At 44.7% G+C, this 57,671-nt stretch carries 45 protein-coding genes and 1 riboswitch (1 of these 46 running past the window's edge); of the genes, 41 read left to right on the top strand and 4 right to left on the bottom strand.

Features of this window, described 5'->3' with window-relative positions; translation table 11 throughout:
- The first annotated feature begins 435 nt into the window (after positions 1 to 435).
- The 13 genes from MMG03_RS10540 (at position 436) to MMG03_RS10600 (ending at position 18,742) form a co-directional block, all read left to right on the top strand.
- Positions 436 to 1,536, top strand: coding sequence for a DUF2278 family protein (locus MMG03_RS10540; RefSeq protein ID WP_249506227.1), 1,101 nt, complete (start codon positions 436 to 438; stop codon positions 1,534 to 1,536).
- 291 nt (positions 1,537 to 1,827) lie between these two features.
- Entirely contained in the window at positions 1,828 to 2,868 is a 1,041-nt protein-coding gene (locus MMG03_RS10545) for a DUF4332 domain-containing protein (protein WP_249506228.1), read from the top strand.
- 12 nt (positions 2,869 to 2,880) lie between these two features.
- Positions 2,881 to 3,438: a hypothetical protein gene (locus MMG03_RS10550; RefSeq protein ID WP_073284253.1), complete on the top strand. Its 558-nt coding sequence runs from the start codon at positions 2,881 to 2,883 to the stop codon at positions 3,436 to 3,438.
- A gap of 154 nt (positions 3,439 to 3,592) precedes the next feature.
- Complete coding sequence (locus MMG03_RS10555; RefSeq protein ID WP_073284255.1) at positions 3,593 to 4,186, top strand: hypothetical protein; 594 nt, start codon at positions 3,593 to 3,595, stop codon at positions 4,184 to 4,186.
- Positions 4,187 to 4,215: 29 nt separating this feature from the next.
- Positions 4,216 to 4,878: a hypothetical protein gene (locus MMG03_RS10560; RefSeq protein WP_249506229.1), complete on the top strand. Its 663-nt coding sequence runs from the start codon at positions 4,216 to 4,218 to the stop codon at positions 4,876 to 4,878.
- 146 nt (positions 4,879 to 5,024) lie between these two features.
- Positions 5,025 to 6,608 carry a hypothetical protein gene (locus tag MMG03_RS10565; protein WP_249506230.1) on the top strand — a complete coding sequence of 528 codons (1,584 nt, stop codon included), beginning with the start codon at positions 5,025 to 5,027 and terminating at the stop codon, positions 6,606 to 6,608.
- Entirely contained in the window at positions 6,608 to 7,270 is a 663-nt protein-coding gene (locus tag MMG03_RS10570; protein WP_088666029.1) for a hypothetical protein, read from the top strand. Before MMG03_RS10565 ends, MMG03_RS10570 begins: the two co-directional genes overlap by 1 nt.
- The gene (locus MMG03_RS10575; RefSeq protein ID WP_073284266.1) at positions 7,260 to 7,868 is read left to right on the top strand and encodes a hypothetical protein; all 609 of its coding nucleotides are present in this window, start codon (positions 7,260 to 7,262) and stop codon (positions 7,866 to 7,868) included. Before MMG03_RS10570 ends, MMG03_RS10575 begins: the two co-directional genes overlap by 11 nt.
- Positions 7,869 to 7,886: 18 nt before the next feature.
- Complete coding sequence (locus MMG03_RS10580) at positions 7,887 to 9,377, top strand: DUF6765 family protein (protein WP_249506231.1); 1,491 nt, start codon at positions 7,887 to 7,889, stop codon at positions 9,375 to 9,377.
- A 26-nt stretch (positions 9,378 to 9,403) separates the two neighbouring features.
- Entirely contained in the window at positions 9,404 to 16,045 is a 6,642-nt protein-coding gene (locus MMG03_RS10585) for a PLAT/LH2 domain-containing protein (protein WP_249506232.1), read from the top strand.
- Positions 16,038 to 16,388: a BspA family leucine-rich repeat surface protein gene (locus MMG03_RS10590; RefSeq protein ID WP_249506233.1), complete on the top strand. Its 351-nt coding sequence runs from the start codon at positions 16,038 to 16,040 to the stop codon at positions 16,386 to 16,388. The genes MMG03_RS10585 and MMG03_RS10590 overlap by 8 nt, the downstream gene beginning before the upstream one ends.
- Positions 16,389 to 16,435: 47 nt before the next feature.
- A complete protein-coding gene (locus tag MMG03_RS10595) occupies positions 16,436 to 18,361 on the top strand; it encodes a DUF4474 domain-containing protein (protein WP_249506234.1) in 1,926 nt (641 codons plus the stop codon).
- Positions 18,362 to 18,448: 87 nt separating this feature from the next.
- On the top strand, positions 18,449 to 18,742 hold the full coding sequence (locus MMG03_RS10600; protein WP_249506235.1) for a hypothetical protein: 294 nt from the start codon (positions 18,449 to 18,451) through the stop codon (positions 18,740 to 18,742).
- A 149-nt stretch (positions 18,743 to 18,891) separates the two neighbouring features.
- Here MMG03_RS10600 and MMG03_RS10605 read toward each other — a convergent pair whose 3' ends face one another.
- Entirely contained in the window at positions 18,892 to 21,219 is a 2,328-nt protein-coding gene (locus tag MMG03_RS10605; protein ID WP_249506236.1) for a cellulase family glycosylhydrolase, read from the bottom strand.
- Between the two features lie 301 nt (positions 21,220 to 21,520).
- Between MMG03_RS10605 and MMG03_RS10610 the strand changes: the two genes are divergently transcribed.
- The 17 genes from MMG03_RS10610 to MMG03_RS10690 all read left to right on the top strand — a co-directional run bounded on the left by MMG03_RS10610 (position 21,521) and on the right by MMG03_RS10690 (position 40,764).
- The gene (locus MMG03_RS10610; protein WP_249506237.1) at positions 21,521 to 23,605 is read left to right on the top strand and encodes a family 43 glycosylhydrolase; all 2,085 of its coding nucleotides are present in this window, start codon (positions 21,521 to 21,523) and stop codon (positions 23,603 to 23,605) included.
- A gap of 77 nt (positions 23,606 to 23,682) precedes the next feature.
- Positions 23,683 to 25,347, top strand: coding sequence for a family 43 glycosylhydrolase (locus MMG03_RS10615; RefSeq protein WP_249506238.1), 1,665 nt, complete (start codon positions 23,683 to 23,685; stop codon positions 25,345 to 25,347).
- Positions 25,348 to 25,444: 97 nt separating this feature from the next.
- Positions 25,445 to 25,651: a NusG domain II-containing protein gene (locus MMG03_RS10620; RefSeq protein WP_073235409.1), complete on the top strand. Its 207-nt coding sequence runs from the start codon at positions 25,445 to 25,447 to the stop codon at positions 25,649 to 25,651.
- 52 nt (positions 25,652 to 25,703) lie between these two features.
- A complete protein-coding gene (locus MMG03_RS16305; RefSeq protein ID WP_369077392.1) occupies positions 25,704 to 25,928 on the top strand; it encodes a Gx transporter family protein in 225 nt (74 codons plus the stop codon).
- Between the two features lie 194 nt (positions 25,929 to 26,122).
- Positions 26,123 to 26,716 carry a hypothetical protein gene (locus MMG03_RS10630; protein ID WP_249506240.1) on the top strand — a complete coding sequence of 198 codons (594 nt, stop codon included), beginning with the start codon at positions 26,123 to 26,125 and terminating at the stop codon, positions 26,714 to 26,716.
- A 361-nt stretch (positions 26,717 to 27,077) separates the two neighbouring features.
- Positions 27,078 to 27,650 (top strand): family 43 glycosylhydrolase, encoded by a 573-nt coding sequence (locus MMG03_RS10635; protein WP_249506241.1) that lies wholly within the window; start codon positions 27,078 to 27,080, stop codon positions 27,648 to 27,650.
- Positions 27,592 to 28,560, top strand: a complete 969-nt coding sequence (locus tag MMG03_RS10640; RefSeq protein WP_249506242.1) for a hypothetical protein — start codon at positions 27,592 to 27,594, stop codon at positions 28,558 to 28,560. The genes MMG03_RS10635 and MMG03_RS10640 overlap by 59 nt, the downstream gene beginning before the upstream one ends.
- Before the next feature lie 31 nt (positions 28,561 to 28,591).
- A riboswitch (TPP riboswitch) is annotated at positions 28,592 to 28,723 on the top strand.
- Complete coding sequence (gene thiS / locus MMG03_RS10645) at positions 28,707 to 28,916, top strand: sulfur carrier protein ThiS (RefSeq protein ID WP_346348712.1); 210 nt, start codon at positions 28,707 to 28,709, stop codon at positions 28,914 to 28,916. It overlaps the preceding riboswitch by 17 nt.
- Before the next feature lie 13 nt (positions 28,917 to 28,929).
- Positions 28,930 to 29,556 carry a thiamine biosynthesis protein ThiF gene (thiF, locus tag MMG03_RS10650; RefSeq protein ID WP_346348713.1) on the top strand — a complete coding sequence of 209 codons (627 nt, stop codon included), beginning with the start codon at positions 28,930 to 28,932 and terminating at the stop codon, positions 29,554 to 29,556.
- Positions 29,557 to 29,675: 119 nt separating this feature from the next.
- Complete coding sequence (locus MMG03_RS10655; RefSeq protein ID WP_073159283.1) at positions 29,676 to 30,446, top strand: thiazole synthase; 771 nt, start codon at positions 29,676 to 29,678, stop codon at positions 30,444 to 30,446.
- 10 nt (positions 30,447 to 30,456) lie between these two features.
- A complete protein-coding gene (locus MMG03_RS10660) occupies positions 30,457 to 31,335 on the top strand; it encodes a hypothetical protein (RefSeq protein ID WP_112132341.1) in 879 nt (292 codons plus the stop codon).
- Positions 31,336 to 31,349: 14 nt separating this feature from the next.
- Positions 31,350 to 32,666, top strand: coding sequence for a 2-iminoacetate synthase ThiH (thiH, locus tag MMG03_RS10665; RefSeq protein WP_249506245.1), 1,317 nt, complete (start codon positions 31,350 to 31,352; stop codon positions 32,664 to 32,666).
- A 50-nt stretch (positions 32,667 to 32,716) separates the two neighbouring features.
- Complete coding sequence (locus tag MMG03_RS10670; protein ID WP_249506246.1) at positions 32,717 to 34,279, top strand: diguanylate cyclase; 1,563 nt, start codon at positions 32,717 to 32,719, stop codon at positions 34,277 to 34,279.
- Positions 34,269 to 34,892 carry a thiamine phosphate synthase gene (gene thiE, locus MMG03_RS10675; RefSeq protein WP_249506247.1) on the top strand — a complete coding sequence of 208 codons (624 nt, stop codon included), beginning with the start codon at positions 34,269 to 34,271 and terminating at the stop codon, positions 34,890 to 34,892. The genes MMG03_RS10670 and thiE overlap by 11 nt, the downstream gene beginning before the upstream one ends.
- A gap of 92 nt (positions 34,893 to 34,984) precedes the next feature.
- Positions 34,985 to 35,590 carry a thiamine phosphate synthase gene (locus MMG03_RS10680; RefSeq protein ID WP_073159273.1) on the top strand — a complete coding sequence of 202 codons (606 nt, stop codon included), beginning with the start codon at positions 34,985 to 34,987 and terminating at the stop codon, positions 35,588 to 35,590.
- A 130-nt stretch (positions 35,591 to 35,720) separates the two neighbouring features.
- A complete protein-coding gene (locus MMG03_RS10685) occupies positions 35,721 to 36,791 on the top strand; it encodes an HD domain-containing phosphohydrolase (protein ID WP_249506248.1) in 1,071 nt (356 codons plus the stop codon).
- Between the two features lie 10 nt (positions 36,792 to 36,801).
- A complete protein-coding gene (locus MMG03_RS10690; RefSeq protein WP_249506249.1) occupies positions 36,802 to 40,764 on the top strand; it encodes a response regulator in 3,963 nt (1,320 codons plus the stop codon).
- Positions 40,765 to 40,767: 3 nt separating this feature from the next.
- Here MMG03_RS10690 and MMG03_RS10695 read toward each other — a convergent pair whose 3' ends face one another.
- Complete coding sequence (locus tag MMG03_RS10695; RefSeq protein WP_249506250.1) at positions 40,768 to 41,052, bottom strand: zinc ribbon domain-containing protein; 285 nt, start codon at positions 41,050 to 41,052, stop codon at positions 40,768 to 40,770.
- A gap of 51 nt (positions 41,053 to 41,103) precedes the next feature.
- On the opposite strand from MMG03_RS10695, the gene MMG03_RS10700 reads away from it, so the two are divergent.
- Positions 41,104 to 42,237, top strand: a complete 1,134-nt coding sequence (locus tag MMG03_RS10700; RefSeq protein WP_073237509.1) for a nucleotidyltransferase family protein — start codon at positions 41,104 to 41,106, stop codon at positions 42,235 to 42,237.
- A 101-nt stretch (positions 42,238 to 42,338) separates the two neighbouring features.
- Here MMG03_RS10700 and MMG03_RS10705 read toward each other — a convergent pair whose 3' ends face one another.
- Positions 42,339 to 42,740, bottom strand: coding sequence for a hypothetical protein (locus MMG03_RS10705; protein WP_073159265.1), 402 nt, complete (start codon positions 42,738 to 42,740; stop codon positions 42,339 to 42,341).
- A gap of 904 nt (positions 42,741 to 43,644) precedes the next feature.
- On the opposite strand from MMG03_RS10705, the gene MMG03_RS10710 reads away from it, so the two are divergent.
- Positions 43,645 to 45,762: an OmpA family protein gene (locus tag MMG03_RS10710; RefSeq protein ID WP_073284308.1), complete on the top strand. Its 2,118-nt coding sequence runs from the start codon at positions 43,645 to 43,647 to the stop codon at positions 45,760 to 45,762.
- Positions 45,763 to 45,852: 90 nt separating this feature from the next.
- Here MMG03_RS10710 and aspS read toward each other — a convergent pair whose 3' ends face one another.
- A complete protein-coding gene (aspS, locus tag MMG03_RS10715) occupies positions 45,853 to 47,637 on the bottom strand; it encodes an aspartate--tRNA ligase (protein WP_073159262.1) in 1,785 nt (594 codons plus the stop codon).
- 400 nt (positions 47,638 to 48,037) lie between these two features.
- On the opposite strand from aspS, the gene MMG03_RS10720 reads away from it, so the two are divergent.
- From MMG03_RS10720 to MMG03_RS10760, 9 genes are all read left to right on the top strand, one after another.
- The gene (locus MMG03_RS10720; protein ID WP_073159260.1) at positions 48,038 to 48,640 is read left to right on the top strand and encodes an ATPase; all 603 of its coding nucleotides are present in this window, start codon (positions 48,038 to 48,040) and stop codon (positions 48,638 to 48,640) included.
- Positions 48,641 to 48,653: 13 nt separating this feature from the next.
- The gene (locus tag MMG03_RS10725) at positions 48,654 to 49,190 is read left to right on the top strand and encodes a DUF2764 family protein (RefSeq protein ID WP_249506251.1); all 537 of its coding nucleotides are present in this window, start codon (positions 48,654 to 48,656) and stop codon (positions 49,188 to 49,190) included.
- A 17-nt stretch (positions 49,191 to 49,207) separates the two neighbouring features.
- Positions 49,208 to 50,965: a V-type ATP synthase subunit A gene (locus MMG03_RS10730; RefSeq protein WP_249506252.1), complete on the top strand. Its 1,758-nt coding sequence runs from the start codon at positions 49,208 to 49,210 to the stop codon at positions 50,963 to 50,965.
- The gene (locus tag MMG03_RS10735) at positions 50,958 to 52,259 is read left to right on the top strand and encodes a V-type ATP synthase subunit B (protein ID WP_249506253.1); all 1,302 of its coding nucleotides are present in this window, start codon (positions 50,958 to 50,960) and stop codon (positions 52,257 to 52,259) included. The genes MMG03_RS10730 and MMG03_RS10735 overlap by 8 nt, the downstream gene beginning before the upstream one ends.
- 3 nt (positions 52,260 to 52,262) lie before the next feature.
- Positions 52,263 to 52,904 carry a V-type ATP synthase subunit D gene (locus MMG03_RS10740; RefSeq protein ID WP_101479261.1) on the top strand — a complete coding sequence of 214 codons (642 nt, stop codon included), beginning with the start codon at positions 52,263 to 52,265 and terminating at the stop codon, positions 52,902 to 52,904.
- Entirely contained in the window at positions 52,901 to 54,757 is a 1,857-nt protein-coding gene (locus tag MMG03_RS10745) for a V-type ATP synthase subunit I (protein ID WP_249506254.1), read from the top strand. The genes MMG03_RS10740 and MMG03_RS10745 overlap by 4 nt, the downstream gene beginning before the upstream one ends.
- 24 nt (positions 54,758 to 54,781) lie before the next feature.
- Complete coding sequence (locus MMG03_RS10750; RefSeq protein ID WP_233488164.1) at positions 54,782 to 55,243, top strand: V-type ATP synthase subunit K; 462 nt, start codon at positions 54,782 to 54,784, stop codon at positions 55,241 to 55,243.
- 137 nt (positions 55,244 to 55,380) lie between these two features.
- A complete protein-coding gene (locus MMG03_RS10755; protein ID WP_073159250.1) occupies positions 55,381 to 55,839 on the top strand; it encodes a V-type ATP synthase subunit K in 459 nt (152 codons plus the stop codon).
- 124 nt (positions 55,840 to 55,963) lie between these two features.
- Positions 55,964 to 57,671 carry the 5' portion of a chloride channel protein gene (locus MMG03_RS10760; protein WP_249506255.1) on the top strand. 89 nt of this gene lie beyond the right edge of the window, so 1,708 of the gene's 1,797 nt are visible here — the first part of the coding sequence; its start codon is at positions 55,964 to 55,966; its stop codon lies beyond the right edge, outside the window.

Consider the following 57,671-nt stretch of genomic DNA (forward strand, 5'->3'; position numbering starts at 1 on the left):
CGAACAACAAGATAAAGCTACTGATACGGACTGCCTATGGCTTCAGGAACATGAACAACATGCTGTCGCTGATAATGTTGAGCTGTTCCTATGTAGATGTAAAGATAGCCTACGAATGGGAATCGGAATCGAGAGAATCATCTAGCAAGGCTGCCTAAATGCTTCCACACATGTTGATGATGCCTCAATTTTTTTTAAGTGCGATGAAATTGTTAGTAAGAGAATAATGTATAGATAAATGATTTGTTTGAACGACTGCTGTATTGATTTTTGCCAACTATGTAATACATTGTGTAGCAAAATGTTTTGTCTGCAGAAAGTTGTAAAAAATGATGGAAAATTTTTTTAGATGAAAACACATAGACAAAATAATGTGATTTTTCTAACATGAAATCGCTTTAAAAGTTTTAGAGCGTTAATCCGAAAGGGAATTACATGAAGATATCATTGTGGAAAAAGGTTGCGTTGCTTGGCTTAATTGCTTTGGCTGCATCTGTATTTGCTCAGCAGAGTAAATATGGTTATGTTGTGGGAACTTTTGTTTCTGGCTCAAATGAAGTGGAACGCATTGGGCAAGAAGGTAAGTTTCTTCATTATCGTTTTAAAATAAAGACAAGTAACAATACGGTGTATGAATGCGTTATTGACGTCAAAAATGGGCATAAGTATGAATTCCCGTATAGAATTGTCGACATGCGTGATTATAACGCTAGCTATTATGGTAATATATGGTCTGCAACAAATGCGTATCACCCGATTACAATGATTTCGGGTGTGGGCGGCACCGCTTCAGAAGGAGCTTTGGACTACATTCGTCATAAAGGAATTCTTCTTGATATCGCTGGTAGAAGATGGCAGCATGCTATTGCCTATCAGACAAGTGATCCTATGCAGTATAAGCTGCCGATGTTTGATGATCTCTTTAAAAATGTCAAGAGAATTTACGTGTTTGGTGCCCCTTATTCAAAGGGATACGGAATGCATCTGATTCACCAGAATCAGGGGGACCAGAATCCTGCTCATATATCGGGAAACGGTATTTTCCAGGATGGAGCTGTCATATTTGAGTATTCTGCGATAGGTGCCAAGAAGCCTGTGCGAAAAATGTTGATGGTTAAATTTGATGACCAGCCGAATGAACCGGGCCAATCTGATTTTTCTTATACAACCGATCCGGATGGAAGCGGCCCTCTGCATATTGGACAGGCTGCCCCCTATTATGAAGAAGAATTTTATTTTAGTGGTAGGCCTGGCCTTTCTGAAGCTACTGTGTCAAAAATACACGGACCGTTTAATGCTGAACAAATCGAAGTTTATGCCGATAATAATGAAGACGATTGTATGTCTTATAGCGATGTGGATTTGTTCCTTGGCAATACTCCTACATTGACGAAAGATTCTGGCTCTTTAACCTTTTCTCGACAAAATGGTTGTATTAATGAATTCGTTCGTTACTATGGCAATGATCATTACTACTATTACATAAACGCCTGGGATCCGGATTCAAGACCGAAAATCCGTCTGCGCTATAGGTAAACAATTCAAATAAAAAATGAGAATCCATTCGCTATGCGGATGGATTTTTTTTGTTTTGTTGGTAAAATTCTTTGAGATTTTTTTGGTATATTTTTTTTTACAGGCGTGGTGCTATACAATGTATAGCTGCTGTATTAATTGCTTTGTACTGATTTTTATTGCGATTAAATTAAAAATTTAAATGATACTTTTTTCTTATTATCTTGTCGGTTGTCATTTGTGTAACAATTAGAAATACTTTGGTGTGAGTCTTTTTACTCGACAAAATGCCATACTTTTCAAGGGATAAACATGTCCAGTAGCTTAATTAGTATTGCCGGAATTGACAATAAAATGGTTGATATTTTATCGTCAAAGGCTGGAATCAAGACTTTAAAACAATTTTATGATGCGACTCGGTCGGCTAAAGATCGAAAAATCTTGTCCGAAAAAACGGGTATCACGTTGGCCAATATTAGCCATTGGGCCACGCAGGCGGAATTACTTCGTGTTGATGAAATGTCTTACAATGAAGCGTATGATTTGATTGATGGCGGAATTTATTCCGTTGAACAATTGAAAAATACCGATGCAAAGGAAATATTGCAGAAGATAAAAAAAATAAATACCTTTTCTAATATTACAGAAAGTAAAATTTTGCAATTGCAAAAATCAACTGTGCAATCTGCGAAAGCCTTTGATTCCTGCTCAATTCAAAAGGAGTTGGTTGTGTCCAGTGGCGATACTCCTAGCATTTACTCTGATCTATCGAGTGTTATTACGGAATTGGGTAAGGGCGTTGCGCAAGCGCAACGAGCTTTGGATGAAAATTCTATGGCTATACAGAATGAAATTTTGCAGAATGATAGACTGTATAGTGCAGGAATGCAGGCCACATGGTATGTGATGCCTGAAGTTGAATTTACAATGAAAATAGATTACGCAGTTTCTAAAGAACGGAGTATGACAGGACAGGTTCTTAGCTCTGAAATTAGTATTGCTCCAAGTAATGCGACTTTCTCTAACTTGTTTAAATCTTCGAAAAAAGAGGAGAGTACTATCAAGTTGAGAATAGTTCCGATTCCTCCAAGTGATAAGTTTGTTGTAAGAAGATATATGCCGGATTTAAGTCTCCTACCTACTATTGGGGAAATAAGAAATGCTTTGGATGAAATAAATGTTTCTGTTTATGAAATTGATCCGGAAGAAGCGAAGAATTGGAGTGATGGTGTACATGTGAATGTAATTCATCAAGAACCTGCCAAGAATACGATTTTAAATATGGGCGTCGTCCCGAAAATAACGTTGAAAAAAATAGAATCCAAAAATGAATTGGATGGTAAGAATAAATAAAGCGGAGAAAGAATGGCTACACTTTCTGAACAATTATCTCGTCTGTATGTAAAATCGAGTTCATTGACCAAAAAGAGAATTCAAGAAGAGCTTAAAACGCTTGAAGAAAAAATAGTTGAGTATGAAGGAAAAATTCATGAACTTGATGTCGTAAAAAAAACATTGGAAGAAAAATCCGTGGAATTGGCTTCTGTAAAAGTTCGTTTGGAATCGGAACAAATAGAAGCACAAAAGCAAACAGATGCTTTCAATGAAGAGTATAAAAAGTATTTAAGCTCAAAAGAAGAACTAGAAAAATTACAAGCACAAATTAGAGCATCTTATTCAACGGAAGACATTTCATCTTTCTTGAACAAGATGATAAATGATTTTAATACAAGTTCAGCTTCTGATACTGATGTTGCCAAATATATCATCAACAACATGGATGTTGATTTGAAGGTGAGAATTTATGATGATAGTAAAAATAATGGTGAAAAATCATTCAAGTTTACTGCACCTAGCATTAGTGAGACGACTGAAGACAGCTTGAGTAGTATAAAAATCACAATTCAAGCGGTTCCAAAATAAAAATGATTTTTTTAGTAAGTACCGTCACGTCAATTGAATCTAGGAGGATTATCTATAGAAAAAAGTATTTAATGAATATGTTTTAAGCTGAAGTCCTGACTAGAATGTTTTTTTTAGAGGGGGCTTCTTAACAAGAAAAAAAGGAATAATAGATATGTCAATCGGAAAAGATCTTTTAAACGTTCCGTTTGGTGACATGGTCATGCAGTTAGCTAATGCGATTGCGGAAGGTCAGTTCAAAATGGATATGGCCAGCTGTAAGATTGCCAAGTTAATGGGTGATGTTGAAACATGTGGAATTGAAATTCCTAATTTCGGTGATTCGTTAACTGGCTCTGAAACGGTTTCCTTGATTGGTGCTGGTTTTCAACCAACTTTTTATCAGTTTACTGATACAATTATTGAAGTTAAGATCTCAATTTCAACGACTATGTCTGTAGAAACGTCGGCGTCAGTAGGCTTTACCTGTTCATGTGCGTCTGTGAATGCTTCTTTTTCTGCAAAGTACTCTTATTCTGCAGAGGGATCTAGCTTGATTAGGACGAAGATTACTCCTGTTCCGCCAAATGCTTTTATGTCAAAATTGTTGGATTTGAAAGCCCAGTTGGAGCAGAAAAAGTTTGAAAAAACATTGCAGTTAATCGAACAGGAAATAGCAAAGGAAACCTCTTCAGAGGAAAATAAACCTGCATCGAATAATTCTGAAAATAATCAAAATGTACCGGCAGAAGAACCTGCTGAAACTTAACACTAAAATAAATAAAGAGGATTATAAATATGAGTATTGGTCAACAATTACTGGATGTACCCTTTAGTGATATGGTTGCTAATTTGGGCATGGCTATTGCTAACGCTCAAAAATCTCTTGATGAAAATTCAATTGAAATTCTAAAGATGATGGGGGAAGATGATACAGTGTCCCTTCCCATGGTTTCTGTTTCTTATGACAGTAAAAAAGAAAAGGATGGAAAGACTGGCATTGAAGTTACTGATAAGGAATTTAAAACTTCTATGATTGGTGCTGGTTTTCAGCCAACCTTTTACCAGTTTGCAGAAACTGTTATTGAGGTCAAAATTGCTATTAGTATGAATCAGGAAGCAACTTCTGAATCTACTTCACATAATGAATCCAAAGAAACAAAAAAGTCTTGGCGTAAAAGTCGTGCTAATGTATCTACTGTAGATGCAACGTATTCTAGTAAATATAGCTATAGTGCTGAAGGCTCAAGTTTGTTGAGAACTCGTTTGGTTCCTGTACCTCCTAATACGATCATTGCTCAGGCAATTGATATGAGGAGCCAGGCTATGAATAAGATTTTCCAGATTGAATCTGATAGGGTTGCTATGGAAATTGAATCGGCCAATAATGATTATGATACAAAACATACTTCTACCACCCCACCTCAAATAGAAGTAGACAACAAAGAAAAGGATCAGTAATTAAATCGAGTAATATCGTTTAATTATATGGATGTTTTGTTGTGACAATTTCTTTTTTGGACAGAAATTGTCATTGGAATGAGCAGCCTTGATTAGAATATTAAGGGTGCTCATTTCTCAAATTAAGATTTTGATTATTACAGCACATGGATGAAAATACAGAAGAATATTTAGACAGCCTGTTGTTTGATGATATTGAAGGGCTGCTGTTTTCTGAAGAATATGCTGATTCAGACGACAATGCGTCGTTAATATCTGAAATTGCGGAATCGGAAATTCCCAGCGATTGTAGTACTTTAGATAATATTGCTGTATCTCCTGATGAAAATAAAAATGTTAATAGTGAATCGTCCATAGAAAAAGAAAATGTTCTAAAAATTGATGATGGGGATGATTCGTTTGCTAGAGAACTTGATTCATTTGCCATAGAAGAATTACGTACCTCTTTAGGAGCGTTTAAAGAGAAGAAAAATTCCTTAATTAGAGAAGGTTTTGAAACAAATACATTACGTAATTCTATTGATAGTGCTGAACGGACCATTTTTTCTTCTGTAAATCAGGAAGAAAAAAAAATAGCTGGTCGCGAAGTTTTTTTTTCTGGGCTTTTTTGTGATTCCTTGTGGAATCAAGGGTCTCTTTTTGGTTCAAAATTTAATGATTTTTCTTTACAAGAAAATATCGGGCCAGAATCTCTAGGTAAAATTGAACGGATTTGTCAACGGGAAAATCGATTTGCTGAATCTCTGTCTCAAGAAAGTGTGATCTTTGATGCAGAAAGGGCTAATGCGAAAATAAGAGATTCTTTTGTGAATGAATCTTCCGATAATACCGAAGAATTCCATAAAGAATCAGAAGTATCTCCGGTCATGAAAAAAAGAATGGTTTCTGAGGATGTCGAAATCATTAAAGTTTCAAAAAAAAGTATGCTTGATGCAAGAGTCCTTTGTGAAACCATTGTCGCAAAGGATAAATTGAGATTAGCTGAATCTTGTTTAAAAGAAAATAATGCATCAATCAATTCTGGTTTTGTAAGTGTTTCAAAAAAAGATTTGTTGAAATCAAACTTATCTGAACGTAGAACGGGAAAATATGATTCATCAATCAAATTGGATTCTGCGAAGGTTTCAAAAAATAGTTTGCTGGAAATGGAATTGCGTTGTGAATCTAAAATTGCGATTAAAGAATCAAGTTTATCCGAATGTAGAAAGGATGAAATTGATTCATCAATTAAATTGGATTCTGCAAAGGTTTCAAAAAATAGTCTGCTGGAAACGGAATTGCGTCGTGACTCTATAATTTCTGTTAAAGAATCGAAATTATCCGAAAATGAAACTGAAAAAAATAGTGTGTTTATTAGATCAGAATCCGTAAAAGTTTCAAAAAATAATTTTGAAATGGAGGCGCAACGAATTTCTGTTTCTGTTAATCAAGCTTCCATTGATACGAAATCTGATAAAAAAAATAAAACGAAAGAACCTCTTGAATTAAAGAATCAAAAAAGATTTGACAATAATTTTTCTGTCGCTGTTGAACTTAAGGTGAAAAGTTCCGATTCAATTAATTCTAAAAGAGAATCTTTTTCTTCGGTAAGTATTACTTCTTCATTTAGAGGCCTAAGGGGTAATGCTAATGAAAAAAAAACAAGGATGTTGATATCCCGTGATGTAAAAAGATTTTTTTCTTGTGATAATATGAAAAATAGTTTTAATCAAAAAAAAAGGTTGTTTTAATGGCTACTATAGGGTTTGATGAGCAGATAGAGCAAATTGTCAAACAATTGACAGAAAAAATAAATATGGCTATTTCATTTGCCTTGGATGAATCGAAATCGTTTGAACAGGCTGAAGCCATTTTCAATGAAGCTATAACTGTTTTGGAGTATTACCAGTGCGGCGATACCGCAGCAGAACAGCTTATAAATTTTTCCAAGATAACGTACTTTAGAAAAGAATGTAGAAAAGCTTTGCTTTTTGCTACTGATGCTGTAGAAAAAAGTGTGACAGATAATGTCAGGGAAAAAGCATCTAATAACCTTCATGATATGGCTTTTAAGTTGTTAGAATACATTGTAATCAATGATAAGGGACAGATTAACGTAACCTTTGATGATGTCCAGTCTTTTTTAGTTCCTCAGGATTATTGTAACGCTTTGCAAAAGGCTTATGAGGCGAGAAATTTAATCAAAACAAAGAATGATCTGGTCTTTGTTACGAATGCTTTGAAGAAACTTTCTATGGAGGTTTTGAGGCAAGGACTAAGACAAGAAAAGGATGGACATTTTGCAGACTCATTGTCCCTATTAAAGAATGTTCTGCCGTTCTTAAATGTAAAAAGAGCGGAAATTGTAAATAAGGAAATTGAAAAAATGGAGGGCATTAGCAATGCAGTCTAAACAGTTAAAGAATATCGTTGACATACTACACGATATGGATAAAAAAGCTGCACTTTTTTTAAGTAATCAAAATTATGATGATGCTCTTGCCGTGTATAAAGAAATTTTGAAAGCCCAAGAACAGCTGAAACTTGAAAAACTTTGCGGCCATACCATGTTGAACATTGCGAATATATACATGATGCAAAATGACTATGATCAAGCTTTGGCGAATATCAGTAAGGCTGCTATGTTGAAATCAATGCAGTCCGATAATGATGACCGTGGGAATTTGAAACTGACTCAGGCTAGCTGCTTGTTTGTAATGAATAAGGGAAAAGTGGCTGAATCTGAACTAAAGAACGAACTTCGTAAAAATAGTAATAAAACGTTGTGTGGAAAAATAGAACTGCTTTTGTTCTCTTATTATAAAGATGTGCAGAATAGGTTGGCTGCTCGAACATTTATTGATAAAGCGATAAATCACTTTAAACTTGATCATAATAAAGAAGAATTATTGCGGGCATTAAAAGGTCGTGTAGATTATTTTAGGTCAATTGGTCAGGGGCATTACGCCCAGTTTGACGAAAGTGAAATTGAACGTTTGATGAATTCCTGAAAATAGGAGGTCTTCGATATGCAGAAGGATTGCCACTATTATGGAACTTATTATATGGCTACGCAAGCTGGATTTAACCATGAAGAAGCTGAAAAAATCGCCTGGGCTGCTCAATCTGTGGATGAAATGGATCATGATGTCGTTAGAAAGCTTAGAGATAATGCTGTTGAATTGGAAAAAAATAAAGATAAATCAAAAAAAAATGAAACTCTAAAAAAGGAATATACTGAACTATACTACAATGTGGTTACCGTACATGACTTCATTTTTTATTTATTTCAAAAAGAATGGACTCGACAAGACTCTTTGTTGCAAATGTCGAAGCAGATTGAATCTGTTTGGTCTGTTTTTCATTTTCTGCCGGCAAATATAACTGACAATGAGTTGAAATTAAAAGATAGATCTCCTGAATTGAAAACGGTGAAAATAGAGGGGTATGATACGGATTTTGCCGAAAAGAAATACAAGAAGGATTTGAAATTGGTTTGCAAACCTTCTTCAAAGTTGGCAAATCAAATTTTTCAATTTGTACTTGATTTTGTTAAATCCAATTCTACACCAGAATCCGGTTTTAGTGATGAAGTTTTGTTTTCGATTGGAATTTTTATGCATGTAATTGCTGATACATGGTCGCATCAAGATTTTTGTGGCTCATGTAACATGCATGTAAATCGTGGTGCGATTGTAGAGAGTGGCAATCGAACCTCATTTGAACCCAATTGGGGGGAAATTGGACTTGGAAAAATTGCGTGGTTAAATTCAAAATGGTTTGAATATACTGGTAAAGATACTCCTTTTCGCTGCTTTTCGGCTATATGGACGGGACATGGAACCTCCGGAAGTTTCCCTGATATTCCTGGGAAAAAGTACACTTATATTCCAGATTATTCAAATTCGTCTATTACAGTTGATAACCCAGATCGATTCAGGAAAGCTTTTGCTCAAATGTATTATATCATGAAAGCTTTATATGAAAAGAATGAGTATGAAATTTCATCGAATGTAGATATCCCAGATTTTGTAGAAAATGCTGGTAAAATTTGTTTTACCGATGGCGATGAAAAAGATCGATGCGAATTGTGGAATACGTTTTTAGAAAAAAAATTGAAAGAGTATGACAAAAATAATGAAAACTGTAATTCAAAAGTTTTTCTAATCCGCGCTTATGAATACAGAAAATTCGCTTTAGAAAAAATTGCTAAAGAAATTATAAATGATCCAGACTACTACAAAGATGTTGAAACATTGACTATAAAGGAGTTGATGTCTTCAAAATTTGAAGAAGCGTTAAATGCGCTTGGTACAGTGACTCAATACCTTTCCGAAAATGGGCTGGTCAAGGTTCAGGATAGTTTAGGTAATAATCTTGATAAACTTGGGGAAAAATTGGATGAAAGTATGTTTAAACTACTTGATCAATTGTCTGTTAAAGGTGATGTGTGGGATAAATTTTCCCATGAAATCTCTCTGCAAAATTTCAAACTGATGAAAACAGGTTCTTCGTTTTAATCTTAGAACAGTAAAAAAGGATTTGTATGAAGGAATGGATTTTAAATGTTTTGTGTAAGTTGAATTGTGGTCGGTTGAAAGTCTTGGTTCGCGAAGATTTGCCAGTCAATGCATTGTCCGGTGCATTCAACAATACTATTGTATTATCAAAGAAATTGGTTTCAATGCAACAAGAAAATCTATTACCGAAAAACGTATTCATTTTTATCCTTTTACATGAGATAGCTCATCTTATTCAACAGTCTGTGTTGTCTAAAATGCTTTCAAAGGATGAAATTGCTGATTTTATTCAATTAAATAGAGACTCTTTAGAAAAAAATGCTGATGAAATTGCATTTTCCTTTTCTTGTGGGGATATGTGGAGAAAGGTAATTTCTTTAATTGATTTTTCTGATGCTCTTGAAGATTCGCCATCTTTTGATTATGATAATCTTTCTGTTCAATGGTGGATGGTTGATGGAATTTTATCGGAAGCATTGTTGACGGAAGATCCTGAAAAGGCTGGAAAGGCTGATGATAAAAAAAAAGACGTGAAAGCTGCTATAGAAAATGTGAAAAATGATGGAAAACTGAATGAACTATTAGGAAAAACATTGTCGATAAAGGCTGATAAAGATTTTTCTGATGAAGTTTTTGATGTTCAAACTGCTGCTATAGAAGAAGGCATTCATGAAACGTATGCAAGAGATGCTTTGATTGAGCTTGAAAAAAATTGTAATCAGCATATTGACGAAAAATCCAAAGCGCGAAATATCAAATTAAGTTTTGAAAATACGGGTAATGGCGGACGAAATTGTTTTACAAAAAAGAACGGAGAAATTGTACATAAAATTAATTGCGAATCATTTGTACAAGGGGCTCAATGGAATGATCGGTGGCATTATTCTAATATAAATTTTGCCATGAAGTTTTTTTTTGCAGAACTTTCTGGAGACTTATTTGAAAAAGATGCTTTTGTTTACTCAAGTCATCTTAAAAGAATGCAATTCTTGCATTCAATGGATTGTAGTGGAGGATGTAAATCGCTTAACTATAGGAAAATTAGGCGATGGACTGAATTTTGTATAGATGTTTTTAACAATATTGAAGTTTCTCAAGTAAAAAAACATATTCAGGATTTGACCATTGATGAATATGTAAATATAGTTGATGATGAATTGTTCCGAATCATGATGCGAGATTTGCTTGATAGTGCATATGGTTCGAAATCAATTAAATATTTTTTTGGGGGTGATAAATTTGATGCAGGATCAGTTGCGCTAGGTTGTGTTTCGCATATGATTCAAGATAGTTTTGCTTTGTCTCATGTAAAACGCTGCTTGGATCCGTTTGCGATACGACGCTCATCTGATTTTGATTTGTCTATCGATGGTCAGAAAAAAAAATCATCAAGTGATTCTGTTGATATATCTCTTGATGGTAAAGATGATAAATCAGAAATGTTGGCAGGTAATCCCATACAAGTTGAAAACGATAAGTTTAAAAATTGTAAAGAAAATGTCAAAAATGGTAAAGAAAAATGGGATTATGATAAATTTAGAGAATCGTTGTCTCGTCAGGCGATGCCTGTAATTCTATATGCGAATTATGAAAAACAGGATGCAGCGAAACATAAGCATGCTGATGTTTTTTTGACTCATATAGATAGTCAAAAAACGAAAACGAAAGCCCGTCGTGTAGGTCAGTGGATTTTTAATAATCCTCAAACAGATGATGCTTTGCATGAAGACTTCTATGTGCAGACATTGAATGCAACAATGGCGAGAGATTGTTCTGAAATGTTTGTTTATATGACCGCAATGGATTATCCCAAGGAAGAAATATTAAACTTTCTTGATTCAATTTATCTTTCTTTTCGTAGTTTGGGTGAAACAACTACATCGGGCTTGCAGTATTGTTTGAAGGACTCTGTTGAAAATAGATATGAAAATGCAATAGAATCCTTAATGTGTTATAATTTTAATGAGCCTTTAGTTAGTCGAATCATAACTTATAATAGAACTATTATTTTACTTAAGGATATTTTTCGACGCACTTCTATAGTAAATAGATTGCGGAGAAATGAGTGCTTTCATCATGTTTGTGAAATATTTAACGAAATATACTTATGGACATTTGTGCTTGCACGAACTTATAAGGATTGTCCAGACTTGAGATCTTTCTGTGCTGAGTGTGCAGGAAGCATATATTATTTGTTTTTAAAAGTATGTAGTTGCCTAAATGATATCGAAAAAAAAGCTGATGAACTGGATGGTGTAAATAATGGTGAAACGAAAAGTCGTATAAATGACGTGAATGTATCCGCCCAACTGGTGAAAACGTTACTAGAAAATATAAAGAGAAACAAGGGCGTCAATTGCTGTGAAGAATGTAACGATATGATTAAGTCGTTTGAAGAAAAAAAGCAAATTGGCATGACGGAAAAATGTTTTGTAGTGCAAATTATTTCTGGTGATGAACGATGTGCTGGTACGGATGCCGATGTCCATTTGAAAATTTATGGGAAAATAAAAGACGAAAATGGTAAAGTGAAAGAAATTTTAGTTGGAGAATATCCTTTAATCGATAATATTGGAAACTCGTTTGAAAGATGTTCTTCTGAAATATTTGAATTTTATACTGATAAAGATGTTTTCGTGATTACAAGTATCACGATTGGACATAATGGTAAATGGTGGGGAGATAAATGGTATGTTGATGATATCATTGTGTCTGCCCCTCTTAATTTGATGGAAAGTGGATGGGTATTTCATGTCAAAGATTGGATTGATAAGAATGAAGAAATGAATTTGTCTGCATATCCGCTTGAAAAGATGCGGTATTTTACTTTAAAGATTTATACTGGTGCTGAGCATTGGGCAGGAACGAATTCAGATATATATATATCAATATTTACTAAAAAAGACGGTGAAGTTGTTGAAACAGACGCAAAATTAATTGATAATGTGAATGATAATTTTGAAGCTGGTGATATAGACTTTTTTACAATAGAATGTCAGTCTAGTATTGATGATATTTGTAAGATAAAATTGAAAAATGATGGATCTGATAAATGGTTTGTTGATAAAGTTGTTGTAGCCGATGTTATTACTGAAAAAACATGGTTTTTTACGGCCAAACAATGGGTGACGAATGATAAAGATCTTTTCTTAAGTCGAGAGGAAGGCTGTAATTTTGTAGTAGATATTTATACTGGAGAGCAGTCGTGTGGTGGTACGGATTCTAACGTGTTTATTACCATTTTGGGCGAAAATGGCGAAACGAAAGAAACTGAACTTAATGATTCGAAGAATAATTTTGAACAAGGAAGCAAGGATACTTTTTGGATTTCTTCTGAAAATAGCATTGGTGTAGTGACTGGTGTTAAAATAAGAAAGAATGGGCGAGATGATTGGTTCCTTGATAAAGTGGTTGTAACAGATAATATTTCCGGGAAAAAATGGAATTTCTTTGCAAATTGCAAAGTGGGTAATGATGAATCCGTTTCTTTGCCAAACCCAAAACTAAAAAGTTGCTTTGCTATAGATGTTTATACTGGTTATGAATCTAATGGCGGTACGGATGATGATGTCTTCGTTGCTGTCCATGGAAAAAATGGAAATGAAATCCCAAAACAGAAATTGGATGGCTCGAAGAATAATTTTGAAAAAGGTAGTAAGGATTCCTTTACGATTACATCAGATGTTTATGTTGATGAAATTGATTACATAGAACTTTATAAGGAGGGTAGTGACGATTGGTTCCTAAATAAAGTTGTTGTAAAAAATATGCTTACGGATGAAGTGAAAGAATTTGTTGCCGATTGCTTAATTGGAGATGATGAATGTGTTAGACTACCTAAAATGACGGTGGAAAGCTGGTTTACAGTTGATGTCTATACCAGTAATAAAAGTGATGCCGGAACTGATGATGATGTGTATATGTCTATTCATGGGAAAAATAATAGGCTGATACCTAAACAACAACTTAATAATTCAAAAAATAATTTTGAAAAAAAGGATAAGGATACTTTTACAATTACATCAGATGTATGTATTGATGATATTGATTACATAAAGGTGTATAAAGATGGGAACGATGATTGGTTCCTTGAGAAAGTTGTTATAAAAAATGAGATAACAAAAAAAGAGAATGTGTTTGTTCCTAATAGAAAAATTGGTAAGGATGATGGTCCTTTTTATCCGCATGTTGCGCAACAGTCATTTATCGTTGATGTTTATACCGGAACGGAATTTGGTTCTGGAACGGATGATGATGTGTTTATTTCTATTTGTGGGCAAAATGGTGAAATAGAAGATTACGAACTTTGCGATTCGAAAAATAATTTTGAAAATGATGGTAAAGATACTTTTGTAGTTTCCTCTGAAAAACCGATTGGTGATATAACGAAAATTAAGGTTCGCCTTAAAGGTAGTGGACGCTGGCTCCTTAATAAAGTTGTTGTGACTGACATAATCACAAATGAGGAATGGGTGTTTATGTCGAATCAATGGCTTGAAAATAATGAAGTGGTTTTGACCCAGGAATCTCGGACTCGTTTGAAGTTAGAGGTTTTTACGAGCGATGACGATTATGCTGGAACGGACGATAAGGTTGAAATTGCTCTTTATGGTGAAAATGATAAAGTTATCCTGCCTTTCGTAGTTCTCGATGATTCGCATAACAACTTTGAACGTGGTGATCGAGATTTGTTTACTCTGTACATATTTGATGACTTTGACAGTATTAAACAAATTGGTGTGAAAAAAGATGGTAGTGATAAATGGATACTTGATAAGATTGTTGTGACGGATGAAAAAACTGAAAATGTAAAGGTGTTTACTACTAATCAAGCCATTGAAAAAAATCAAGAAGTGAGGTTACTTGAACAGGATTCTTTAGTGAATTTTAAGATTGATGTTTATACAAGTAATCAATATAAGGCTGGAACTGATGGGGATGTAAAAATTGCCATTTATGGAAAAGATGGTGCTTTGATCCTTCCTTTTACAAAGTTGGATAATTCGGAAAATAATTTTGAACGAAATAGTAAGGATTCCTTTATTGTTTCAACTTCGCTGGAGGAAAAGAACCTCTCGTATGATAATATTGAGTATGTTGAAATAACTCAAAATAACCGCGATGACTGGCTTTTGGATATCCACGATGACTGGCTTTTGGATAAAATTATCATAACGGATATTTACTCAAAAACTGAATGGACCTTTATTCCGGTTCCTTATAAAAAGATTACTAAAGGTGATACTATAAAAATTGATAGGAGTGAGAGAGGGAAGTGCTTCTTAATGAATGTCTATACAAGTGCAGAATCATATGCAGGGACTGACGATGTTATTGAGTTTGCGGTTTTTGGAAAGGAAGGTGTTGAAATAATACCATTTACTGCAATGAATGATTTTAAAAATAATTATGAAAAAAAAGATGTTGATTCATTTGTTTTTAATACTGAATTGTATGTTGATGATATAAATGAAGTAAGGGTAAGGCATAAAGGAGTTGATGATTGGTATTTAGATAAAATTGTAATAAGTGATGCAATTTCAGGGAAAGAATGGATGTTTGTCGCTAATTCATGGATAAGAAATAAAGAGGAAATTACATTATCTCATGAAGAATTAAGACATTTTGTAATTGATGTATATACAGATGGAAATCTTTTCTCGGGAACCGATGGTTCTGTAGAAATTTCAATAGACGGCGTGAAAAAGGTTCTTGATAATAGACATAATAACTTTGAAGCTGGGGATCGAGATTCGTTTACAATTCATTTTGACAAACCTTTCGTAGTTGCAGGTGAAGGTGGCTGTGATTGGAATCCTGTCGTTAAACTTTTGTGTAATGCTGTTGATGGCTGGACTCCAGAGATTGTCATAATATCTGATTTAAATTCAAATAATCGATGGGTTTTTGCTCCGGAAAAAACAACTCAAAATGAGTTCCTCTTGAAAAAATGTAAAGACTATACCTGTTTTGAGATTGATGTTTATACGAGTGATGAAACTGGGGCTGGGACAAACGCTAATGTTAAAATAGATATTAATGGCAATTGTCCTCAAAAGTTGCTAAACAATCGAAAAGATAATTTTGAATCAGGAGATAAAGATTCATTTATTGTAGTATATGAGAATTCTGTTGAAGAACCATCGTATATTACTGTTTCTCATGATGGCTCAGGAAAATTGTCTGAATGGAAATTAGGCAATGTTAATATTGCTGATTTGGTAAATGGAAAGGTCTGGCAATTTGCTGCAGGCAATAATTGTGTGATTAAAGCTAATGAAATGATTACTTTGGCTTATCGATGTGGGCGTTATTTTAGAGTTGATTTACCACAATCTGATAAAAAGATAGGTACTGAAATTTCTCTTGTTGGAGAAGAAGGCGATATTCCTTTCCAAAAAATCGATGGCAATACATCATTTTCAATGATATCTTATTCGGGAATAGGAAATCTTTTGAAAATCATAATAAAGAATGGGGATGATAAATCCGGATTGGATTGTGTTTCTGGAAAAATAACCATAACGGATATCTATTTGGGTAAAAAATGGATCTTTGATAGTGTCGGTTTGACTAAAGAGATTAATCAAGTTGAGTTGGAGCCAATTGAAATAATCGTTAACTCGAGAATAGGTTTCTATGAGAAAAAAGAGATTGCTTATGCCTAAAAAAATTGTCGTTGCGCAAGATTGCACTCATCTTAAACGGATTATTGAAGAAACTGTCAAACGAAATGGGGAAAAGTGTAATCTTAATTTTATAGACGTATCAAAAGTTGCTGATATGAATGGGCTCTTCCAATTTTCCAAATTTAATGGTGACATTAGCAAGTGGGATGTATCTAAAGTTGCGGATATGAGTATGATGTTTTACCATTCCGACTTCAATGGTGATATTAGTAAATGGAACGTACCTTTAATGACCGATTTAAACAAAATATTTCTTTTTTCTGCTTTAGAGGACTCTGGAATGGTTCCTGGTTGGTATAATATGCGAAAAAGATTTCTGTAAAAGATTGTAAATCTCATTTTCTTTAATTTTATCAATCTGGAGTGAGTATGGACGACATTTATCGTCTTCATTTGACCGTTACAAGTGGATTTGCCTACCGTGCAAAAATTGATTTCAAAAACCCTGGTCAAAGTGACTGGAAAAGAAGTGGTAACCTTGCTAACGTGTCTTTGGGCATATCCAAAGAAGTCTATCTGAAAGATGTTTCTGGAATCCAGGAAGGGGCTGCTGTACGATTTGTTATGGATATAAGATTGGGGAGGACGGTAGTTGCTTCCGAAATTTTTGTTTATAAAAAAAACAGCGACTATTATGCTACGTACAATGGTACCAGAAAGAATATTTCCAATCCTAAAAGCGTGTTTAAGGGTAGATCACCTTCCTTCATTGATGTTGCCGATTTTAAGGGACGATTGTCCACTGCTATTAATGCCGGCGAAGCTTCCGCATTATTTTTAAAAGTGACGGGTGGTTATGCCTATAAAGTAAAAATTCAATATCGTAAGGATGGAAACTCTAGTTGGAATACCACGAATCACATAGTTAGTGTTACGGCCGGTATTCCCGAAATGGTAAACATCAGCGATGTAGATGGTATCAATTCGGACTATCAATTCCGTTTCGTGATGGATGTTGTTGCGGGATATAGCAACGTTATCGCCAACGAATATTTTACCTATAAAAAGGATATAACGGCAATAGCAAGATACTGTTGTAAGGGCACTACACTTAATCCAAGAATTAATTACAATGGCGTTAAAGTTTATTCCCCAGTAGATTTTAGTTATGATTTAGACAAACAAAAAATAAATGCGTTTGCAAATGAAAACGCTAAAGAAGAAAAATTTAGAAATTTCAGTATTTATTCTAAAGATGATTCTGGTTTGTTTGTGAATGGTTGTGTAAGAGTTGAGAGTTGCAATCTTGCTGATATCATGCTGTTTAAAAATAACGGCCGCATTGCTTTGATTACTGCTGAAAAGAAAAAAAATCAGTCTCAGATTACCACTTATGCTTCGGGGCCCAAGGATGATGGTGTAGGACACATTTGGTTCATTGACAAGGATTATAATTGCTATGAAGAAGATGTGTTTCTCTATGGAGAACTCGCGAAAAAACAAAGTACCGATTGCTGTAGAAGTAATGCTGACATTATTTATATATCTTGGAACGATAAACTAATGGGCGGAGATCCGATACTGAGATCCATCACGGCCAATGGCCAATTTCAAGATTTCTTTAAGACGGTTGGTTTTGAAAGTGTTGTTGATAAAGATACCGGAAGGCGTTTTTATCATGCCATGGTTGACTGTTTACAACGGAGATTTGGATATTGCGATTTATACGATGAAGTGTTCAACTGTGCTACAACCATGGAACGTGAAAAGTTTGAATTCCTTTCTCAGGGAAAAAAGTATATTTTCTGGACTTGGAAAGGATATTACCTTAATTTGGGTGCAGGCGCAGAAATGGGTTTCTACGAGTTTGTTAAACGGATGAGCTTGAAGGAATTGACTGATAAAATGATGGAAGGCATTTGCGATTTTTTTAAAGAACATGCTAAGTATATGCTTCCCGCTTTGCCCTTTACTGAACTTACCGCTAAAACAGCCTTTAAGAAAATCTTGAGTATGGTTGCTACAAATGATGAATATGATTACTATGAATCAATTAGTGGTACCCCGACTTTTCGCATGAAGCTTGCTCTTGCGGGTAAAAATAATCTTCCTCGTTTGATTCACTCCTATGAACCTACCGAGAAGCAATGGTGGATTACCACATTCGTGCCGTACCTACAGGGGGTTAATCCCAAGGATTTGGCTCCAGAATATACAGTTTGGATTGATGAGGAACATGCGCAATTGATTAATGATTTTGACATTGCTTGTGATCAAAATCCCGAAATGAAAGGTAAATGGCGTCATGAGTGGATTGATGGCGGTGTGCACACTTTAGTACATACTTTTGAGTAAAATATCAAACGTGTTTGGCGTCTTCGCTCATTTTTGGGCGTGATTTTGTGTTTGCTAGGTTTTCGTTGTTTAAAAAAGAGCGTTTTTATGACCGATAAGTATCTTACCCCAAATTTTAAACTTTCTGAATTTACCAAGTCTTCCGTAACTGATTATCAACTTAGCTTGCTGCAGTTGCTGGCGAAAAATTTGCAGAAGGTTCGCGATTTGCTTCAGCCCTATGCTGTTTCTGGGAAAAGGGTGTCAATTTCGATTACCAGTGGAGTTCGGACTGCCGAGGATTATAATCGTCTTGTGAAGAATGGTTATAATCCTTCTAAAACCTCGGATCATTTTTGTGGTTTGCAGATGGCGGGGGAGCCTACGTTGGGGGGCGGCTGATATTTCGGTGAATAACTGCAAATTGAATCATCGGCAGATTACTGAGATGATTATTGGATGCCAGATGTGTATTCGGCAGGAAGAGCGAAAAAGGCTCGGTCGTATGACCGGGCCTCTTGTCTAATGTTCTTTTTTTTTGTTTGCTGTTTTTACTTTACGTTCACCTTGATTGTGGACGCCCCGCTCTTGCCGCTGATGCGGACTAGGTAGGTACCGCTAAGCATATTGTTCAGCTGGAGGCTGATGCTGCCAGTGGCGCGGGTTTTCATAACCGTGTTGCCCATGATGTCAAACATTTCAACCTTGAAGGCGCTGCCGTTGGGGCTGTAGATGCTGAGGGTGTTGTCCTGGCGGCTGATGGTGTAGCCTGCACGGGCTGCTTGGGCCTTAGCGATGGTTGTTGTTTCGCAGTCGGAGCATTCGTCCGTTGAGGAGCTGCTTTCAGTCTGCTGGCTTGCAGAGCTTGCGCTGGTGGGCGGGAGCGGAACGTCGTCAGAGCTGGAGTTGATGTCTCCGGAGGATGCGCTGGTGGGCGGGAGCGGAACGTCGTCAGAGCTGGAGTTGATGTCTCCGGAGGATGCGCTGGTGGGCGGGAGCGGAACGTCGTCAGAGCTGGAGTTGATGTCTCCGGAGGATGCGCTGGTGGGTGGAAGCAAAATTTCGCCAGAACTGGAACTGATGTCATCGGTAGATGCGCTGGAGGCGGGTCTTTCGATTTTTGTGCCGTTGCAACGGATGTTGTCTACGAATAGGTAGTTGTAGGTTTTGTCCTTGACTTCCCAGGAGAATCGTCCGATGTTGGTTTTGTCCAGCTCGGCCTCTTTGCCCCAGCCTACATCCTGGTAAAGGTCGCCCCAGTCGATGACGGCTGTTGTCCAGGTGCCGCTGGCGTTAACTTTTGTATGGTGATTATTGTATTCTGTGAGTTTTCCGTCAAAGTCTCCGGCCATGACGGCCTTGAAATTGTGGGCGGCTCCCTTGTATTCGTACTTGATGGCGGTGCAACTGCTTAGGTCGTAGCCGTCGTCCTTATTCAGGTTTAGTGCCAAGGTAACGTAGGGATCGTACATATAGTCGCCCTTTACCAGCTTGATATCCTGGAGTCCTGCTACATAATTGGATTCGTTTAGGTTAGGGAACGTGATGTCGTAGGCGATCTGTCCCTTGACCGTTTTGGAGGAGTTTCCTATGGTGGAGTTGGGACTGTTTCCGTCGTCGTCCTTAGAGGTGTTGTCGGTGTAGGCGATCCATTCGCCGGGGGTGTAGGGGAAGTTGTCGCCATCTTCCAGATCGTCAATGATGTCGCTGCCGTCTTCGGCGTCCTGGGGAATGGTGGGGGTGTCAGGAATGTATTCGGGGACTTCGTATCCGCTCTCACATTCGCTGTAGGAGGTGGGGTTGCTGGAGAGGTAGCCCTTTACCATGGAACCGGAGGTTGTGTAGTAGGTTTCGTTCATCAGGGAGCCTTTGCCCTGATCGTCTTGAGTGAATGCGGCGCAGGCTTCGTTGACCTGGGAGGCGGACCAGTTGGCGGCGGACAACTCGTATGTGTTCATCCAATTTTGCCATTTGGTATTTTCTTCATTATTGATGGAGCCGTTGCCGGAGGCTTCGCATACGCCCCATTCGGTTACGAATACGGAAAGGCCTCTCTTGATGGCGTTTGCGGCGCTATTGCCTTGGTTGCTTACGGTGTGGGTGGAACCGTAATAGTGGAAGGTGTAGGCGATGTTGCTGTAGCCGGTAAGGGGGCTTTGGGCTGCGCCGCTAAGGTCTGCGGACCAGGAGGGCGTACCGACTACGATCAAGTTGTCGGAATATTCGCGGATGACGGGAATGACTTCTTCGGCGTAGGACTTGACCGTTGACCAAGTGACGAATTCATTGCTTTTTTCGCATTCATCGTCTGCGCCGGTGGCGGTATGGCAGGTCTTGGCGGGTTCGTTATAGATTTCAAAAATGACGTTGTTGTAGCCGCCGTAGGTCTGGGCCATTTTCTTGAAGAACTTTTTGGCCAGCTGGGTTTCGGTGTGGGCCGTATGGGAATGCCAGTCGATGATGACGTAGATGTCGTTCTTGATGGCAGCTTCCACTACGGTCTTGAGGAGGCTTTCCTGGGTGTAAGGGTCGGAGTCGTAGCCCTTGTTGCCCCAGTCGCTGGCGGTGCCCATGGCGAAACGGATGACTTCAATGTTCATTTCGCTGACCATGGCGTCGATAGCCTGTTCTGTATAATATTTATCGGTGGCGTCCTTGAGAAGGCTCCAGTAAAGGCTCATACCCCTGACCTTTACTGCGTTTCCGCTTTGCTTGTTGTAATCTTTGCAGGATCCATAGATTCGGCCCTGGTTACTGGCATTCTTATCTGCCTGCAGCTGACCGTATTGGGTGACGGGGCCGATGCGGTTGGGAGTGGCGGCCATTGTGGTGGTGGCTAGACTCAATGCCAGGGCTATTCCAAAACGGAAGATGTTCATGGACTTTCTCCTTGCCTTTTGTAAATAAAACTTTTTCTTTTTAAAATAATTTCTGTATAGACTGTGTAACATGAGGAAACGTCCAATGTGGAATGATTAAAAGTGTGGACATTAAATGTTGAAATGTGGACGTCTAATTTTGATGTTTAATTTCTGTTTAGGTAGGTTTGAAGTGTATTTTTAGCTTACTTTAGGGTCTGTTTTTAATAAAAATGTTGACTTTTAATTAATGGAATTTTATATTCCCTATAAAATTGGGATTTGGTTTATAACTGAAAATATTATTGTCTGGAGTATGGTCATGAAACGTTTTACCGGTTCTGTGGTGGGAATGCTGGTGTTAAACGCCGCATTTAGTTCTGCTTTGGCTGCCGATTGGTATGCCAAGGATAACTTGCAGCCTGGGCATGACCCAAGCATGATTCGCCTGGATAATGGCTATGCTCTCATGAGTACTAATAACCATCTGCAGCTCTGGACTTCCGAAGACGCCTACACTTGGAAGGATAACGGTCGTACCATGCAGGCTGTGCCGTCCTGGCTTACTCAGTACGCCCCCGGCATGGAAGACGTCTGGGCTCCGGATATTTACAAGTTTGATGACGAATACCGTGTTTATTACTGCGGTTCTGAATTTGGTAAGCGCAACTCCGCCATCGGTTATACCGCTTCCAAGTCCATGATTCCAGGTACGGCTGGCTACGGCTGGACCGACAAGGGTCATGTGTTCCACACCAAGGAAGGTACTGACAAGTATAACGCCATTGACTCCGATATTATCAAGACTAGCCAGGGTGAATACTGGATGGCCTTCGGTTCTTTTGGCTTGGGCATTCAGCTGATCAAAATCGATGGCAAGACTGGCTACCAGGCTTCCGATGACAAGACTGTCTATAACATTGCCCGTCGTACAAGTACTGCCAGTGGTGGCGCTGAAGAAGGCCCGGCCCTGATTGAACATAATGGCCAGTTCTTCCTGTTTACTGCATGGGATAAGTGCTGCCAGCAGGGTAACAACATTGAGCAGACCACTTACAAAACCGCCTATGGCCGCGCAGATAAAGTGACCGGTCCTTACAAGGATAGGGCTGGTTACAACATGGCGACTGGCGGTGGCACTATCTTGCTGGAACGTTATGGTCGCTATGTGGGCCCCGGTGGTGGCGAACCGTTCCAGGATATTAACCGCGTCCGTTTTGTCCATCACTACTATGATAATGCCGGCGACAAGTACAATCACATCCATATTCGCGATGTCGTTTTCACGGATGACAACTGGGCCGAAATGGGCCAGCCTTTCTTGGGGCGTTATTTGAGTGCCGAAGTGGAACATGGTGCTTTGACTCGCGGTGTTAGCGGCGATTTGGTGATTACCTCTAGCAAGACTGCGTCTAACGGTGAATACTTGGCTTATATCAATACCGAGGGTACTGTAATTCGTTTGCCTATGAATATTCCCCAGGCGGGTGAATACTTGCTGCGCTACCGTTATGCCAATGGCGGTACGGGTGATGCTACCCACGGGGTTTCTGTCAATGGAAAAGAGCGGATTGTGAAATTGCCGCCTACGGGTTCCTGGGGGACCTTCCCCGAAAATTCTGTGGTCATGATTCCTGCTACACTTAAGCGTGGTGGTAACTTTATTGAAGTTCGCCCCGTTCCCAATGATTTCTTCTCTGAACTGGACCGCATCGATTTCTTGCGCGTGATCCGTGATACGATTCCGGGTAACGGCTTTGATAATGGTATCCGTATTCGTCTTGATGAAAATGATCAGCTAGCTATCAGGGATGGGGGCTATGCCATTTTCGAGAACGTGGTGACGGATTCCATTACAAGTACCGCGGTTCGCATGCAGGTTAAGAATGGTTCTGGCAAGCTCTCCCTGCACGCTGGAGCCAAGGACGGTAAGGTAATTTCTGAATGCGACTTGAGTAAGACCGTAAAGGCCGAAAACGGCTGGAGCGAGGTTGAGTGTTCCTCGCTGGGTGGCGAGTCCAAGTTGTCTGGGGTTCAGGATTTTTACCTTACCGCTAGCGGCCAGTCCGGAGAAGTTGTTATTGGCAATATCATCTTTAAGGCTGCAAGCGTGGAAGCTTCTTCCTCAAGTGATGAAACTGTAGAATCTAGCGACTCCGGTTGCGAATCTGACGAGGATTGCGGTACGGGTATTCGCGTAAGCGAAATTGCAGGTGCTCGCTTCTCTGTTTCCCGCATGGAAGGTGTCTATAGTGTTCGCCTGAATGACTCTAACATCAATAACGTTTACCTGTTGAATTCCATGGGTCAAATTGTGGGCGTGCGCAATGTTCGTGGCTCTATGGTGGGTGCAGAAGTCCGCTTTGAAAATCTGCCCAAGGGCAATTTCATTGTTCGCGTGAAGTAATTAAGGGATATGGCGTAGTTTCAAAAAGAAGTTGGGATATGGGTATAAGGAAGCATTTGGGGGTTGCAGCTTGTGCAATGGCCGCTGTGTTTGGGTTTGGCCTTGCACAGGCTGCTAATCCTTTGACTACGGATTTTTATTCTGCAGACGCTGCGGCACTTGTCTACAACGATAGCTTGTTTATTTTTGCTGGCCACGACGAACAGGGCCCTGAAGGAGCCAACAATAAGTTCTTCTTGATGAACGATTGGCATGTGATGGTCACCGATGATATGGAAAATTATCACGATTACGGTGCCGTTCTCAGTTACAAGACTTTCAAGTGGGCTGATGCCAGTGCCTTCGCAGGCCATTGCGAATATCGTAACGGAAAGTTCTACTGGTATGTGGCGGTTCATCATGCATCCATTAAACAGGATGAAGGATTTGCCATTGGTGTGGCCGTAGCAGATCATCCGTCTGGCCCGTGGAAAGACGCCATCGGTTCTGCCCTCATTACGGACCTTACTGAAAACGATGTTAAGTTGAATATCGACCCCGCCATCTTCTACGATGGGGACGACATCTGGCTTTATTGGGGCTCCTGGAGTGCTGGCCGTCGTGTAAAATTGAAAGAGAACATGATCGAGCTGGCAAGCAAGCCCGAAGATATTGGCATCAAGGATTTCTTTGAAGCTCCCTGGATGCACAAGTTTCGCGGAAACTACTATTTCAGTTACGCTTCCGGTTATCCGTCTACCACAAACTATTCCATGGCTCCGACCATTAACGGCCCCTGGACTCAGAAGGGCGTGATTAACGCCAAGGAAGATAATTCCGAAACTAACCACCAGGCCATTTTCAAATATATGGGCCATTGGTACTTTATGCATCACGGCGCCAATTCTCCAGGCGGCTGGACTTATCGACGTTCCGTGAACATTGATTATCTGTATTACGATCGTGATGGAAACGTTCAGAAGATTGTACGTACCGCTGGTGTAGACAAAGTAAATAACGCCCTTGTAAAGGATGGCGGTTATCGTCTTACGGTAAGCCATAGCAACTTGGCTTTACAGGATGATGGGGATATGGTTGTTCAGCAGACTGCTGATGAAACTGCAGATAATCAACTTTGGGTAATCGCTCAGGGGAAAACCAAGCGTCACTACACTTTGCAGAATTATGGTACCAAGAAGTATTATTGCCCGTCTGCAACCTTGCTGGATACGGTTCGCACCAGCGCTACGCCCTGCGAAATCCGCATTGAGAATGCTTCTGAAGAGAAGGGCTACTTCCTGTTTGCCAATTACGATGATGATTATCTTGGCGACATCCTGAATATTTCCAAGGATCCTGGCATGCCCTTGATCACCTGGGTTCGCACTGGAACTGATAATCAGAAGATTCAGTTTAAAGCTGCTGAATTGCCTAAGGATCCTGAAAGTTCTTCTTCTGACGTAGTTCCGAACTCCTCTTCCAGCGTCATTCTGAGCGGTAGCGAAGAATCCAGTAACTGTGAAAATTCCAGTGACGAAAACTGCAAAACGGGATTGCGTTTGAAGGTCGAGAAACCTTCTATGAACTACGACATGTCTGCCGGGATTGTCCGCTTGGAAAATGATTCTCATTGGACCATCTTTACCTTGAATGGCAATGTCGTCCAGTGCGGATTCGGTTCTCGGATTGCGTTGAAGAGCATGCCGAAGGGAACATATCTTGTGCGAGTTGGACGCGAAACTTTGAAGATTGTAACTCCCTAACTTATGATTCTTTAGCGAATGGGCCTGCTGAAAAATGCAGACTCTTTTTTATTGTTTTGGGAAAGTTGCTTTAGGCTAGCTTTTGCCGTATTTGGTTATGATGAAAGTCATATCCTACAAGACCCCGGGACCTTTAGGTGAAACCACCGTACAGGTCAAGAATGGTCGCGCCCGCATTGTAGAATCTCCTTGTCCGAAAAAAATCTGTATTCGTCAAGGTTTTGCAAAGCCTCTTGTGTGCCTTCCCAATAAAATCATCGTAGACGTTGAAGATTCGGAGGGCTTTGATGCGGTTGCGCGATAGAAACTATATCGCCTATCTTGGGGCGTTGACTCTTCTTTTTTCGTATGCAGAAATGTTCCTGCCTCGAACGGTCCCTTTCTTTAGGCTGGGCCTTGGAAATACGGTGGTCTTGCTGGCGTTCGGTCTTGATTTCCCGGCGTTTGTTGTCTTGCTTTTGATCAAGGCGATTGCATCGTCCTTAATGGCTGGCACCTTGTTCTCTCCCTCTTTGCAAGTATCCTTACGGCGTTCTTGGCTTTGCATTTGCATATTCCGGAAGAAGCTCCTGTTATTTTGAACTCAAAAAATGAACTGAAAATTATTCGCCCTATCGGATATGGGGAAAAATGGAAAAATTGGATGTCCTGCTGAAAATTATGTATGTCCGTCTGATATTTAAGTAGCTTGGAAAATCCTGCGATTACTAATTTCGCAGGGTTTTTATATTTTTTAAGTTGTTTGGAAATTTCTAGGGAGACTTGGGGGAGATTCATGACCAACGGTATGATTTATAAAATAGCTCTATGGGTTGCGCTGTCTGTGTCGCTGTGTTCTGCGGTAGAATCGCCTGATTCCGATGAGTTTGATCCGGTTTTTGCCAACTTCTGCTTTTACAAGGACACGAGTGTCTTTATAGGGAGTGATAGCGGATTTGTGTTGACGTATTATGAAATGCTGGATGACATCTCCTTTACGATAGAAGGCCGAAGTGTAAAGACTTTTGCTTCTTTTGAAGCGGATTTGATTGGTCTTGATATGAGTAAAATTCAGATAAATCCTTTTGCTGGTACATCGGGTTCTCGTTGCTTAAGAAATGATGCTTGTTCTTTTTCATTATCGGTTGCTCCGTATGATTTGATTGATTTTTATTTTAAGGGGAGCGATTCTCTTTATGTGCGCGCTCTTTTCGGTGTAACTCAGAGAATGAAATGGACATATGAATTGGATATTGGAAGGCAAAAACAGATTTTTTCTGGTGAAAACGATATCAACATATCCGGTCTTTGCGACAGGGAACAGCTGGAGATGATCAAGAATCGAAGGAAATCTGCTTCCACGAAAGAACTTATGAAAGTGAAAGAGTGAAAATGTGAATTCGCCTTTTGCTTCATTGATTGTTCTTGCTGCCTGCCTATGTTATGGAGAGGCGGCGCAACATAAAAGGGGCTCGGTCGTTAACGACCGGGCCTCTTTTAATATTTCTGTCGGAGCTTCTTATTTCACGATCACCTTGGTGGTCATGATGCCGCTCTTTCCGCTGATGCGGACAAGATAGGTGCCGTCAAGCATGTAGTCATTGGCCTTGGTGATGTTGTAGCTGGCAGCAAGCTTGCCAGTGATATTGCCGATGAAAGTAGTGCTTTCGGAGCTCGTGGCGACGATGGCGCTGCTGTTGGTACCGGCCTGGAGCTGGCCGTATTGACTGACGGGGCCGACTCGCCCAAAAGTGCCGGGTACGGCTGGCTATGGCTGGACTGATAAGGGACACGTTTTCCATACCAAGGATGGTGTAGACGCATATAACGCCATCGATGCCGACCTGGTCTGCACCAAGGAAGGGGAACTGTGGATGGCTTTCGGTTCTTTTGGTCTAGGAATTCAGTTGATTAAATTGGATGAAAAGACCGGTTACCAGGCCGAGGATGACAAGACTGTCAACAACATTGCCCGCCGCACCAGTAAGGCCAGCGGTGGCGCTGAAGAAGGCCCCAGCCTTATTGAACATAACGGTCCGTATTTCCTGTTTACTGCTTGGGACTATTGCTGCCATCAGAAGGATGAAATTGAACAGACCACCTACAAGACTGCCTATGGTCGCACTGACCAGATTACTGGCCCTTACAAGGACCGTGCTGGTTACTCCATGTTGAATGGTGGCGGAACCCTCTTGCTGGAACGCTATGGCCGTTATGTGGGTCCAGGCGGTGGTGAAGCCTTCCAGGACTTGAACCGTGTTCGTTTTGTCCATCATTACTACGACAATGCTGGTGACTCGCGGTACCAAGGCCTCCGGCAATGAATACCTGGGCTATATCAATACCAAGGACTCCAAGATTCACCTGCCTATGAACATTATGCAGGCTGGCGATTATCTGCTGCGCTATCGTTACGCCAACGGCGGTACGGGTACCGCTACGCATAACGTAACGATCAACGGCGTGGCTCAGGATGTTAAGCTTCCTGCAACTGGTGCCTGGGGAGAATTCTCGGAAAAGTCTGTAGTGTTGATTCCTGCCACACTTAAGCGTGGCGGCAACTTCATTGATGTAAGTCCTGTGCCCAATGGTTCCAACTTTGCGGAACTGGACCGCATCGACTTCCTCCGCGTTAACCGCGATGCCATTCCCGGTAATGGCTTCGATAATGGTATCCGCATCCGTTTGAACGATAGAGATGAACTCGCCATGAAGGACGGAGGCTATGCCCTCTTCGAAAATGTGGTTACTGATTCCATTGCCAGCAATTCAGTTCGCGTTCAGGTGAAGGGTTCTTCTGGTAAGTTGACTCTTCGCTCAGGCTCCAAGTCCGGTACCGTAATTTCTGAATGTGACTTGGGCAAAGGAATTGCATCTGCTGGTGGCTGGAATGAAGTGGAATGTTCCGCTCTTGGTGGCGACGAGAAGCTGGCTGGCGTGCAGGATTTCTTCCTTACTGCAAGTGAGGTTTCTGGCGAAGTGGCTGTGGGAAACATCATGTTCAAGTCGAAGGCGGTAGAATCGGAATCCAGTTCTAGTGAAAACGCGGAATCTGGCAACACCGAATGTGTTGTTGATGATGGCGAGTGTGGAGGTTCTGCTATTCATGCGAAGGTTTGGCCGGTGGAAGCTCGCTATACGGTTGCCCGCATGGGTGATACTTATAGCGTTCGCTTGAACCGCAATGGTTTCCAGAATGTCTACCTCTTGAATTCCATGGGACAGGTGAAGTAACCTGTTGCCGAGAATTTTAAGATTTCCTAATTTTAAGCTATACGGGAGCTGGTTAAACCGGCTGAGAGGAAATTTCGCCTGGTAGCCGAGTTGGCGCCGCGTAGATTTCGACCGCACCTGATTTGGATAATGCCAACGGAGGTATGATGATTAAAGTCAATGGCATTGATGTTGATACGGACGGCAAGTCCTTTGTCGGTAAGTCTGTTGCCGAATACCTTTCCACCACAAATTTCGACTGCAAACGAATTGCTGTAGAACGTAACGGCGATATTGTACCTAAGGCCAAGTACACTGAAACGCTGCTAGCTGATGGGGATTCTCTGGAAGTTGTCAGTTTTGTGGGAGGGGGCTAGTTTGGAACCGCGCATGCCCTCACGAGAGGAAATGCTCTCTGCCTTGGTGGAACGACAAGGTGCTGAGAATGTTCAGAAATTGCAGGCGGCCACGGTGGCTGTCTGTGGTCTGGGAGGCCTTGGGTCCAATGTGGCTATCGCTCTGGCACGTGCCGGCGTAGGCAAACTTATCCTTATTGATTTTGATTGCGTTGACGTGACCAATTTGCACCGTCAGCAGTACAAGGCTTGTCAGGTGGGAATGCCTAAGCCTGTTGCCTTGGCAGAAAACCTTCGTGAAATTGCACCCTATATTGAACTGGAAGTTCATCAGGCCCGAGTGACGGAAGAAAACCTGATGGAACTGGTAGGGAAGGCCGACATCGTTTGCGAGGCCTTTGACAATGCGGAAGCCAAGGCCATGCTGGTGAACTCCGTGCTGGAAAATGGAAAGACTCTGGTGGCGGCCTCCGGAATGGCTGGCTTTGGGGATGCCAACAGCATCCAGACTCGCTGCGTATCCAAGAAGTTTTATTTGTGCGGCGATGGCGTCAGTGATGTAAATGATGGGGTAGGGCTTGTGGCTCCCCGCGTCATGGCCTGTGCTGCCCACCAGGCGCAAACCGTAGTGCGCTTGATCTGTGGAATGGAGCCAAAGTAGTCCCACTTTTTTATTTTTCAAGAAAAATGTTGAAGTGTAGCTGGTTTCGTAACCCTCGCACCTCGAAGCTGCGAAGCAGCGACCTCAAACCTCAAAGCGCCTTTGGCGCGCCCTAATATATGGAAAACGATAAACTTGTTCTTGGCGGTCATGAGTTCAACTCCCGCTTTATTCTCGGTTCTGGCAAGTACTCCTTGAAGCTGATTGAGGCTGCGGTGCAGTACGCCGGTGCAGAAATCATTACCTGCGCCGTTCGCCGTGCCAATACCAAGGAACACGAAAACATTCTGGATTACATTCCCAAGAGTGCAACCCTTCTGCCCAATACTTCCGGTGCCCGCAACGCTGACGAAGCTGTTCGCATTGCTCGCCTTGCCCGCGAACTGGGCTGCGGCGATTTCGTGAAGATCGAAATCATGCGGGACTCCAAGTACCTGCTGCCGGACAACTACGAAACCATCAAGGCTACCGAAATTCTTGCCAAGGAAGGTTTTGTGGTGCTGCCTTACATGCACGCCGACTTGAACGTGGCCCGCGACCTGGTGAATGCAGGTGCCGCCGCCGTTATGCCTCTGGCTGCTCCAATAGGCTCTAACCGCGGTCTTTCCGCCAAGGATTTCATCCAGATTCTCATCGATGAAATTGAACTTCCCATTATCGTAGACGCAGGTATCGGCAAGCCATCCCAGGCTTGCGAAGCCATGGAAATGGGCGCTGCCGCCGTGATGGCCAATACGGCTCTCGCTACTGCAGGAGACTTGCCTCGCATGGCCGCCGCCTTCAAGTCCGCCATCGAAGCTGGCCGCAACGCTTACCTCTCCGGTATGGGCCGCGTGCTGGTTCGTGGTGCCGCCGCCAGCGACCCGCTCACTGGATTCCTCCGCGATTAAGGATCTTTATATGAATCGTTTTGCTTCCGCTATTTTCGTTCTTACCGTCGTGGCTGCAGCCTATGCGACTACTTGTCTCGATGCGTATCGCTACACTGATATGGGTGTTCATAGTTACATTCAGGTGTACGATGCGTATGTAGATAGCTCGTATCAATATTGGGCCGATGATGACTTCGTAATGTCAAAATATGAGTACGAGAATGGTGCAATATCCAAGATTACCAGGAATGATTCAGGTAAAGAAGTTGCTCAACAAATCAATATTTTTAATGATGATTCAAAGTTAAGCGGAACTGGAGAAGAATACTACTATCAGAAAAGTATCAACGGGGATACGATTTCGGTTTTATTCAAAATATTTGAAGACGGAAAGGAAATCGTTTTTAATGAGGCAAAATATTTTTCTTCGGGAATGACTCTTTATGAAAAAGAGTATAGTGAAAAGTATTGTGATGATGGATCTTGCTATACGGAGCTTAATGATTACACATATATAAGCAATGATACTTTGTATGATATAGTGGTTGAATCTTTTGAAAATGGTGGAGTAGATACGACTCAACGTGAGATTGTTATTCAAGATCCCCAAGATTCCTTAAAATGTTCTAAGTGGTATTATTATGACGAAGATAGGGAATTCTACGAACACTCGAAAATAGAAGTCATTGACGGTGAAGGTGGATTTGTTGTTGCTTCTAGGCGATTACACGATGGGTATTTAAGAAAAAATTTTTTGCGTTATGTAGATGGCAAAGTTCCTGAAAATGAGGGTGTAACTTATGTTGGACGTCGCGTCATTGTAAATCCTGCACCTGGTAAAATGTTCATGCGAGATCTTAAAGGTCGTAAGCAGAACAAACGCGTACCTTATCACGTTATCTTTTAAGTGGTTGATTTTTTATGTCTGAAAAAGAATATCACGACGAACGTTATTTTATTGATTCCGATACCTTGTCTCCGGAAGCTCTGGAACGTAAGCATCGTCTGGAAAATGACCCTAGCTCCCGTACCAACCACATGGAATACATGAAGGGTATGGAAGTCATCCAGTCCGACATTTATGGCAAGGTCATGGGACATGTGGATTCCGTAGACTTCAGTAAGTACACGGCCCGTGACGTGCTGGCTGCACTGGACCATCACACTTGCACCGTAGAAGATTTCAAGGCGCTCCTTTCCCCGGCTGCCGCTCCTTACTTGGAAAAAATGGCACAGAAGGCAAAGCTGGAAACCAGCAAGCACTTTGGCAATACGGTCTATTTCTTTACTCCGCTCTACATTGCCAACTACTGCGAAAACTACTGCGTCTATTGCGGCTTCAACTGCTACAACAAAATCAAACGCATGCAGCTCTCCATGGAGCAGATCGAGCACGAAATGAAGGTCATCGCCGACAGCGGCATGGAAGAAGTGTTGATCCTCACCGGTGAAAGCCGCGCCAAGAGCAGCGTGGAATACATCGGCGAAGCCTGCAAGATTGCCCACAAGTACTTCCGTATGGTGGGTGTCGAAGTTTACCCCATGAACACCGACGAGTACAAGTACCTTCACGAATGTGGGGTAGACTACGTGACGGTCTTCCAGGAAACCTACGACAAGGACCGCTACGAACAGCTTCACCTGCTGGGTCACAAGCGTATCTATCCGTACCGTTTCGATTCCCAGGAACGGGCCCTTATGGGTGGTATGCGCGGCTGCGGTTTCTCTGCATTGCTTGGCCTTTCCGACTTCCGCAAAGATGCCCTGGCCAGCGCCCTCCACGTGTTCTATCTGCAGAAGAAATACCCTCATGCAGAAATGAGCCTGTCCTGCCCCCGCCTTCGCCCCATCGTGAACAACGACAAGATCAATCCTCTTGACGTTCATGAAAAGGAACTTTGCCAGGTGCTGTGCGCCTACCGTATCTTCATGCCCTTCGTTGGCATTACCGTCTCCAGCCGCGAGTCCAAGGAATTCCGTAACGGCATCGTAAAGATTGCCGCTACCAAGGTTTCCGCAGGGGTTTCCACCGGCGTTGGCGACCACGAGGAAAAGTACAAGGACAGCGACGACGAGGTTAAAACCAAAACCGCCGACGTAAACGCCGGCAAGAAAACCTCCGACGCCGAGGGCGACGAGCAGTTCGAAATCAACGACAACCGTAGTTTCAACGCCATGTACAAGGATATTAGCGGCGAAGGCCTCCAGCCTGTGCTAAATGACTATTTGTACGTGTAGTTTAAACCTTCGGGATGCCGTCGACTTGATTTTTATTTAGATTATTTGCGATGGAACAGGCGCTTTACTGGATTGCTTCTTTGACTTTCGCCATAATTCTGGCGATTTTCTTGTGGCATGCCTATACCTACAAGAACGAAGCCTCGCCTGTAGATAAGGCTTATCGAATTCTTGTTTCCTGGTGCGTGTTCTTTTGCTTGCAGGATGCCCTGTGGGGAATTGCGGCCATGCCCGAAGTTGGCCATCCGTCGCTCCTTTTTGGGATCACTACCGGATTCCATATTTTTACGGTAATCACGGCGTACGTCTGGCTTCATTTTGTTCTGGTTTATCTGGGCAGTGAAATTCACCACAAAAGGCTTTACCGTGCGCTGGTTCTTTTGGCGGTTGTTTTTCAGACAGCCTTGGTAATAAGGAATATTTTCGTTCCCACCATCTTTACCATTGGTCCCAATAACGAATACCGATGCGAAGCCTTTAGGCAGGTTGCGTTCTTTAACCAGTACTTTATCTATGTGTTGATTGGCTTGATTACTGCAATTTCTGCTTTAAGTAAGAAGGGGGATACCCGTAAGCAATATGCCGCCGTCTTTGTTTTCGTGTTGGCTCCCATATTGTGCGGCATATTCCAGTTTTTCTTCCCCAACGCACCTTTCTATGCTGTTGGCTATGCAGTAGGCTGTACCATCATTCATGTGTTCATTGCTTCAAGAGAACATAACGATCGCCTGGTGCTTGCATCTACTACCGATGAACTGACCCAGGTTTACAATCGACGTTCCTACGAAGAAGACCTTAAGCGATACGAGGATCATCCCATAGAAGATGACTTGATTCTTTTTTCTGTGGACTTGAATAGCTTAAAACAGGTTAATGATACCCTAGGTCACCTTGCTGGCGACGAACTGATCCAGGGGGCCAGCCTTTGCATTACCAACGCATTTTCCGCCAGCGGCAAGGTTTACCGCGTTGGTGGCGATGAATTTATTGTTGTTGTACATTCCGATGAATCCGGCAAGAAATATAAGGACAGGCTTGAAAATGAAGTTGACCAGTGGAAAGGCCAGAGAATAAAGGAAATATCTCTTTCTGTTGGTTATGCCGCCAAACGGGATATGCCTAACGCCAGCCTGATGGAATTGAAAAAGTCTGCTGACCAGATGATGTATCATGATAAGGAACAGTATTACAAATCCAAGGGCGTAGACCGCCGAGGACAGCGCGAAGCCTTTGATGCCGTCTGCAATTCCTACACCAAGATTTTGAAGGTCAACCTGACGGCTGATTCCTATGGAATCATCAAGATGAACCAGGATGAGAAAACAGAACAGAAGGGCTTCTCCCATAAGATTTCCGAATGGCTTCATGGCTTTGGAAAGTCTGGGCAGGTTCATGCTGAGGACTTGGATGGTTATCTGGAAAAAACTTCCCTGGAATTCTTGCTTAGTTATTTTACGAAGGGTAACACCTCTCTGAGCATTTTCTATAGGCGACTCTCTGCCGATGGTTACCGCCGTGTGATGATGGAAATGATTCCCTCCGATGATTACACCGCAGAAAATCAGACCTTGTATTTGTACGTAAAGGATATTGGCGCAGCCCATGAATCTTGATACCACCCTCTACTTTATTACCGACAGTTCTACCGTTCCCGCCGAAAAGTTCTTACCTTCTGTGGAGGCCGCCTGCAAGGGTGGCGCCACCATCATCCAGCTTCGCGAAAAGAACAAGTCTACCCGCGAATACATGGAACTTGCCGCAAGCGTTCACGAAATCACCAGCCGCTATAACGTGCCTCTGATTATTGATGACCGCGTGGATGTTGCTCTCGCCATCGGTGCCGAAGGTGTTCATGTGGGGCAGACCGACATGCCCGTTGCCGTAGCCCGCAAACTCATGGGCCCGGGTAAAATCATCGGTGCTACGACCAAGACTGTCCCCCAGGCTCTGGAAGCCTACGAACAGGGTGCGGACTATTGTGGCGTGGGCGCCATTTATCCCACAACCACAAAGGTCGTCACCATCCTCACTTCCGTGGATACTCTGAAGGAAATCGTGAAGGCGGTGCCTATTCCCGTGAATGCTATCGGTGGCTTGAATAAGGATAACATCCACGTTCTCGCCGGTTCCGGAATCGCTGGCATCTGTGCCGTTTCCGCCATCCAGAAGGCCGCTGATCCCGAAGCTGCCGCCCGCGAACTGAAGGCTGCCTTCCTGGCGCTGTAACCTATTGACGCGGCAGAACTGGCCCGACGAGTCCCGCATCTAGCCCGACGCATCAGCACTTAAACCGACGCTCCTGACTCCAAACTGATATTATGTTTAGACTTTGGCTTACCACTTGCCCCGATGATTTTGCCGGTGAATATGATGACATCGAAGAGATGTTCAAGCGAGGCCTTACCCGCCTGATCCTTCAGAAACGTCGCAATACGCCGGAGTCCTATGAACGTTGGCTCCTGTCCTTGTCCATGGAATACCGCGACCGAATTTGGGTGCGTGGTACTCCCGATCTGGCGGAGCAGTTGGATGTCCGTGGTTGCGTGGCCGAGGCTCAATCCCTGATGGGGCCGGTTCCCGAATCCTGGAAACGCGTAAACTGTATCGCTTACTGCCGCGACCTGGAACAGCTGGCCCAATTGCCCGAATGGGTGTCTGGAGCTCTTGTTGGCCCGATTTTTCAACCTTTATCCGGCCTTGAGCCGGTCAAAACGGTTGGACTAGACCTCCTGCAGTCCCACCTATCTTCTAATCCTCCCAAGTGCCCGGTTATCCTTTTTGGGGGTATCGACGAGGAAAATGTCCACCTTTTCAAGGAACTTCCCAGGGAATTTGGGGTGTCTGGCGCTTCTGTAATCGGTGGAATTTGGAACTACGCCGACTCCATAAATGCCTTTATTAAGCTAAACAGACTGTGCGTTTAATCACAGACTTTGTAAAAGTGTTTACTAAATAATTACAAAATGCGTTTTTTAAGCGAATTTCGCGAAAAATGTTCCAAATTGGAATAAAATAGATTGTTCTATTTGAAATTCTAAACATATATTATGGAACATGGAACGAGCAAGAGCAAAGATTTTAGTTATTGATGATACCAAGACGAATATTGAAGTCCTGGAGGGCATTTTATCTAACGACTATGGTATTTTTGTTGCCTTGAACGGAAAAAAGGCTCTTGTTCTTACAGAAAAGGTTAAACCTGACCTGATTTTGCTGGACGTAATGATGCCCGAAATGGACGGTTACGAAACATTACGCCAGATGCATGCCCTAAATTTGGTGAATAATACTCCTGTTCTGTTCTTGACTGCCAAGGCAGATGCCAAAAGTGAGCAGATGGGACTGGATTTAGGTGCCGTCGACTATATTACTAAGCCGTTCAATCCTGATTTGGTACGTCTCCGTATCAAGAATCAGTTGGAATTTAAGCAGCAGCGTGACCATCTTCATGAACTGGTTGACGAGAAAACCAAGGATCTTCGTAAGACATTGAAGGTCATGTTGACCAGTTTGGGTGCCCTGGCTGAATACCGCGACCCGGAAACCGGCGCTCATATTAAGCGTACCCAGGTGTTGGTCCAGATGCTGGCCGAGAAACTGCAGAACCACCCGAAGTTCAGTCACGCTATTACTAGCAAGGAATATATTGATTTTTACGCTACGGCTGCACCACTCCATGATATTGGCAAGGTGGGTATCCCCGACGATATTTTAAGAAAGCCGGCTAAGCTTACCGATGAAGAAAGGTTGGTTATGAGTACCCATGCCCAGATGGGTTATGACGTACTTCTGAATGCGACCAGGGAACTGAGCAATCATCCTCTGGTCAAGATTTGCGCAGATATTATTTTGAACCATCATGAACGCTGGGATGGCGAAGGTTATCCCAACAAGATTAAGGGAGAAGATATTCCTGTGGGGGCCCGCCTTATGTCTGTGGCGGATGTTTATGACGCTCTTGTATCTCGCAGGCCTTATAAGGAACCATATCCCCATGAAGTTGCCGTGGCCGAAATCAAGGCCGGTAGGGGAACTCAGTTCGACCCCGATGTGGTCGACGCCTTTATGGAAATTGCAGACATTCTTCCCGGTATTTACGAACAGTTCAAGGATGGCGCTCAGTAAGGAGTAGCTATTGACTCATAGTCCTTTAAACGCCCAGCGACGTAGGCTCAGAATCCGAATTCTGACGGTTTTTGCCGTCCCCGTGATTATCGCCTCCATTCTATTGGTCTTCCTTTTCTCATTGACCGTCAAGGAAATGATGATTGATTCCGCATACGCCAATACGGAATCGGCTTTGCAGGACAAAGTTCTCTCTGAAGTGGAAGCCTTGCTGAAAAACGACGAAGATAAATTTGTCGCTGCGGCGAAGCGTGTTCAGAATGCCAAGGAATCGGGAATTCGTTCCATTCTCTACAGGGTCTTGCAGTCTAGTGAAGATCTCGTGGATGTCTACTATGGGGGCAATGAAGGCGAATTTATATCTGCTAGGGGGGTAAAGTTGGAAAGTGGCCAGGCGGAATATCGTACCAAGGCCTGGTATCTGGAGTCTTCCCGTAAGAGGGGGCTCGCTCTAACTGGCCCTACAATCCGTAAGGATTTCGGTAAGCAGGTCATGACCATTTCTTACCCGATCTGGGATAAGAATCAGAAGTTCCGCGGCGCTGTGGCTGCCGATATTGACTTGCACAAGGTTCGACTTTCTCTTGGTGCTGTAGCCAAGGAAGAAGGTGGCATTACCCTTTTGGCCGGTAATGACAACGATAACCTGTTTACCTATTTCCCGTATGAAACCAACCGCGGCAAGGTTCTGCAGGATAGTGTAGAAAACCTGCTTCTGCTTGCCTTGAGCGAGTTTAAGCCCGATACTCTGATGGAAGGGAAGGTTGTCCGTTTTGAATTGACCAACGACCATCGACAGCGTCTGGTGTTCATGGTGGCTCCCATCAAGAAGATGCCCTTCTATGTGGTTCATGTGAGTCAGCAGAACAAGATCGTTGCCGGCGTAGACGAAAATTCCTCCAAGACCTTCCTGTTGGTGGCTCTGGTGGTGCTCCTGTTGATGGGTGGTGCCGCTATCGTTTCCCATACACTGTTTACCAAGTTCATTCAGCGGGACTTGAACGAAAGTGTCAGCTCCAGTACCCTTTTCGATACGCTTCTGGGGAGTGATAATTTTAGGATTATCCTGACGAACGATACCTTTGATATCTTGCATGCCAGCGCCTTTATTGCGGACTTCCTGAATGGTGGTGAAGATTTGAAGGGACAGATCCTGTTCAAGTTCTTCCCGTCGGACCAGTTCAATAAATTTGTGCATCGTGTGGCCATGGGTGGCGAAATGCACGCCAGCGAACGCAAGATTCTTGTGCCTGTGAAGAGTTCTTCCGGGGAAGTGGCGTGGTGGGGCATTTTCTTCCAGGTCCTTGTGGAAGATAACGGCGAAATGCGTTATCTGTTCATGATCAACGATGAAACTAGCGGCATCCAGAAGGATACCATTTTGGATACCATTATGCTTTCCGCAGACCATTCTATCCTGGTGATTTTTGATAGAGCCAAGCGTGTGAAGTACATGTCTAAGCAGTTGGCTGACTTCCTGGGCAAGGAATGGCGCAAGATGATCGGCCTGTCTCTGGATGAATTGAAGGAACAGGGACTGCCTGAATCGGTGATTACATCCTTAAAGGATACCTTTAGCAGGCGTGAAATCTGGAAGGATTCCTTCGTGCTTAAATCCCAGGACGGCAAGAGTGAAACCTGGTTCCGTGGGGAAGGCTGTACATTGATGGTGCAGGGGTCCGTCGTGGGCTACATGCTTACCATGATCGACATTTCTGAAGTGGTGGCTGCCCGTGAAATTGCGGAGCAGGTTACCCAGGCCAAGAGTGAATTCCTGGCCAACATGAGTCATGAAATCCGTACCCCCATGAATGCCATTATCGGTATGGCGCACCTGATTTCAGAAACCCAGTTGGATGAACATCAGAGAGGATTTGTAGACCGTGTAAGTACGGCGGCCAAGTCCCTCCTTGGAATCATCAATAACATCCTGGATTTCTCCAAGATCGAGGCCAAGAAGCAAGAACTGGAAATTACCCAGTTGGTGCTTCGCGATGTGGTCAGCGATGTGGCTGCCCTGGCCGAAGTCCGTATTGCCGGACGTCCCATCGAACTGATTGTGAATGTGGATCCGGAAATTCCTGAAATCTTGATGGGTGACCCGCTGCGCCTTTCCCAGATTTTTACGAACCTGATTAACAATGCTACCAAGTTTACCGAGAAGGGCGATATTTCCCTGATCGTTTCCCTGGAATCCCGCACCGAGAACAGCGTCAAACTGAATTTCTCTGTGAAGGATACGGGTATCGGCATGACTCCGGAACAGCTTGGACGTCTCTTTAACGCCTTTACTCAGGCTGATGGCTCTACGACCCGCAAGTACGGCGGTACTGGCCTTGGCCTGGTGATTTCCAAGTCCCTGGTGGAATTGATGGGCGGTCAGATGCAGGTGGAAAGCGTGGCTGGCGTTGGATCTCGATTCTTCTTCAGTATTACACTCCCTGTTGCGGCCCAGTCTGTGGATCCCAAGTGGAAGAATCAGATTCGCTTTGCCGGAAAGAATGTTTTGCTGGTGGATGATTGCGAAAACCTCCGTGACGTATTGCGCCACTATCTGACCAAGCTAAAATGCATTGTAGAAGAGGCGGAGTCCGTTGACCAGGCCCTGGATCTTATTCAGGCGCATGAAGAGGCTGGCGAAGCTCCCTACGATATGTTCATCGTGGATTATGACATGCCGATCTTGAACGGCTTCGACTTCGTTCATGGTCTCGATGAAAAGATGATCCGGATTCCCAAGGTGTTGATGCACCCCATCCATTTTGACGAAAAGGATCTGACTGCGGCCCAGAATCTGGGATTCAGCAGCTTTGTTCCCAAGCCTCTGCAGATCAGTTCCCTGCTCAGTAGCATGGAAGAAGCCATGGGCTATGAGCTAACCTACCAGAAGGCTGTCAAGAAGGAAAAGAGCAAGATTTACTTTAAGGAAGCCAAGATCCTTCTGGTTGAAGACAACCAGATGAACCAGGAATTGGCGGTGTCCCTGCTGAATAGCGTGGGTCTCAGTTCCATGATTGCTAACAATGGTAAGGAAGCCCTGGACATGCTCCAGAAGGATTCCTTCGACCTGGTTCTCATGGATATCCAGATGCCCATTATGGATGGTCTGACCGCTACTAAGGAAATCCGTGCCCGCGAAGACGAGTACTTCAAGAATGTGCCCATTCTGGCAATGAGTGCCCGTGCCTTCCAGAAGGATACGGAAGAATGTCTAGCTGCCGGCATGAATGCCCATATTGTCAAGCCCATTGACCCCAGCCTCCTTTACGAGGAATTGGCCAAGTTCCTGGCGGTGGCTGCGGAATCCAGCAAGGTGGTTACGGACGGAGATAGTTCGGACCTGTCCCAGGAAGACAGTGAATTCCTTGCCAAGTTCCAGAAGATTCGCGACCTGGATGCCGAAGCGGGTCTGTACCATTCCAATAGCAATAGGAACGTGTTCCTCAAGATTCTGCAGGGCTTTGTCCGCGATTACGGCGGAACATCCTTCAACTTGCGCCAGATGATCGAGTCTGTCCGTTACGATGAGGCTGCACGAATTGTGCATACCATCAAGGGCTTGTGCGGAACCATCGGTGCGAACCATTTGCAGAACCTGGGCGCAACTCTAGAAAGTCAGCTTTCCCAGGGGCAGTGTAACGCCATTGATTTCAGTAACTTTGAGAAGTTGCTTCAGGAAATTACGTCTGACTTGGATGTAGTACTGTCAGGTATTGCGTCTGAGCAGGTTGTTGTCGCCAAGAAGAAAGATCCCAACGCCAAGGAAAAGCTTCAGAAGCTGGTAACGGAACTGAAGGACGCCTTGGATATCTGCTCCGCCACCCGCTGCAAACGCAGCCTGGATGAAGTGGAGGGAATCTCCTTCGAGAACAACCAGGACGTGCTTATTGGCAAGCTGAAGGAACTGGTAGACGATTATGACTTTAGCGAAGCCGCCGAAGTTCTGGAAAGTCTGGAAAAGACGATTGCCTAAAAACTAAAGGACCATGGCCGCAATAAAGGCCAGGGCTACGATAATTGCGGCGACGGTGCCTACAATGCCACCGAAGCCGCTTTTCTTTTTGGCATAAGGGCTGTTAGGATCGTCTCCAAATTCATTTTCCAGGATTTCCTCGTAGTCGGGGAGCTCTTCGTCTGCGAATTCGGCTCCATCTTTCCAGCCGGTGTTCTTGTCGCTACCGCAGTGGCGGCAGAAGGTGGCGTCGGGCTTGATTTCGGCCCCGCAGTGAGGGCAAATCATGGTAACGGAATTGTCTTTCATTAGCTCCAATATACAAAAGTTGCGTGAATTATTAATACATTTGTTGAACGTATGCAGAATTTAGACGGCTTGTATTTTTCGTTGCTACGGATTGCCTTGAATGTGACCACAGAATCCTGCTTGCCTCGGGCCTTGTCCGATGACGAATGGCGGTGGGTTCATGATTACTCCGTAAAGCAGTGCCTGGTTGGGGTGCTGTTTCGTGCTGTGGAAAAGTTGCCTCATGATCAGCGTCCCCCTCGAGAACTATTGCTACGGTGGTCGTTTGAATCTCATAAGATTCAGCTGGTAAATGAACGCATGAATAAAACGGCTGCCGATTTAACGGAGATGTTCTGTGGCCGAGGGTTGCATCCTGTTATATTAAAGGGGCAGGCGAATACGCTTCTGTATCCCGATCCGTTTTGCCGTCAGGCCGGCGATATCGATATTTTGCTGGAAGGTGGCCGCGAAGGTGTTTTGCGAACTCTAACGGAGATGAACCTGCACGTAGATGCCGAGGATGATGTTAGCGATCATCATGTGCATCTTGAGCCGGGCCTTTTTGGTGGTATTACGGTGGAAGTCCATTTCTGTCCGACGTCCAGCTTTTCTCCCTATAAGACGAGAGCCATGCTTCGTTTTCTAGATGGTGAGCTGGAAGAACTTCGTTCCTGTGCGGATTGTAGTTCCTGGAAGGTGGCTCAAGGTTTTTGCGTTCCGAGTATTCCCTTTGCCCTGGTAATGCAGTTGTCCCATTTGAGACAGCATTTTTTCAGTACCGGAGTGGGTTTGCGCCAGTTGGTGGACTATCACCAGCTGCTAAAGAATTCTACCGAAGAAGATCGGGTGCGCGTGTCGAAAATGCTGGGTGAATTTGGCTTGTTTCACATGGCCGGTGCCGTTATGTGGTTGATGCGTGAAGTGTTTGGTCTCGGTGAAAATCAGCTACTTTGCCCTGTAGATAAAAAACGAGGGAAGAAACTGCTGAATGTTGTTATGAACGGGGGCAATTTTGGACGATATGCGGCTGATTATCGGGTTCCTGTGCTAAAACGCTGGATTATTGACCGCAAACGTTTTATTTGGCTGTTGAAATTTGATGCCACAGAGGCGATTTGGCATGAATTGCGTTATTGGAAGACCACGATTTCCTTGATTCCTCGAAGAATAAGGCGGGGGAGGGTGGCTCTAGGGAATCGCTAACTTAATGATGAATCTGAAAAGGAGATGGCTTTCGCCATCTCCTTTCAGCTTTTCGGGAGTGTGTATGAAAAAATCCTTGAAAATGCGATTTTTCGGAGCTTTTACGGCTCGGAAACCTGCAGGCTGTAGCCTAAATTGACCTTGCCGCCTGCATTTCGTGTTCTTTGAATCTTGTATTCTACGCGTTCAGCGCCCTTGGGCATGCAAAAGTTGACCTTCTGGTACCCCTTGTTCTTGTGAGATGACGTGTAAGTCTTGATAATTTTGCTGCCAGCGCCAATAATATTGACCGTCAGGGTCATTTCTTGCTGTAATTTATTGCTGTGAGTAGGAGAATCGTCTTGTTGCTGCCAGGTTATAGACATCTGCCACATCTTGCCGGGCTCAACCTCACCGGCATCTTCTATGTAGATGTATTCGCCCTTGCCTTTGGCATCAGGCTTGAAATGCGACTTATTGCCGCCAATCCAGTACCTTGAAGAGGTACCTGTGACAATGCTCATTTTATTCTCCAACAAAACCCAAATGTGATGAATATCACAAATATAGCATAACTATCTAATTGTGGCAATGGTGGTTGGTTAAAATGAAAGAAAAAATGTAGAGAAGGTGAAATCTTTGTAAAAATGGTTTATTTACTTCGAATTTTCGTAGGTTTTTAGTCTGTCCTTAATTTTTTAACTTTATAAGAAAAAAGAAAGTTTTGCTAGGGACAAATTTATAGTAATTTTGCGTTGTCTTGGTAGCATCCCTGCTGAGACTATTACACCTCAAAAATAACCCGTCGACGTTGCTGTCGGCGGGTTCTTTTTTACCTCTTACTTTGTTTTAATTTTTTATATTTTGATTTTGTACAAAAAACGCCCAGCCATTCGGCTGGACGCTTTTTTGTTTTGCGTAGGGTATAGCTTGATACGTTGTAATCCGTATTTGGACTACGATTGGTAAAAATCTTATGTGGGGGGGGGATAGTATAGGTATGAGCTGAATATACTATCAGCTTTATCTGTAGTTTCTTTGTTGACCTCGATGTAACCCTACGCATTTGTTAGATGCGTTTGCAAATATACAATAGTTTGTTCTGTATCGCAATGGGAAATGATGGTAATATTTTAAAATAAGATAAATATATTTTGATGTTGTGTGTTGTGTGATATGTTGTATGATTAGTTTATTTTTGATTGTTGAGTTCTTTTTGTTAAGGTTTATGCAATCTGTTTTTCAACATTTCTTGAAGAAATCATTAATCGAGAGAGATCAGCTTTTAAAAGTCCCCTATAATCTGAAATCGCCCTATTTTGGTGTGAAATTTGAATTGTTCTATCTGCCAAACGGTTTGTTTTGTTATTTTTTTTTGCATATTTTTGTGAAATTCACCTTTTTTTTACATCTAAGAAGGAATGGACTATGAAAAAGGCTTTAAGAACGGCTGTTATGGCTCTAGGCTTCGCTGCCGGTGCTGCATTGGCCCAGCCGGGTATTGAAGGCGGAACTGACGGTCTTCATCAGATCAATACCAAAACCCTTGGTATAGGTAATATGACTTTGGGTACTGGTGGTAATATTTCTACCAGTGCATGGGGTCTTTCTCGTGGCGGCGTATTTGAAATGGATGGCAAGCGTTATTCCTACAACGCTGCTGACTATTCCCAGGCTGGTAACATTTTCTTTGGCATGGGTGTCCTTGACTTCTGGGATATCGGTGTCGTTCTGCCTCTGTACTATGAACACGCCAATTCCGACGGTCCTTCCGGTGATGCAAACCAGTGGACCACCAGCCGTGGTGACCTGGATATGTGGATGAAGATCCGCGCTCCTTTCAAGTCCAAGGTGTTTAGCCTGGCTGCCATGTTGGACTTGTACGCTCCTACAGGTGAAATTGGTGCCGGCGTGCGTCCACGCCATGTGTGGTACTTGAACAGCGAAACTTATACCAGCCCGTTCACTGCTGGTGACTGGACCTTTGCGGCCGGTCTTGTAACAACTTTTGACTTTACCAAAGTTGGTTATCCCTTCCGCGTGAACGCAGCTGCCAGCTATGTCTACCCGGTTGACCTGGCCGAAACCAATGCTCTTGTGTATGCCGCTGGCGTAAACTGGATTCCCAAGAAATGGGTGGATGTGTTCTTGGAATATTCCGGCGAAATGCGTTTGCAGAGCAAGGGTAACCTGAAGTTCAGTCCCATGAATGATCCCATGCTCATTACCCCGGGTTTCCGTTTCCACTTGCCTTATAATGTTGATTTTGCTGTTGGACTTGAAGTGGCTGTTCGTACCTTCAAGAACCTGGGCTTCGATCACGATAAGGAAATAGAAGGTTGCGACGATGTTATCCTTTCCTATATCGGTGAAAATGGCCATACGGCTACTTATTGCTACGCTCCTACTCCCCTTATTTCTGGTGCCGCCGTGCTTAGCGTTCGTTTCGATCCGTTTGGCCCCAAGGACACCGACAAGGATGGTGTTCCTGACGAACAAGATAAGTGTCCCAGCACTGCCAAGGGGATTAAGGTCGGTTCCGATGGCTGCCCCCTGGATAGCGACAAGGATGGCGTGATCGATGATCTGGACAAGTGCCCCAACACTCCGGCTGGTAGCGTTGTGTTCTATGATGGCTGTATCGATACTACCGGTACCCGTCTGAAGGCTGAAGAAGATGCCCGTAACAAGGCTAAGGCTGATTCCGCAGTTAGCGCCAACGCTCGTGCCCTGATCTTGGATTTGGATGGCGATGGCATTCTGGACGACAAGGACAAGTGTCCAAATACTCCGGCTGGCGTTCCTGTTGATTCTACCGGTTGCCCCATGGACTTTGACCACGACGGCGTGAACGACGCCCAGGACAAGTGCCCCAATACTCCGGCTGGTACTCCTGTAGATTCTGTAGGCTGCCCCATGGACTTTGACCACGACGGCGTGCCCGATCACCTGGACAAGTGCCCCAATACTCCGGTAGGCATCGAAGTGGACATTAACGGTTGTAAGATGGACTCCGATAAGGATGGCATCCCCGATACTCAGGACAAGTGCCCCGGTACTCCCGAAGGCATGCCTGTTGACTCTATCGGCTGCTCTCTGGACTTTGACCACGACGGCGTGCCTGACATGAAGGACAAGTGCCCCAATACCTTGCCCGGTATCCGCGTCGATGAAAATGGCTGCCCCCTCGACAAAAAGGAAGACCTTGACCAGTTGAAGAAGGGCATTCAGTTCAAGACCGGTTCTGCAACCCTTACCAAGAGCAGCTTCGGTACCTTGGATGACGTTGCCGCCCTCATGCGCAAGATTCCCAACGCCAACCTAGAAGTTCAGGGGCACACCGACGACAAGGGCTCCGACGAAAAGAACATGAAGCTTTCTCAGGATCGCGCCCAGGCTGTGGTGGATTACCTGATCAAGCGTGGTGTTGAAAAGGATCGCCTCCGTGCTGTTGGCTATGGCCGCACCATGCCTTTGGCAGACAATGTAAATGAAGATGGCCGAGCCCAGAACCGCCGAGTGGAACTGGTTCCGTTCGAAAAGTAATTCTTTTATATCGACATTGAAAAAGAAGCCTCGCTCTGGGCGAGGCTTCTTTTTGCGTAAAGCTGTAAAGTATAAAGCGAAAAAAGTTCTTTAGTCCTTTTTCGGCATCTGCACGGCGATATGGATGTCCTGCAGCTGTTGCAGATCCACTTCGCTGGGGCACTGGTCCATGGGACTGGATGCGCTGGTGTTCTTCGGGAAAGCGATGTAGTCACGGATGGATTCTTCACCTTCCATAGTTGCAACAACGCGATCCAGACCGAAGGCGAGACCACCGTGGGGAGGAGCACCGAACTTGAATGCGTCAACGAAGAAGCCGAACTTTTCCTTAACCTGTTCTTCGGTAAGACCGAGGAGGCGGAAAACCTTTTCCTGAACTTCAGGGTTGTGGATACGCACGGAACCGCCACCGATTTCAACACCGTTAAGAACAAGGTCATAAGCTTCGGCGTTGCAATCCTTCAGGTTGCCGGAGAGCATCATGTCCAGATGTTCGGGCAGCGGGTTGGTGAACGGGTGATGCATAGCCATGTAGCGGCCTTCGGTATCGCTGTATTCGAACATGGGGAATTCAGTGATCCAGACAAATTCGCGCTTCTTCGGGTCACGGAGACCCTTGATGCGAGCCACTTCGAGACGGAGCTGACCCATAGCGGTAGCTGCAATCTTTTCGGGACCAGCGATGAAGAACATCATGTCGCCGCACTTAGCGCCGACTGCGTCACGCAGTTCGTTGAGCTGTTCGGTAGTGAAGAACTTGCCGACCTGAGTTTCAACTTCGTCATTTTCCTTGACGCGCATCCATACGAGACCCTTGGAACCGTACTTAGCAACGTAGGCGGTGAGTTCGTCAATCTGTTTACGGGTAAAGTCAACGCAGCCCTTAGCAGCGATACCGCGGATCTTGCCACCAGCGGCAACGCAGTTCTTGAACACGCCGAATTCGCTCTTGGCACCGATTTCGGAAACGTCATGGATTTCGAGATCGAAGCGGAGGTCCGGCTTATCGGAACCGTACTTGAGCATAGCTTCTGCCCACTTCATGCGGCGGATCTTCTTGGGAGGTTCGAAGTTCCAGACCTTACCGAGAACTTCGGTAACGAACTTATCGAACATGCCCATCACGTCGTCCTGGTCTACGAAGGACATTTCGACGTCGATCTGGGTGAATTCCGGCTGACGGTCGGCGCGGAGGTCTTCGTCACGGAAGCACTTGGCGATCTGGAAGTAGCGGTCCATGCCAGCGATCATGAGGAGCTGCTTGTACTGCTGCGGAGACTGGGGGAGGGCGTAGAACTTACCAGCGTTCACACGAGAGGGAACCAGGTAGTCACGTGCGCCTTCCGGAGTAGACTTACAGAGAACCGGAGTTTCGATGTTTTCGAAACCGTTTTCATAGAAGAAGTGGTAGACTTCCTTCAGGAACTTGCTCTTGAGCATGAGCTTCTTCTGGATCCACGGGCGACGGAGGTCCAGGTAACGGTACTGGAGGCGGAGGTCGTCGTTTTCCTTACATTCTTCGTTGGGGTCGTTGATGGCCAGGGGAGAAGTGAGGGCTGCGTTCAGGATGGTGAGTTCGCTGATCTTCACTTCGATTTCGCCGGTAGCCAGCTTTTCGTTGGTGTTGCCTTCTTCACGGGCATAGACCTTACCGGTAACGCAAATCACGTATTCGTTACGGAGAGTTTCTGCGTTCTTGATAACGTCGGCATTGTAATCCGGATTGAACACAATCTGGGTCTTGCCATACTTGTCGCGGAGGTCCACAAAAATCACACCACCGTGGTCACGGCGACGATCCACCCAACCACAGAGAGTTACGGTCTGGCCAACATCTTCCTTACGGAGCTGGCCACAGTTATGAGTACGTTTCATTGTATTACCCTTTGGTATAAAAAATTTACGGGCGTAAATATAGAAACAGGAGCGTGGTGTGACAAAAGGCTACTCCGATTTTTGGGATAAATTCGGGCCTTGAAGTTCTTTTTCCTGATATGGATGGACGTCTGATAAAAAAGGTCTAACTTTTATAGATAAGCTTTAAAATCCATAATTAGAAATTCTCTAATGTATAAGTAAAAGTTATAGTTTTTCGTAAACTTTGTATAATAAAATTTAACATTCACGAAATCGGACCTTTTTTTAGAAAAAAAATGAAAAAATCGGAAAAATTTTATGAAAACTGCGACTTTTTGATAAAAAACCTTGTATATTCTTACCGAAATTTTTCAAAAAGTCCCTAAAAAGGGCTTCTTATTGTTATTGGAGATAAAATATGGCAGAAGATTTGCAATACCTTATGGAACGCATCCAGAAGGATGCTGTTGACAAGGCAGAAAACGATGCAGCAGCAATTATTGCTAAGGCAAAGGAAAAGGCAGCCGAAATTGTCAAGGCCGCCGAAGCCGAAGCCCAGGCAAAACTTGCCAAGGCCGATAAGGATGCTGAAGCATTTACCGAACGTAGCGAACGCACTCTGGAACAGTCTGCACGCGATCTTCTTCTCTCTGTAGGCAAGAATCTTCAGGATATGATTCTTAACCTGCTCTCCCTCCAGGTGGAAAAGTCCCTGGACGAATCTACCGTCAAGGAAATGCTCCTTTCCCTCGCCAAGGGCTACAGCGCCCATGTTGAAGTGGACTTCAGCGAAGCCGATGCCAAGAAGCTCGCTTCCTTCGTCACCGGTGAATTTGCAAAGCAGCTCTCTAACGGTGTTGAAGTTTCTAGCGACAAGGGTGTCAAGTATGGCTTCCGCGTCAAGCTGGACGGTGGCAAGGTCACCCACGAATTTACCGAAAAGGCAATGGCAGACGCTCTTTCTGCATTGCTCCGCCCGCAGCTGGCCAAGGTCGTTAACGCTGCAGCACAGGCAAAGTAATTAAGGCGAATCAATGAGTTCTCCTTCTTATTTAATGGCTTCTTTGCCCATGATCAACCTGGGTGACGTGCCTCCCGTGACTATGGATGATTTCCGTAGCCGTTGCGAGGGCGCTCTGGACCAGGCTGAACTTGAAGCTTTGAACGCCTTGCTTAACAATGAACCGTCTGACGATGAATTCGTACAGTCCTATCAGGCTCACGAAATTCAGATGAAGAACGTTTCCGGCAGGCTCCGCGCCCAGGCATGGGGCCCCGATGTTCGTTTCAGCGAACGTAGCTTTGCCGGTTACGACGTCTATTTCGCCAAGATGATTCAGGATGCATTTGCCAAGTCCAATCCTATGGAAAAAGAGCAGGATCTGGACAAGGCCCGTTTTTGGCTGGTTGATTGCCTCGCCGGTGTAGGGGAGGAAACCGTCAAGCACGTATATGCATACGCAATTAAGCTCCAAATTTGTGCACGTTGGGCCCGCCTTTCTGAAAAGGCCGGCGACGCTGCTGTACTCAACGTTATTAATGCAAACGATCCTGACTTTGTTCAGGAATGACCGGAGGTCCATTTTCAATGGCTAGTATCGGAAAAATCATCGGTGTGAACGGTAACTTGATTCGCGTCAAGTTCGAAAGCGCCGTGTCTCAGAACGAAGTGGCTTATGCCAAGTTGCCCTCCAAGAATAAGGATGGCAAGTCCGAAATTATCCCGCTGAAGAGCGAAGTGATTCGTATCCGTGGCGACTACGCAGAACTTCAGGTGTTCGAAGATACCACTGGCCTTAAGGCTGGCGACGAAGTCGAATTCACTGGCGAACTGCTTTCTGTGGAACTTGGACCTGGTCTTCTGACTCAGGTGTTCGACGGTCTTCAGAACCCCCTGCCCGAACTTGCCGAACAGTGCGGCTTCTTCCTGCAGCGCGGTAAGTACCTGCCGGCTCTGCCCCGCGATAAGAAGTGGGCCTTTACTCCGGTTGCAAAGCCGGGTGATGTCTTGGTTGCTGGTGACACCATCGGTACCGTACCCGAAGGCGTGTTTACCCACCGCATCATGGTTCCCTTCAAGGTTCTCGGCAAGGTGACCGTAGAATCCGTCGTTGCCGCTGGCGAACATGTCGTCGAAGACGTTGTTGCCGTTGTCGTTAACGAAAAGGGCGAAAAGATTGAAATCAAGATGGTCCAGACTTGGCCGGTGAAGATGCCTATCAAGGCTTTCGAAGAACGTCTTCGCCCCACCAAGCCGCTGACCATGCAGCAGCGCATTGTGGATACCTTCTTCCCTGTGATGCAGGGCGGTACCTTCTGTACTCCGGGCCCCTTCGGTGCCGGTAAGACTGTGCTGCAGCAGCTCATGAGCCGTTACGCAGACGTGGACATCGTGATCCTCGCCGCTTGCGGTGAACGTGCTGGTGAAGTGGTGGAAACCCTTCGCGAATTCCCTGAGTTGATCGACCCCCGTACCGGCAAGTCCCTCATGGAACGTACCCTTATCATTTGTAACACTTCTTCCATGCCGGTGGCTGCTCGTGAAGCTTCCGTTTATACCGGTGTGACCCTGGCTGAATACTATCGCCAGATGGGCCTGAACGTGTTGCTCCTGGCTGACTCTACTTCCCGTTGGGCTCAGGCTCTCCGTGAAATGTCCGGCCGTCTGGAAGAAATCCCCGGTGAAGAAGCCTTCCCGGCTTACCTCGAATCTGTGATCGCTGCCTTCTACGAACGCGGTGGCGTTGTTCGCCTGAAGGACGGTTCCACTGGTTCCGTGACCATCGGCGGTTCCGTTTCTCCGGCAGGTGGTAACTTCGAAGAACCCGTGACCCAGGCTACCTTGAAGGTGGTGGGCGCATTCCTCGGCCTTTCCCGTGAACGTTCCGACCAGCGCCGCTTCCCGGCAATCCACCCGCTGGATTCCTGGTCCAAGTATGAAGGCATCATCGATTCCAAGAAGGTTGCCGATGCCCGCAAGATTCTTGCTGCTGGCGTTGACGTCAACAACATGATGAAGGTGGTGGGTGAAGAAGGTACCTCTATCGACGACTTCATTACTTACCTCAAGTCTGAATACCTGGATGCAGTCTATCTGCAGCAGGACGCATACCACGAAATCGACGCCGCCTGCACTGGCGACCGTCAGAAGTATGTGTTCGGCAAGGTTTATGAAATTCTCAAGACTCCTATGTCTTTTGCCGAAAAGGATATTGCACGTACCTTCTTCCTGAAGCTCACTCAGGCTACCAAGGACTGGAACCGCGTTGCAATGGATTCCGCAGAATTCAAGGAAATTGAATCCAATATTACTGCTTCCGTGAAGGAGGTAACTGTCAATGCATAATGTTGCTTACCATCGTATTGAACGCATCGCCGGTTCTGTGATCTCTCTGAAGGCAGAAGGCGTTGCCAACCAGGAACTGGCTCAGGTTACTAGCTCTTTCGGTACTTCTCTTGCCCGTGTGATCCGTATTGACGGTGACATGGTTGACCTGCAGGTTTTCGCAGGCGCCCGTGGCGTTTCTACCGATTCCGAAGTCCGCTTCCTGGGCGAACCCATGAAGGTTCCTTATTCCGAAGCACTCCTTGGCCGCGTGTTTAACGGTGCTGGTCAGCCCCGTGACAATGGCCCGGAAGTCGATGGCGAACGTATCGCAATTGGCGGCCCTTCCGTGAACCCCGCAAAGCGTATTATCCCGAAGACCATGGTCCGTACCGGTATTCCCATGATCGACGTGTTCAATACCCTGGTGGTTTCCCAGAAGCTCCCGATTTTCTCTATCGCTGGTGAACCGTACAACGAACTTCTTGCCCGTATTGCTCTGCAGGCTGAAGTTGACGTGATCGTTCTTGGCGGTATGGGCCTGAAGCACGACGACTACCTGTACCTGAAGGACTTCCTTGAAAAGAACGGTGCTCTTAGCCGTACCGTGATGTTCATGCACACTGCATCTGACCCCATTGTGGAATGCTTGCTGGTGCCTGATGCATCTCTTGCCGTTGCCGAAAAGTTCGCAACCGAAGGCAAGAACGTGCTGGTGCTTCTCACCGACATGACCAACTTCGCCGACGCCATGAAGGAAATCGCCATTACCATGGAACAGATTCCTTCTAACCGTGGCTATCCTGGCGACCTTTACTCTTCTCTCGCTAGCCGTTACGAAAAGGCTGTGGACTTCGAAGGTTCCGGTTCTATTACCATCCTTGCCGTTACCACCATGCCTGGCGATGACGTGACCCACCCGGTTCCGGATAACACCGGTTACATTACCGAAGGTCAGTTCTATCTGCGTAAGGGCCGTATCGAACCGTTCGGTTCTCTGTCTCGTTTGAAGCAGCAGGTGAACGGTAAGACCCGTAGCGACCACCGTACCATTATGAATACCATGATCCAGCTCTACGCTTCTTACAAGGAAACCCTTGAAAAGCAGTCCATGGGCTTTAACATGAGTACTTGGGACCAGAAGCTGTTGAAGTACGGTACTCGTTTCGAAAAGGAAATGATGGACCTGTCTGTGAACATTCCTCTGGAACAGGCTCTGGATCTGGGCTGGACAATCCTTGCGGATTGCTTCGAACCCGAAGAAACCGGTATTCCTTCCAAGATGATTAGTCAGTATTGGCCCAAGAAGGGGTAATTAATGGCTAAAGTCAAGTTAACCAAAAACGCCCTCAAGGCGGAACGCGACGCACTGAAGCGCTTCCAGCGCTATCTGCCCACGTTGCTGTTGAAAAAGCAGCAGCTGCAGATGGAAATGCGTACGCTCCAGGAGAGGGTGATGGCAAAGCGCGACGAGGAAGACAAGCTTCGTAAGAGCATGTCCTCCTGGATTTCGCTGTATGCCGAACCTATCGACTGGTCGAAGTACCTGTCGGTGAAGGAAGTGCGCCAGGGCGAAGGTAATATCGCCGGTGTCCGCATTCCTACATTCGATGGGGTAGACTTCAATGTGACCATCCCTGACTTCTTTACTACGCCGGTTTGGCTGGACGACGGTATCCGCAGCCTGCAGGGGCTTATTTCCCTGCGCTTGGAACGCCGTGTTCTTGAAAAGCAGTACGAACTGCTTTCTATGGAACTCCGTACCACGAGCCAGCGCGTGAATCTTTTCGAAAAGGTCAAGATTCCCGAAGCCAAGGATAACATCCGTAAGATTAACATCTTCCTGGGTGACCAGCAGACCTCTGGCGTGGCCCGCAGTAAGCTTGCAAAGGGCAAGTCTACCGCTCGTGCCGCAGCACAGGATGCCGCAGCCGCTCAGGACAAGGGGGTAGCCGCATGATTACTCCTATGAAGAAAGTAACCATTCTCTGCCTGGACAAGGAACGCGAGGCTTCTCTTGAAAAGCTCCGCGAGATGGGCATCCTTCACGTTACCCCGCTGGTAAATCCCACGGGCGTAAAGCTGAATGCCGCCAAGTCCAAGGTCATGCGAATCCGCAAGGCTCTCGAGGCAATCCCCGCCAAGGCAGGGAAGGATGCTGTTTCTCTGGACGCATCTATCGCTTCTCAGCCCGCAGTCGAAGCCGTGCATCAGATGGTGCAGGTCAAGAAGGACGCTACGGACGTAATCTCCAAGCTCCATAATGACCTGAACCGCCTTGACAACTTCGGCAATCTGGACCCGCAGACTGTTAAGTCTCTGGAAGAGAGCGGTGTTTTCGTAAAACTCTATGAAGTTGATCCCAGCAAGACTATTTCTGCTGATGACGGCGCCGTTGTGCAGCCCTTCGGTCAGAACCTTACTGGAAATCTTTATGCAGTCATTAGCAAGGGTGAAGCTCCCGCAGCCGTAAAGGATGCCGTTGAACTTCCTCTGCCGTCCATGTCCCTGGCTGAAATGCGCCAGAAGCTCTCCGCCGCCAATGCAGAACTTGCAAAGGCCGACAAGACTCTGGAAGCACTTTCCGCCAAGCGTTCCGAAATCGATTCTGAACTGGCTGATGCCGACGAAGAATACGACCTTCAGGAAGCTTCTAGCGGAATGCTCGCTGGTGCAAGCATCGCCATGATCCAGGGTTTCGCTCCTGCAAATCGCATGGGTGAAATTCAGGAAGCCGCAAAGGCTAATGGCTGGGGCGTCCGCGAAGAAGATCCTTCTGACGACGACATGGTGCCCACCCTTTTGACTCACAAGCCCATTGCGAAACCCATGCAGTTCCTGTACGATATTATCGGTATCGTTCCGGGCTACAAGGAAATCGACGTTTCCGCAGTGTTCCTGGCTTTCTTCAGCCTGTTCTTTGCTATCATCGTTGGTGATGCCTTCTACGGAGCTCTGTTCCTGGCTCTCACTATCGTTGCCCGCAAGAAGGCTCCGAAATCCAAGAGTGCAGGCTTCAGCTTTATGTACTTGATGAGTGGTGCTACCATCGTTTGGGGCATCATGAATGCAAGCTATCTTGGTTTGACTCCGGAAATTGCTCCCTGGGTTGCAAATCTTGATTTGGCTAATGCATCCTTCTGCCCCGAGGGTCTGAAGAATGCCATGCATTGGATCCGTCAGTCTTCCAACATGCAGTTCTTCTGCTTCTGCATTGCAGTGGTCCATCTGACTATTGCACACGTTTGGAATGTGGTTGTCCAGATCCAGCGTAAGAGTACTACAGCTCTGGCTCAGGTTGGCTGGCTATTCTCCACCTGGTACATGTTCTTCCTCGCTGGAAACATGGTGCTGGGCGAAAAGGTCCCGGAAGTGTTCAGAAACTTCTTCAGCGGTCCCACTTCTGCTCCGATGATCTATGTGCTCATCGCTGGCGTGGTGCTGCTGGTGCTGTTCTCTGTGCCTCCTTCCAAGCTCAAGGAAGAATGGATTTCTATTCCTATGCTCGCCTTGAACATCGTGAACAACTTCGTGGATGTGATTAGCTACATCCGTCTGTTCGCAGTGGGCCTTTCCGGTGCTGCCATTGCAGAATCCTTCAGCGAAATGCTTTCGCCTATGTTCGGTTCTGTTGGCGGTCTCCTTGGTGCAGCCATTGTGCTACTCTTTGTTCATGCCCTGAACATTGCACTTGCCGTCATGGGTGTGGCGGTTCACGCAGTGCGTTTGAACACCCTGGAATTTTCTAACGGCCTTGACCTGCAATGGAGCGGTTTTGGCTTTAACCCGTTCAAGAAACGGAAAAACGTTTAATAACAACAAGTAGAGGATAAAAATATGTTAGATCACGAAACCATGGTTACTCTCGGCAAGATGGGTGCAGCAGCAGCTCTCGGCCTCGGTGCTCTCGGTTCTGCTCTTGGTTGCGGTACCGCTGGTATGTCTGCAATCACCGTCTGGAAGAAGGCTTACGCTCAGGGCAAGAGTGCTCTCTTCACTCTCCTTGTGTTTGTGGGTGCTCCCATTTCCCAGACCATTTACGGCATGCTCCTGATGAACTTCATCCTGGGTGCAGCAAATGCAGAAAACTTCAACAACTGGGCAGCTTGCCTCGGTGCCGGTATCTTCGGCGGCCTTGGCATGATGGCTTCCGCATGGTTCCAGGGTAAGGCTGGTGCTGTTGCTTGTGACGCTCTGGGCGAAACCGGCAAGGGCATGGTGAACTACCTGATGGTTCTCGGTGTGGTCGAAACCGTTGCCCTGTTCGTCATGGTGTTCGCAACCCAGACCTTCGCTTAGTAGGTATGAGGACGCCTTACTTTTGTAAGGCGTTGAGGTGTGAGGCTTTGTTTTGAAAGACCTCATTCCTCTAGGCGCTATTGCGCCGACCTCAAAGCGAACATAGTTCGCGTCCTCACTCCTATAAGGAATTGAATATGGATCAAGAAACAATAGTGACTCTCGGCAAGATGGGCGCCGCCGCGGCTCTCGGTCTTTCCGCAGTCGGCTCTGCAATGGGTTGCAGTACTGCCGGCATGGCGGCGATCGGATCGTGGAAGAAAGCCTACCTTAAGGGGAAGAACGCTATGTTCACCTTGCTTGTGTTCGTGGGCGCACCTATTGCGCAGACGATTTATGGCATGCTTCTGATGAACACCATCCTGAATGCTGCCAACAAGCCGGATTTCCACAACTGGGCAGCTTGCCTGGGCGTGGGCATCTTCGGTGGACTGGGCATTATGTTCTCCGGCTGGTATGTAGGCAAGGCTGCCTCCAACGCCTGTAATGGCTTGGGCGAAACCGGCAAGGGTCTAGTGAACAGCTTGATGGTGCTTGGCGTGGGTGAAACCGTGGCCCTGTTCATCATGGTGTTCTCGATGATGCTGGTGAGCTAAAAAAGGTATGAGGTACGCTCGTACACTCGCTTGAGGTATGAGGTCGGCCTTTGGCCTTTGAGGCTTTATTAAGAACCTCGTGCAGATTCTGCATGGGGTTCTTTTTTCTATTTTTGGCTAAGTAATGTCGCAGTTCTTGAAAAGATTTAACAGGTTCCTGGTAGTCAACGGCTATATGCCGAAGATTTTCCTGGCTGCGCTCATTGGATTTATAACGGGCCTGGTGGCGGTTGCTTTCCATTTTGGATTGGGACTGGCAACCTCCTTGGTGAAAATGCCCTGGACTGGGGAAAACGCTTTACCTTGGTGGTCTTTTGCTATAATGCCTGCTATTGGTGGATTGATTGTAGGCGTCATCATCTATGTTATCGCCAAGGCTCCTGAAACAGCAGGGCAAGGCACTGATAACATGATTAAGTCCTTCCATCATGAAGGTGGAAAAATTCGTAAGCGTGTTGCCCCTGTTAAGTTTTTGACGAGCATTATTACTTTAGCGACTGGCGGTAGTGCCGGTTACGAAGGTCCTATTTCCCAGATTGGTTCGGGTGTGGCGGCTACGGTTTGCCACAAGTTCCAGATGCCTCAGACGCTGCGGCGGCAGTTTACCCTGGCGGGGACGGCTGCTGGCCTGGGCGCCATCTTTAAGGCCCCGCTGGCAGGAGCGTTGACTTCGGTGGAAGTTCTTTACCGCGAAGACTTTGAATCCAACGCGTTTGCAACTTCTATTGTTTCTTCTGTTGTCGCTTTTACGGTGTATATTGCCTTTGTGGGAACGGAGCCTGCCATTGCGGGTGTTCCTGTGTTCCCTTTTGCAAATACGGTGGAACTGATTTGCTGCGCCCTCCTTGGAATTTTATGTTTCCCGTTTTCCTATTTGTACGTGCGCTGCTATAGTGAATCCGAGACTCGGTTTGCCCGCTGGCAAGTTCCCAACTGGATCAAACCTGCTATAGGCGGCTTGATGATTTCTGTTCTGGTGGTAGTTTTCCCGGAAGTTGCTGGTGGTGGTTTTGAATTCATTAACGAAGTGATGGGAGCCATGATGCCTCACTCCATATGGGGCGTTCTGCTACTGTTGGGGATTGTTCTTGCTAAGATTGTTGCTACGGGACTAACAGTTGGTTCTGGCGGATCCGGCGGCGTGTTCGGCCCTTCGCTGTTTATTGGTGGAGTTCTGGGTGCCATGTTTGCGGGCATCTTGGAACTGGTGGCTCCGGGTGCAATCCGCGAACCTGAAATGTTTATTCTGGTAGGTATGGCTGCCTTTTTTGCGGGGGCCGCCAAGGCGCCCATTGCCGGTGTGGTTATGGTCTGCGAAATGACTGGTAGTTATAGTTTGCTGCCTGGGCTTTTGATTGCGGCTGTTATGCACATCTCGTTCTCTCGCGGTTGGAGCATTTATAAAAGTCAGGTGGTGAACAAGTTTGCCTCGCCGGCTCATCGTGGCGACATGGATCAGGATGTTTTACGAATTACCACCGTTGGTGATGTGATTGAACATTGCGAAATGAAGACCCTCCGTGCAGAGGATTCCCTGTTTGATGTTTTGAAGGACATTGAGGTGGATTACGTCTATCCTGTCTACGAAGGAACTTCCAAGACTCCGACAGGCTTGTCCAAGCCTCATGATCATTCGGGAACGTACATAGGATTGTTGGACATGTCCATCGTGAAGAACGCCTATATCAGTTCGCCGGACTTGATTCAGCACTTGCTGATTTCTGACTGTACAGTAAAAGCTCCGATGCTGAATGAATCCATGGACTTGCATTCGGCATTGAAGATTTTTGTACGAACGTCTATGAATGAGCTGTGTGTCAAGAATAAGAATG

The sequence above is a fragment of the Fibrobacter sp. HC4 genome, assembly GCF_023373925.1.
GTDB lineage: Bacteria > Fibrobacterota > Fibrobacteria > Fibrobacterales > Fibrobacteraceae > Fibrobacter.

Excerpts from the sequence above, each read along its gene's own strand:
- MMG03_RS10540 (WP_249506227.1), top strand. The coding sequence starts at position 436 with ATGAAGATATCATTGTGGAAAAAGGTTGCGTTGCTTGGCTTAATTGCT.
- MMG03_RS10545 (WP_249506228.1), top strand. The coding sequence starts at position 1,828 with ATGTCCAGTAGCTTAATTAGTATTGCCGGAATTGACAATAAAATGGTT.
- MMG03_RS10550 (WP_073284253.1), top strand. The coding sequence starts at position 2,881 with ATGGCTACACTTTCTGAACAATTATCTCGTCTGTATGTAAAATCGAGT.
- MMG03_RS10555 (WP_073284255.1), top strand. The coding sequence starts at position 3,593 with ATGTCAATCGGAAAAGATCTTTTAAACGTTCCGTTTGGTGACATGGTC.
- MMG03_RS10560 (WP_249506229.1), top strand. The coding sequence starts at position 4,216 with ATGAGTATTGGTCAACAATTACTGGATGTACCCTTTAGTGATATGGTT.
- MMG03_RS10565 (WP_249506230.1), top strand. The coding sequence starts at position 5,025 with ATGGATGAAAATACAGAAGAATATTTAGACAGCCTGTTGTTTGATGAT.
- MMG03_RS10570 (WP_088666029.1), top strand. The coding sequence starts at position 6,608 with ATGGCTACTATAGGGTTTGATGAGCAGATAGAGCAAATTGTCAAACAA.
- MMG03_RS10575 (WP_073284266.1), top strand. The coding sequence starts at position 7,260 with ATGCAGTCTAAACAGTTAAAGAATATCGTTGACATACTACACGATATG.
- MMG03_RS10580 (WP_249506231.1), top strand. The coding sequence starts at position 7,887 with ATGCAGAAGGATTGCCACTATTATGGAACTTATTATATGGCTACGCAA.
- MMG03_RS10585 (WP_249506232.1), top strand. The coding sequence starts at position 9,404 with ATGAAGGAATGGATTTTAAATGTTTTGTGTAAGTTGAATTGTGGTCGG.
- MMG03_RS10590 (WP_249506233.1), top strand. The coding sequence starts at position 16,038 with ATGCCTAAAAAAATTGTCGTTGCGCAAGATTGCACTCATCTTAAACGG.
- MMG03_RS10595 (WP_249506234.1), top strand. The coding sequence starts at position 16,436 with ATGGACGACATTTATCGTCTTCATTTGACCGTTACAAGTGGATTTGCC.
- MMG03_RS10600 (WP_249506235.1), top strand. The coding sequence starts at position 18,449 with ATGACCGATAAGTATCTTACCCCAAATTTTAAACTTTCTGAATTTACC.
- MMG03_RS10605 (WP_249506236.1), bottom strand. The coding sequence starts at position 21,219 with ATGAACATCTTCCGTTTTGGAATAGCCCTGGCATTGAGTCTAGCCACC.
- MMG03_RS10610 (WP_249506237.1), top strand. The coding sequence starts at position 21,521 with ATGAAACGTTTTACCGGTTCTGTGGTGGGAATGCTGGTGTTAAACGCC.
- MMG03_RS10615 (WP_249506238.1), top strand. The coding sequence starts at position 23,683 with ATGGCCGCTGTGTTTGGGTTTGGCCTTGCACAGGCTGCTAATCCTTTG.
- MMG03_RS10620 (WP_073235409.1), top strand. The coding sequence starts at position 25,445 with ATGATGAAAGTCATATCCTACAAGACCCCGGGACCTTTAGGTGAAACC.
- MMG03_RS16305 (WP_369077392.1), top strand. The coding sequence starts at position 25,704 with ATGTTCCTGCCTCGAACGGTCCCTTTCTTTAGGCTGGGCCTTGGAAAT.
- MMG03_RS10630 (WP_249506240.1), top strand. The coding sequence starts at position 26,123 with ATGACCAACGGTATGATTTATAAAATAGCTCTATGGGTTGCGCTGTCT.
- thiS (WP_346348712.1), top strand. The coding sequence starts at position 28,707 with ATGATTAAAGTCAATGGCATTGATGTTGATACGGACGGCAAGTCCTTT.
- thiF (WP_346348713.1), top strand. The coding sequence starts at position 28,930 with ATGCCCTCACGAGAGGAAATGCTCTCTGCCTTGGTGGAACGACAAGGT.
- MMG03_RS10655 (WP_073159283.1), top strand. The coding sequence starts at position 29,676 with ATGGAAAACGATAAACTTGTTCTTGGCGGTCATGAGTTCAACTCCCGC.
- MMG03_RS10660 (WP_112132341.1), top strand. The coding sequence starts at position 30,457 with ATGAATCGTTTTGCTTCCGCTATTTTCGTTCTTACCGTCGTGGCTGCA.
- thiH (WP_249506245.1), top strand. The coding sequence starts at position 31,350 with ATGTCTGAAAAAGAATATCACGACGAACGTTATTTTATTGATTCCGAT.
- MMG03_RS10670 (WP_249506246.1), top strand. The coding sequence starts at position 32,717 with ATGGAACAGGCGCTTTACTGGATTGCTTCTTTGACTTTCGCCATAATT.
- thiE (WP_249506247.1), top strand. The coding sequence starts at position 34,269 with ATGAATCTTGATACCACCCTCTACTTTATTACCGACAGTTCTACCGTT.
- MMG03_RS10680 (WP_073159273.1), top strand. The coding sequence starts at position 34,985 with ATGTTTAGACTTTGGCTTACCACTTGCCCCGATGATTTTGCCGGTGAA.
- MMG03_RS10685 (WP_249506248.1), top strand. The coding sequence starts at position 35,721 with ATGGAACGAGCAAGAGCAAAGATTTTAGTTATTGATGATACCAAGACG.
- MMG03_RS10695 (WP_249506250.1), bottom strand. The coding sequence starts at position 41,052 with ATGAAAGACAATTCCGTTACCATGATTTGCCCTCACTGCGGGGCCGAA.
- MMG03_RS10700 (WP_073237509.1), top strand. The coding sequence starts at position 41,104 with ATGCAGAATTTAGACGGCTTGTATTTTTCGTTGCTACGGATTGCCTTG.
- MMG03_RS10705 (WP_073159265.1), bottom strand. The coding sequence starts at position 42,740 with ATGAGCATTGTCACAGGTACCTCTTCAAGGTACTGGATTGGCGGCAAT.
- MMG03_RS10710 (WP_073284308.1), top strand. The coding sequence starts at position 43,645 with ATGAAAAAGGCTTTAAGAACGGCTGTTATGGCTCTAGGCTTCGCTGCC.
- aspS (WP_073159262.1), bottom strand. The coding sequence starts at position 47,637 with ATGAAACGTACTCATAACTGTGGCCAGCTCCGTAAGGAAGATGTTGGC.
- MMG03_RS10720 (WP_073159260.1), top strand. The coding sequence starts at position 48,038 with ATGGCAGAAGATTTGCAATACCTTATGGAACGCATCCAGAAGGATGCT.
- MMG03_RS10725 (WP_249506251.1), top strand. The coding sequence starts at position 48,654 with ATGAGTTCTCCTTCTTATTTAATGGCTTCTTTGCCCATGATCAACCTG.
- MMG03_RS10730 (WP_249506252.1), top strand. The coding sequence starts at position 49,208 with ATGGCTAGTATCGGAAAAATCATCGGTGTGAACGGTAACTTGATTCGC.
- MMG03_RS10735 (WP_249506253.1), top strand. The coding sequence starts at position 50,958 with ATGCATAATGTTGCTTACCATCGTATTGAACGCATCGCCGGTTCTGTG.
- MMG03_RS10740 (WP_101479261.1), top strand. The coding sequence starts at position 52,263 with ATGGCTAAAGTCAAGTTAACCAAAAACGCCCTCAAGGCGGAACGCGAC.
- MMG03_RS10745 (WP_249506254.1), top strand. The coding sequence starts at position 52,901 with ATGATTACTCCTATGAAGAAAGTAACCATTCTCTGCCTGGACAAGGAA.
- MMG03_RS10750 (WP_233488164.1), top strand. The coding sequence starts at position 54,782 with ATGTTAGATCACGAAACCATGGTTACTCTCGGCAAGATGGGTGCAGCA.
- MMG03_RS10755 (WP_073159250.1), top strand. The coding sequence starts at position 55,381 with ATGGATCAAGAAACAATAGTGACTCTCGGCAAGATGGGCGCCGCCGCG.